Raw genomic sequence first — 57671 nt, forward strand, 5'->3', positions numbered from 1 at the left:
GTCGTATAACGATATTGCTGGCAACCTCTTTGAGAACGACATCATCAAGCTGGGGGAGAAGAGCATCACAACCGGTTACCCCGATGGCGGATTCCACCCCGCAGAAAGCATCGAACGTGGAGCAATGGCAGCGTACCTGTATCGCCTGGCAGGTTCTCCTGAATTTGAGGCACCCGCGGAATCTCCTTTCAGTGATGTTCCTACAACCCACCCCTTCTATAAGGAAATTGCGTGGCTGAAGGCAACCGGTATTACGACAGGTTGGGAAGACGGTACCTTCCGCCCTGAAGACTCAATAAACCGCGAGGCTATGGCGGTCTTCTTCTATCGTGCCGCAGGATCCCCGGAAGTTCAGCAGAAAGCGACCTTTACGGATGTTTCGGGAAGCCCCTTTGTCAAGGAGATTTCGTGGTTCCAGTTCTCGAAGCTCTCCACTGGTTGGCCCGATAGTACGTTCCGTCCGCATGACTCAGTCAAGCGCGATGCTATGGCAGCCTATATGATGCGTTACATGGGTAATTTTGATTCCGTGAAGGTTTCAGCGCCCGAACCCGCAAAATAGCGCATAGCAGGTGAGATGACTATCATTGCTTAGCCGGTAAGTTTATATTGCTGCTTGAATAACATGTATGAGTCGGGTGAAGGCATCTCTTGGGTGCCTTCACCCGACTGGCGTGCATTCGGAGGGTCTGGAAGCGGGGTATAACTTTTGTGACGACCATCTCAAGGTACGAAGTTGCATGATGCAACAAAGCACCGGTATAGTTATTACTCGTTGCGGCGAAAATCGTTGAGGTTTTACCGGAACAACATAATGAAATAGTGGGGTATGGTGTAATTGGCAACACAACGGTTTCTGGTACCGTCATTCTAGGTTCGAGTCCTGGTACCCCAGCGAGCATCACTTGATGCTATGGCCCCATCGTATAGCGGCCTAGTACTCCGCCCTCTCACGGCGGCAACACCGGTTCAAATCCGGTTGGGGTCACACTAGGAATAATCCTCAGATCATGGAGATCTGGGGATTTTTTGTTGCTTTTAACGGGACGCCAAATGCCCTTCTGCCGCCTCAAATAAGGGCAACAACCCATATTTGACGCGCTATCTCCCCACTCGGTATAGTGTTTACCTGTAGGCGTGATTGGCGCAGTGGTAGCGCGCTTCGTTCACACCGAAGAGGTCACTGGTTCGAACCCAGTATCACGCACGCGCCACCCCCGTTTGTACATCCACAACGGGGGTTTTTGTATACAGCCCCAATCGCTATCCGCAGATCAAGAAGGTACTCGGTGACAGCACCAGAACTAGCAAATCCAACCGATTACGGCCGCATGTACTCCCGTAAACGCGGCGGAGAGCTGCTAGTTCCTTCCATCACGACCGTTATCGGTCAGCACGCTACCGATATGAGCGGATGGCACGGTTATATGGCTGCAAAAGCTGCTCTCGAAGACCAGAGAGCTTATCGTGCTGCCGGATCCTCGGGGCTCAAGTACGCTATTATTCGTGATGCGGCGGCCGCATCCGAACGGTACCGAGATGCTGCAGCCGAGCGCGGTGACAGGGTACATAATTACGCCGAGAATATTGCGTTACGCGCCATGGGAGCGGAACACAACGTCGAAGAATGTCGAGAACAGCTTATCCGCAACGGCGAACAAGCCTATGCGGATAGGTTCGATGAATGGTGGGACGCTTTTCGCCCTCAACCACTCGCCGCAGAAATTACTATCTGGAATAAGTCCGTAGGTTACGCCGGAACGCTGGACCTTGTCGCTCAGATCGCCGGACGAACCTGCATTATTGACTATAAAACTAAAGGCACCGACCGGCGAGGGCGTGTTAAACCCCTTGACGATAAGGTGGTTATGCAACTGGTTGCCGGGCTCAAAGCCGAAGAATCGCTGGTAGACCCCGTCGCGGGAACCTGGGAACCCTGGAAATACGGTGATGCCCCCATCCTGATGGGCGTGGCACTGGGCGAAACGCAGGTGGTGCCGCATCAGGCAAATCCAAAGATTCTTGAACAGAACTGGTATAAATTCTGTGCATTGCGGAGGGTCTGGGAATATAACCGTACAGTTCACGAATTCCCGGACGACGCTCTCATGCCGGTAGTTCCGCCTCCCGTGGCAGGTCAACCGTCTTCGGGAGATCACACACAGGTAGCCTAGTAAACCCGGTAGAAGAACAACAAAATAATCACGAGTGTTCTATTTGGACGAATACCTCAGCCGGTACAATAGAATGCTGGTATTTGACAGCCCTTCACCCTATTTGGAGTATATCTGCGTACCATAACAAGCGCATCAGGGAGACATATGACAATTCTGAGTATCCGCACCGTAGGCGACCCCGTTCTTCGCAGCGAATGTGAACCTATCACCGTTTTTGATCGGGAGCTTGCCAAACTGATCGACGATATGCTTGACACCATGTATGACGTTGAAGGAGTCGGGCTGGCTGGGCCTCAGATTGGTATCTCCAAACAAATTTTTACCTTTGGTGGTATTGACGACCGCGAAGGATATATTATCAACCCCGTACTTGAGACCGGAACGGAGCCTCAAGAGGGAGGGGAAGGATGCCTGTCGGTACCCGGCATGAAATCGGATACTCCGCGCATGAACTGGGCACGAGTGAGAGGCGTAGACAAGACGGGAAAGCCCCTAGTGCTTGAAGGGGAAGGACTATTCGCGCGTATGCTCCAACACGAAACCGATCATCTTCACGGCAAGCTCTTTATTGACCGCCTTATCGGCGAAGATCGTAAACGGGTTATGCGCGCCATCCGAGCCGTAGACTACAACCAGGTGACCGCGCAGACCTCTGCCGAACGAGCAATGCGGGTTGGCGGCAGCTTCGGTGCTTCCCTAGGCAGCTTCAGAGCATAGACATACCGTATTCCACCAGGTTTAAGGAGGCACCCATGACCCTCAAAATTCTCTACGCGGGAACCCCCGAGATCGCTGTGCACCCTCTCGATGCGCTTGTCCAGTCCCCGCGGGTTCAGGTGGTTGGAGTGCTCACGCGCGAGGACGCGCCGGTAGGTCGAAAGCGCATCCTGACCCCCTCGCCCGTAGCGCAACGCGCTGAAGAGCTCGGGCTGCCTATCGTTAAAGCGAACCGGTGGTTGCCGGAGACCCAACAGCAGATAGCCCCGCTGGGAGCCGAAGCTGCTGCCGTGGTCGCATATGGCGCAATTCTGCCCCAGCAAGCACTAGATATGCTTCCCTACGGCTGGGTTAATCTGCACTTTTCGAAGCTGCCTGCGTGGCGAGGTGCCGCCCCCGTGCAGCGTGCCCTCATGGCGGGAGAAAACGAGATTTTCTCGAACACCTTCCTTCTAGAAGCCGGGTTGGATACTGGTGCGGTTTTCGAAGAAGAATCCACGCTGGTGACGGAAGACGATACTGCTGGGAGCATTCTTACACGTCTAGCGCAAAGCGGGGGAGAGCTGTTAGCGAATACCTTTGTACGGCTTGAGGCAGGTGAGCACGGAACCGCGCAGCGCGAGGACGATTCCGTCAGTTACGCGGCAAAGGTGACCAACGCCGATGCGCGCATAGATTTCACCCAAAGCGCCCACAAAATTCTTGCTCAAGTTCGCGCAGTAACCCCGGAACCCGGCGCCTGGTGTGAATTTTCGGGGAACCGACTTAAGATCGGCGGTGTGCGTCTGAGCGATCAGGCCGGTACCTTGGCTCCTGGACAGCTTGAACTTCGTGGTAAAAAACTCTATGTGGGTACGGCGGACGGTGCTTTAGAACTGGTGCGTGTACAACCTGCCGGTAAAAAAATGATGGACGCGCTCGCCTGGGCACGCGGTCTCGGTAGCGGCCTCGCCGAAGGAAAGGTAGTGCTCTCATGACGGAGCGACATTATAACGACAAAAATGGCTCACGGAATCCGCGAAATCGCGGGGCATCATCGAAACGATTTGATGGTAAGACCAGCGAACAACGCCGAAACGAACGCGCCCAGCGCTCCCACGATGGCATGAAACGCGGCGGAGGCGGTGTTTCCAAGCGCAATAAGAGCGGACATGAGCGCAACCGTAAGCAGCTCTCATCCCGTGAGTTCTCTGCAACCGCACCCTCGCAGCGTTCCCGCTCGGCGGATCCCGCGCGCCTCGTCGCATTTGAGGTTCTCAGCGCGGTAGCGCAAAACGACTCTTACGCAAATCTCGTGTTGCCCAGCACGATTCGTGCCCACCATCTTGACCATCGGGACGCGGCTTTTGCCACCGAGCTCACCTACGGAACTCTGCGCAGCCAGGGTACCTACGACGCCATTTTGGCGCATTGTGCGGATCGTCCGCTAGAGAAAATCGGTACAACTACGTTGATCGTACTTCGGATGGGCGTTCATCAGCTCTTAAGCATGCGCGTGCCTGCCCATGCAGCCCTTAACCAAAGCGTCGCATTAGCCCGTGCACAGATCGGCGGCGGTCCCGCGAACTTTGTGAATGCGGTGCTGCGTCGCGTCAGCGAACGCAGCCGTGATGACTGGTACGCTCGTCTGGAAGCTGATGCTAAGGACGACACCGAAAAACTTGCGCTCGCAAAATCGCATCCAACCTGGATTGTGCGTTCCATGCGTCAAGCGCTTGCGGCTCATGGCAGGTCTCCGGCCGAAATTCAGGAACTTCTTGACGCCGATAACCAGGCACCTGTGGTAAACCTTATAGCGCTTCCCGGAATAGGCGACCTGCAGGAAGCCTTCGAGAAAGGCGCGGTAGAGGGCGAACTGGTAGAGGACTCCGCTTTATATTCTGCTGGCGATTTGGGCAGGTTGGAAAGGGTTCGCGAGGGTACCGTGCGTGCACAGGATGTAGGTTCGCAGCTGGTTACTCGCGCGCTTGCTGCAGCTCCTCTTGAAGGGCAAGACTCTGCGTGGCTTGACCTGTGCGCCGGTCCGGGCGGTAAGGCTGCACTGTTGGCGGCTTTGGGCGCGCAGCGTGGTGCTCGGGTGGTGGCAAATGAGTCGGCAGCGCATCGTGCAAAACTGGTTTCACAATCTTTACGGCCGCTTTCTCACAACGAGTATGTTGTTCTCACCGGGGACGGGCGTGAGATCTCCCAAACGCTTGCACAAAATGCTGAGCGGTTACCCGAGGGTATCAAGCCGGAACAGAAATTTGACCGTGTGCTGGTTGATGTTCCCTGCTCGGGGCTAGGTGCCCTTCGCAGGCGTCCGGAGGCACGCTGGCGTAAATCCCCGCGTGATATTGCCGATTTGCTTCCTCTGCAGCGTCAGCTTCTGGAGGCTGCGTGTGAAGTTACGCGGCCTGGCGGTGTGATCGCGTACGTAACCTGCTCACCGCATGCTGCTGAGACTCAAAATATTGTTGCGGAGATACTGGAGACTGGAAAAGTGCGTCTGCTGGATACACAGTCGATACTTCAAAGCGTTGCCCTGCCGAGCGCTGAAGGACAAAGTACTCTTGCGGGCGATAAGGCTCCCGGCTATCGTCCACAGGTACGCCTTAAAAAATCCTCCTCGGTTCGTCAGGAAGATATTCTTGATGAAGCATCAACGACTGCACAGCTGTGGCCGCATACTCATGGTACTGATGCTATGTTCCTCGCGCTTTTCCGTAAGAATTAGAATCGCGCAATACAACCGTATTTTTAGTGCGGCGATTATTGTTATCCGAACATCCGTATGTCATGTTGAGGAGGTTTTCTCATGTCTGTTGCTATTAATCCGTCTATACTCTCTGCCGACTTTGCAAATTTACAGCACGAGTTGGAACGCATTTCGACTGCGGATGCGGCACATATTGACGTGATGGATAACCATTTTGTACCGAATCTGACGTGGGGACCTCCGGTTGTTAAGCGTCTGCGCGAAGTTTCGCCCGTCCCTTTTGACGTGCACTTGATGATTGATGATCCTGATCGTTGGGCTCCCCAGTATGCCGACGTGGGCAGCGAATCGGTAACTTTTCACGCGGAGGCGGCTACCGCACCTATTAAGCTGGCGCGTACTCTGCGAGAATCCGGGGCAAAAGCTGGGTTGGCATTACGCCCGGCAACTGCCGTAGAACCATACCTCGATCTACTCACAGAAATAGATATGCTCCTGATTATGACGGTGGAACCAGGCTTCGGCGGGCAGAAATTCCTTGATGTCACTTTGCCTAAAATCCGTCGTGCCGCATCAGCGCTTGAAGGGTCCGGTATCCCGGTGCGGCTTCAGGTTGATGGCGGGATTACGGAGGAAACGATTGTGCGAGCTGCGGAAGCCGGAGCGGACTGTTTCGTTGCAGGCAGCTCGGTGTATGGGGCAGAAGATCCGCAGGCCGCGATTGCTGCTTTGCGTTCTCTAGGGGAGAGTGCACGAAAGACGTGGAGGTCACATCCTCACACCGGGATAAATCTCTCTGACGGATGCAGTTGTTCTTAAAAATTTGAGTGCATTGTGCGCGTATTGTGACGCTGTAAACGGTTAAAGCGTGAAATATTTTTGATGACATAACGTCTTTATAGTTTTATGTAATGACTATAAAAAACCTGTATTTCCAATGAAAAAACCACATATCGGTAAAAAGATTGACGATTCTTAACGTTAACCATGAGAGTTTTTCCTTGAAGTAGGGCATATATGACGGTAAGGTTAGGTAGAGTTTATTTGTCTTAGGAGAAATATGTCTTTTGAACACCCAGCGTCACTAGCTCAATTCATGGTAAATCGCCGTAACTTTCTAAGTATGGCGCTTGCTTCAGGCACTGCATTCACACTTGCAGCATGCAGCCAGGAATCTACGACTTCTGACTCTTCGGAATCTCCCGAAAGTGAGACTCGCGTTGTTAAGAATGTAGATGAGGAAGAAATTACGGTACCTACTAAACCGCAGCGCGTTGTAGTTCTCTCAGAACCTACTTTGGATGCGGTACTCGCACTTGGCGTTAAGCCTGTAGGCGCTATTTCTGGTCGCGGTCAGCAGACTGTGCCTAACTACCTCAAAGATAAGGTAGGAGACGACGTTACACTTGTCGGTTCTGTGTCTGATGTTAACTTCGATAAGGTTGCCTCCCTCACGCCCGATCTTATTCTGGCGGATTCTACAGGTGTGGATAAACGTTCAGAACAGTATAAGACTCTGCAGGATATTGCTCCCGTGGTGTACACCGGATACGCTGGCGGCGACTGGACCATCAACTTTGAGCGGGTAGCGGATGCCCTTAACTTGGTAGATAAGGGCAAACAGGTCGAGGAAGACTATGAAAAGCTTACTGAGAATCTCAAGAAGGAGCTAGAACCTCAGTATGGTGATAAGACCTTCTCGATCGTACGTTGGACGGGTAACGGTCCCGCGCTGATCCTAAAGGAGCTTCCCGCTGGGCAGGTGCTTTCAGATTTGGGGCTGCAGCGTCCCCCGGCACAGGACCGTGAAGGGAAGGGACACTCAGAGCCGGTCTCGTTGGAGAACCTCTCGGATATTGACGCAGACTACATGTTTATTGGTACTTTGGGCGGTGCAAGCCAGAAGAACCCGAATGTTCAAGGTGATGCTAGCGCCAATGGTGCATCAGAAGTTTTGAAGAAGGCAGAGGCCACATCTGGCTTCACGAATTTGAAAGCCTACCAGAACGAACATATTATTACGGTTGAGGGTTCTAAATGGACCTCGACCGGTGGTCCCCTGTTGATGAACGGTATTGTTGCGGATGTTCGCAGCAAACTACTCGAAAATCAAAACAATAATCAGGGACAGTAGGATTAGATTTTAGACGCGGCACCTCGCTTGAGGAGGTGCCGCATCTAGGCTCTTGAATACTCAACGACGAATACGCTGAAGATACACAAAATGCTTTTGAAAGATAGCAACATGCCCCTGGGGCTGTCTTGAAAGAGTTTGAAAACCTTATACACGAAACGGAACATAACGATGACACAGCACGCACATCACGCCGCCCGCTACAGTGCCGTGGTAGCGCTTGCGGGGGCTTTGCTTGCACCCGGCGTAACAACCCCCGCAACCGCTCTTGAAGATCCGGGCCAAACTCCGGATGCTACCCCCGCCCAAGCCGGTAATAACGTGCAGGCACAGGATCCTGCTGTGAAGGTTCCGGGTGAAGGCAACGAGAGAATGCCTCAAGGTAAGGTAGAACAACCCGCCGCGAAAGCAAACGATACTGCGACCGTTGCAGGCTCCACAATTATTAAGAACGGTCAGGGCCTTAAGATTAGTGGCTCGGGATGGGGTGCCAACGCCGTTATCGCTGTGAAATATGATGGCGGTAAGGTTAAACCCACAAGTCCAGTGAAGCACGACGGTAAGGATCTTTCAGCAAAGGGTGTTGTAGCGGTTATTCACGCAGACGAGAACGGTAACTTCAACACAACCATCCCGTTCCCCACCGAAGCTAACTGGACCATCGGTTCAGAACACGAGATTAACTTCCTGAGCGGCAGCCTGCAGGATGGCGATCAAAAGCACTCAGCAACTCACACGGTAACCGTGGGCGAAGAAGCTCCGGCAGCCGAAGCCCCGAAAGCGGAAGAGACTCCAAAGGAGGAGACTCCTGAGCAGCCTCAGGTGAAAGAAACCCCCAAGAACGAGGCCCCTGCAGAAGCTCCAAAGGCTGAAGAAACACCCGCACAGCAGCCTCAGACTGATGAGGCAGCTAAGAATGAGACTCCTGCTCATACTCCGAAGGCAGAAGAAACTCCTAAAGCTGAGGAAACTCCGGTACAGCCCAAGACTGACGACGCTGCTAAGAACGAAGCAGAGAAGCAGCCTAAGGCAGAAGAGAAACCAGCTCCTCAACCGGCAGAAAATAATCCTGCTCCTGCCGCTTTTGAGAACTCGCAGACCGTTGAGTCCGACGGCGTTACCGTGACCGGTGTGAAATACGCGAAAAACGGTCAGGAAATCGAGGTTAGCGGTACCGGCTGGAAGAATGCCGACGGTACTGGTTCTGTGATCGCCGTGAAGTACGACGGCGGTGAAGTCAAGTCTACGAATCCCGTAACGTATGACGGTAAGGATTTAGCTGGACGCGGTGTTGTAACGGTCGTTACGGCTAATCCTGATGGTACGTTCACCGCAAAGCTGCCGTTCCCGAACGCTGAGAATTCAACCGGATTTGAGAAGTGGACGGACGGTTCACAGCACGAGATTAACTTCCTAAGCGGCAGTTTGCAAAAGGGCGACGCTGCGAAGCATTCGGTAACTCTCAACGTGACCATAGGTGATGCTCCTGCCACTGCCGAGGACCCAAAGGATGATGGTCAGCAGGATAACGGTCAGCAGCCAGGTAACCCTTCAGCTAATGACACCAAGAAACTAGAGCCTCAACCTACCGAACCTCCTGCACCGGATCATCAAAATGACAGTAACACCGGCGCTCAGCCTAGCCCAGCAGATAATCAGGGCGGTACTGCGAAACAGGGTGCACAAAATAATGCACCTGAACCTACTGCACCTGCCCCTGTCGTTGAGACTCAGACTGCGTCCGACGGTGATGCTACCGTAACCGGTCCTAAGACTGTGGCCCACGGTCAGGGAATCGTCGTTAACGGTTCTGGATGGAGCCCCTATAGCGTTATCGCCGTTAAATACGATGGCGGTGACATTAAACTTGACCACGCTGTGAACTATAACGGTAAAGACTATGCGTCTCGTGGTGTTGTGGCCATTATTCAGGCTGATGCTGATGGCAAGTTTACCTATACTTTGCCGTTCCCAAATAGCGATAAATGGGGCGTGGGCACCGTTCACGATATCACGTTCCTGACCGGTAGTTTACAGAAGGGCGACGAGCAGCATTCGGTGACGTTGTCCGTTACGATTGTTGGCGCTGACGGCTCCACGTTAGCCCCTGTAAGTAGTAATCACGCCTCTAACAATGGTTCAATCGCAGGCGGCTATGATGCCGGGTCGGGTAACAACGGATCAGGATATGGCTCTGTGGCACCTATTCCCACCCAGAGCTCCGGAATCAACTATGCAGCCCGTCAAGGCAGCATTACGAAGCAGGCTTCTCTTGGGGCTGCTGCTGAACTGGAAAACGATACGCTCATCAACCGTGTGCAGGCACGCGCTAAAGCTGCCGCAAAGAACGGTAGTAACAGCGGTGCCCACGCCAAGAGCGCACCCAAGAAAACTCACACTGCCAAGGCCGCGCCCGGTAAAAACGGTACCCAGGGCAATGCAACTACCGCGGCAACACAGTCCGACAGCGATAGCGCCCCCAATATCATTGGCGCTGAGCTTAGCGGCTTCTCGCGCTGGTTCGCGAACAATGCAAATAACGTGTTGCTCTCTATAGCGGGTCTGATAATCTTGGTGCTTGCACTAACCTTCCGTAAGAGGGCTTAATCACCTCTCACACCTGAGGAAATATACACAATAATCTCAAACATCAGGGTTCCCTCCCACACCGTCGGTGGGGGAGGGAACCGGTATAAATTACCACTAGTCGCACAGAAGAGGAAACTCATGCGAACCACAAAGACAGTATCAAAGGCGCTCACTGCCTGCGCGGCAATATCCCTTAGTCTTGGCCTGGGGATGGGAGCTGCGAATGCGATCCCGCCCGGAGGAGCATCAGAGAATACCCCAGGAACCAGCTCAACTGTAAGTCCTCATGTGACTCCCGGAGGCGTAGTTAACTTCACTTTGACAGGTTTCCCTGAAAACACGCAGGTTACCGTCAAACTAGATGATGACGGCGTCGTGCATAGGCAAACAACGGATAGCAAGGGGAACCTAAACGGTTCATTTGTGCTCTCTAACGCAGGCTCCGGCGACCATACGCTTCGCTTCCTTGCAACGGGAGGAGGCGGAGGTAAAGACGCCAACGGTCGTAATAAAGGTAATACGGGAGGGCGGTATACCAATAAGAGCCCTGTATTTACCGTTGGAGAACCCGATAACGGGGGCGGCAATAATGGCGGCTCGTCAAATAACGGAGGATCCTCTAAGGGCGGCTCCGATTCTTCGTCCAACAATAACGCCGGATCTGACGGTTCGGGTAATAATGGTTCCGAAGATAACGGCGGTAACTCGGCACAGAACGGTGGTTCATCTGAGCAAGAGACCGTCTATCTTGATGCTGATGGCAACCCTATCTCTAAAGAAGAGTATGATCGTTTGAACGCTGAGGCTGACGAGGGCGGGAATAAAGATTCCTCCGATCAGAAAAACGGCCAGAACGCTAACAAGAGCGAACAGAAGAAGACCGCCAGCGCCTCTGCATCCAGCAGTGCGAAGAGCAGCGCGTCGGCCTCTAGCTCCGCAAAGACACAGGCAGATAGCCATAAAACCAGCAACACAACGGTAACGTACGGGCAGGAATTCCCATGGCTGGGCGTATCTGTGCTTGGCGTTGCTATTATCGGTGCTATTGCTGTACTGATTATTCGGAAGCGTCCATAGACAATGGTGATAAGCGCGCGCCGCAGGGGAGATAACGCTCCTTTGCGACGCGCGTTTGGCACTCTTGCTCAGGAGAAGAACCAAAGGTACCCTAACGCAATAGGGATCAAGACACGGTATCGAGATAAGGCGGTCTTAGCTATCTTTACGGTAGCGTTGTTGATAGCACTGTATCTTAGACCACACATAATAAAGGAGTCTCGTTGAGCGTAACCTTGGAACGCACAGGAGCCTCACGAACCATGAAAAGTGGGCGCAACGAAAAAAACGGCCGACGAATAACCTGGCTTATTATTTTTGCGGTTCTGCTCGGCGTGAGTATTCTTGCCTCGCTAACTATTGGGCTAAAATCACTCTCTCCCGACAGCATCGTAGAAACCTTAGCGGGGCAATCAACCCCCGAAAGTCATGCCATTATCTTTGAGCAGCGCATTCCGCGAACACTCATCGGGATAGCCTGCGGGGCGGCCCTCGCAGTTGCCGGATCACTCATGCAGTCACTCACCCGTAACCCACTCGCCGAACCTGGTCTGATGGGTGTCAACGCCGGTGCCGCCGTTGCAGTCATCCTCACTGTTGTACTTTTTGGTGTTCTCGGCATCTGGCAGTATATGATTGCCGCCGCTATCGGGGGCGCTATAGCCGCCACTGTCGTCTATACCCTCGGGCGTGGTCGAGACGGCTCAATTGTTAAATTAGCTCTCGCCGGTGTGGCTATCTCTGCCGCCCTTGCTGCTGTAGCACAGGGACTTATGCTCTCGAACCAAGATGCTTTTGACGAATTTCGTGTGTGGGTTACCGGGTCTTTAGAAGGGCGTGATATATCAGTCGCACAGGCTATTGCCCCCGTGATCTTCGTGGGTCTCCTTTTAGCGTTTTTTGTAGCGCCCTCGATCAACGCGCTAAGTATGGGTGAAGAAGCCGCTATATCCCTAGGCGTACGGGTATATCGGACCCAAAACCTCACACTTCTTGCCGTAACGCTTCTTGCAGGTGCGGCAACCGCTGCCATCGGACCAATCTCCTTCGTCGGTTTGGCAGTTCCATTTGTAGTGCGTGCCATAATGGGCAATGATGTGCGCTGGGTTAACTACGGCTCCGCACTTCTAGGTCCTGTCTGGCTGCTCATGTCCGATGTCTTAGCCCGTGTTATTATGGCGACCCCTGAGCACCCGCAGGAAACTCAGGTCGGAATTATCGCTACCCTTGCAGGGGCACCCCTCTTCCTATTCCTGATGACTCGTCGTAAGGTGGAGGCTCTCTGATGACAGATACACAGACTAAGGCGACGAACCTCAAGACTCAGAAACAGGAATCTTCGCGCCCTCGAGGTGCACGGCGCGGTCACGATTTGGCTGGCAGGCTTGTTCTTAACTCACGCGGACTCATTCAGGCGCAGGTTCCCTGGCGGGTTTTGACGCTGTACATTGTGCTGATCGCTCTCATCGTGGCACTTAGCCTGTGGGGACTGCAACAGGGCGAATACAAAGTGACGACGATGGACGTCATTAATGCCCTCGTTGGGCGGGGTAAACGCATTACAGTGGTCTTAGTACAGAAGCGTGAAGCGCGCATCGTGGCAGCTCTGCTTGTTGGCGCAGCTCTAGGGCTTTCAGGGGCGCTGTTCCAGGTAATCTCGGGTAACCCGCTGGGCTCACCGGATATTATCGGCTTTACACACGGTGCTGCAACTGGTGCGCTCCTGCAGATTATCGTCTTCGACTCTGGTCCAGTAGAAGTTGCTATCGGTGCCCTCATTGGCGGTATCGCAACATCCATTACGGTGTGGTTACTGACTCGACATACAGGTTTACGCGGGTTCCGCCTAGTGCTTGTGGGTATTGGCGTAGGATCGACTCTTGCGGCGTTCAACTCGTTGTTGGTAGTTCGGGCATCACTGACTCAGGCGCAGACGGCGGCATCCTGGCTCGCTGGTTCTCTCGATGATATGTCGTGGCCGCGTACGATTACACTGATGATTTTTCTGATCGTCACAGTTCCCGCGCTTCTCGCCCTGGTACGCCCTCTCGGGGCCATTCGGTTTGGCGATAGCGTGGCGTCAGGACTAGGCGTGAATGTCAACGCTTATCGGATATGGGCGCTCTTTCTCGGTGTGCTTCTCGTATCCCTAGCCACCGCGACTACCGGTCCCATAGCATTCGTGGCACTTGCTGCCCCGCATATCGTGAAAACCCTAGGGCGAAGCGGCGGCGTTACCCTTTTCGGATCTGCCCTCATGGGTGCGTTGATGGTGCTGGCCTCAGACCTTATTGGAAGGTTTGCAATTCCCGGCCGTACCCTACAGGTCGGTGTGGTTACCGGAGCCCTAGGCGGTTTATATCTGATTTACCTGATTTATCTTGAAAGGAAGAAGAGCTAGTGAAGGCTCGTGCAGAGATTAGCGAAAGCCGACTCGCAGGTGAAGACATGGTCGTAGCCTATGGCGACCACACAGTGCTCAGCGGTATAGACTTCAAGGTGCTTGAAGGTGAGCTTACCGTTATTTTGGGTCCTAACGCCTGCGGTAAATCTACCTTACTCAAAGCTCTGGCGCGTGTGAATCCTCTCAAAGGCGGAAAGGTTTTTCTTGATGGTCTGCCGCTTTCAAAGATGAAATCCCGCTCCATCGCGCAGATTCTCGCCATGCTTCCTCAAACGCCGGAGGCACCCACCGGGTTGACCGTGGCGGATGTTGTGGCACGCGGCCGATACCCGCATCAATCCCTTCTGCGTTCCTGGTCTGAGAAAGATGAGGCTGCCTGCGTTGAGGCTATGGAAGCCGCGAATGTGTTGGAACTGGCCGACCGTCCTATTGAGGCGCTTTCCGGCGGTCAGCGTCAGCGCGTGTGGATTGCCATGACCCTTGCCCAGCAGACGCCTTTGATTCTGTTGGACGAGCCAACCACTTACCTGGATATTACCCATCAGATTGAGGTGCTAAACCTTACCAAGAAGCTCCACTCTGAGGGGCATACCGTTGCGGTTGTGCTGCACGATCTGAACCTGGCTTTCCGATACGCCACTCATGCAGTACTCATGAAGGAAGGTAGGATTATCGCTCAGGGTGATCCTCAGGAAATTGTCACTGCTGAGCTAATTCAGGAAGTTTTCGACCTAGAATCTGTTATATGCGATGACCCCTGTACCGGAACACCACTGGTAGTTCCGGCAGCTCACCAAGAGATTACTATTGCCGCGGACGCAATTGCCGCCGCCCGCGAAGGTCACTAAGGAGCCTTTTATGGGTGATTTTGAGACCCTTCCACATAAAACCACACAGAATCTCAAGTCAAAGATCATGGCGCGTCCTATGCCGCCTAAAACCCCGCGCCCAACGCCTGCCCCGCGCGTACCCAGCCCGCTTATGACGCGCATCGTAAACGAAGCCGTGGACGCGCAAGAACTTAACGCCCGCATCACAGAGATCGTAGCGGATGGGACTCCACTTATAGAGCAGGCTTACTATGACGACGGAACAGCGAATGAGAACGAACGCATTGTCACATTCCTGTATCGGCATGCCACGGCAGAGCAGGTTCTCATTTTTGTCAATAGACTGACAGATGAGAAAAACCTGCCGTTGTCTCTGATGGAACGTATTCCAGGCACCGATTGGTGGGAGCTGAGCTTCCAGATGCGCACCGACTGGCGGGCTTCCTATAACTTTATTCCCACACCGCCAGGGGAACGCCCGATCTGGCTGGGGGAGGACGATCAGGTGACATTGCGCACCGCTCTCGATTCTGGTGAAGGCGACCCGCTTAACCCGAAGACCGTCTGCAACCGTATTGGCCGTTGTATGGGCGTGGTTGAGCTTGCCGATGCGCCGGTTCATGAGTTTCTGCTTACCCAGCAGGAACTCGACAGCCTTCCTGAACCGCACTGGATGACTACTGCGGACGGGCATGAATATTTGTTGGGACGGGTAGGAAACCCAAGCCCCGATTCTCCGCTTTTTATCCTTTTCGACGGTGAAGTCTGGTACAGGCACGGTATGGAGCATATGCTCAACCGAGCCTTTGCCGCCGGGCGTATTCCAGATATGAATGTCTTCTTTCTGCACTCGGGCGGCCGAGAACGCCGCTGGCAAGAACTCAACGGAGACTGCCCTATAGCCGACTATATTGTGGAAGAAGCGCTTCCTCATTTGAAGCGTCATCACGGGTTGCGTCCGAAACCACAGGACATCATTATCAACGGACAATCCTTAGGCGGGCTGTCTTCTCTGCTGGCGGTTTTCTCGCGCCCAGAGTCTTTCGGAGCGGCAATCGCTCAATCGTCTTCGCTGTGGCAGCCTCAGGTTTTCGACAAACTCTCACAGCTGCGTAAAGCCAATGAACTGCACCGTTTGTCCCACCTTCGCCTTGAGGTTGAGGTAGGCGAGCAGGAATGGATTCTGTTGCCGCCGCATCAGCGTTTTGTTCAGGAACTCGAATCTGTGGACACACACCTGAACTACACTGTATTCAACGGTGGTCACGACTACGCCTGCTGGCGTGGAGCTATCATACCCGCGCTGAATCGCATTCTTATGCCCAACCCCTAAAATCTTATAGCCGAGAAAGACATAAACATGACCGAACAGATTGTGGAACGCTCCGAACTGCTCGAAACCCCACTGATTCCTGAGGATTTCGCACGGCGTTACCGTGAAGAAGGGTACTGGATCGATCAGACCATACCCGAGTTTCTGCTTGATGCCTGCCGTGCTAAGCCACATTTTCCGGCGTTAGTGGCACTTTCGCATGCACAGAGTGACGCAGAGGGCAAACCGCAGCAGATTCGACTGAGCTATGGAGAGCTGGAGGCGGCTGCTCGTGCCGCGGCACGTCGCCTAGAGAATGCCGGGGTGCAACCCGGCGATCGTGTGCTTTTACAGTTAGGAAATATCGCCGAATACCTGATATATCTCATGGGTATTTTTTGGGCAGGGGCCTTACCGGTCTTTTGTCTGCCACAGCACCGCACGAGTGAGCTTGTTCATTTTGCAACCCGCACTGATGCCGCTGCGCATATATTTTCCTCGAAAACTCCGGGGGCAGATTTTGCAGCGCTCGCCGACGATGTGGCACAGACGATGCGTGCTGATGGTCTAGAACCGCCTATTGCCCTTGATGCTGCGCTCCCGGTAACTCCGTTGAGCGAGGCGGAGCTGGCGGAGCCGTTCCATCCCGGTGTTGTGCAGAATACCCAAAACACTCTGGCAAGCGAGCAGATTGCATTTTTGCAGCTTTCCGGCGGTACAACCGGTATGTCAAAGCTAATTCCGCGCACCCACGCAGCCTACTTGTACTCGGTGCGTGGTTCCGCCGATATCTGCAAACTGAATAACAACACAACCATGTTGGTGGTGCTTCCTGCGGCACATAATTTCACGATGAGTTCGCCTGGAATCCTGGGCGTAATGTGTGTGCAAGGTAAGCTCGTATTTGCTGCTGATCCTAGCCCTCAGACGGCGCTTAATCTGATTCAGATGGAAGGCGTTACCTTCACCTCACTCGTACCGCCCTTGGCGCAGGCCTGGCTGGCATCTGTAAAGAAACGTGATGTGCAGCTGTCTTCGCTCCGCGTGCTTCAGGTGGGCGGATCGAAACTTGCTCCGACGGTGGCGGGGGAGCTCGAAACAACCCTAGGTGTGAGCATCCAACAGGTCTTCGGCATGGCGGAAGGCTTGGTGAATTACACTCGTCTGCGCGATGAACCCTATATACGCATGAATACTCAGGGATACCCTATCAGCCCGGCTGATGAAATCCGCGTGGTGGATGAACAGGATAACCCGGTCGAGCCAGGGCAGAGCGGTCACCTACTCACGCGCGGACCCTATACGATTCGCGGGTATTATCGCGAAGAAAACGCTAATCAGCTCAGCTTTACTGAAGACGGTTTCTACCGCACGGGCGATATCGTGCGTATAGTCGCGGGAAAGTATCTTGAAGTTACTGGACGCGCTAAAGATCAAATTAACCGTAACGGTGAGAAGATCTCGGTGGATGAAATTGAGGAGTTGGCGTTAGAGCATCCGGATATTTTGGATGCGGTAGCCCTCGGTCTGCCGGATGAAGCCGTGGGCGAGCGCGTCTGCTTGATAGTTGTACCTCAGGCTGGGAAATCGCTCGGTGAGAATCCGCGCCGTACCATGTATGAGTATTTCACCGAAAAGAAGCTGGCTGATTTTAAGATCCCCGAACGTGTACAGGTATTGAGCTCTCTACCAACCACAAACGTGGGTAAGATCTCACGCCGTGAACTTCGCATTAAACTAGTTGAGATGCTGGCTCAGGAGTAAGAGTAATTAAGGTAAGCATTAGCGCGGGCTAAATAAGCGTGCGGATACCATAATACCGGGGTAAGAATCTTGAGGTTCTTACCCCGGAAGTTTAACTCAAAAGCAGGTGCTCTATGAGGCATGCGCAGAGAATAATAGTCACGTATAGGTAGTCAACACCCGCTATATGACGGTGATGTAAAGGTTTACATAGTTTTCATATAGGGTAACCTCATCTACAATTTATGTGTATATAAATTTTGGCATACATAAGACATGACGCCAGAGAGGAACATAATGTCCGCAGAGACTACTCTTCGCCCCCTGCTTGCTCAGTATATCCACGAGGCAGATTCGCTGGATACCGCCTTTTCCGAGTCTACGACCGACCTTTTTTCTCTGGGGATGGACTCAATGGGCGCTTTTGCCCTGCTCGATGACCTCGCGGGCAAGGGGATTACTATCGAATTCACTGAACTGGTAGAAAACCCGACCGTCGAATTTTTGCTCACTCGCATCAGCTAACTTTGACGAGATCGGTACCTATATAAGGCCGATACTCACCCAACCAACACACGACACCGCCTGAAAGAATAGACCGGACTATGAGCATCACCGAGCATAGTGGGTCCAAGCATGACTGGATTCCCCTGACCAAAAGCGCTCAAGGTATTTATCTTGCCGCTATTATCGATCCCAAAAATCCCTGCTATAACACGGCAGAGATCATGGAATGCCCACCCGAGACGAATCTTGATTACCTGCGTGAGGCATTTATTCAGCTCTACCGTGAAAATGAAGGTTTCCGGGTGCAGACGCGCGTGCAGACTGGGCGTCCAGAGCAACGAGTCATGCCACTTGATGAGTTTCTGACTAATCTTGAGGTACTTCCGGTAATTTCCCTCCCGACTCAGGAAAAAACGGAAGAGCAGAATCCCGTTCCGGCAACGGTGCGTGATTGGGCATCCGAGCTGATCCGCGAACCGCTGATCACCGATGCGGGTGTTACGGTACGCTCCGCTGTCACATACTACGGGGGTAAACTCTGGGTTTACCACAGCTTTAGTCATGTGGTGGCAGACGGTTTTGCGGTGTTTAACGCTCTGTCTCGCGTAGCAGCTATCTATCGTGCTTTGAGCGCCGGAAAACCTCTGCCTACTGTTAAACGCGCCTCTCTAATGGAGCTTCTTCAGGCTGACCACGCAGCTGAACATGCCCGAGAAGAGGACCTGGCCCTGTGGACTTCCGAGCAAGCGGAAGTACTTAGCCAACCCGATACATCGCTGGCAGCACGAAGTGCATCACCGGCACCACAGGCCTTGCGTGAGGTACTGACCCTGCCTGATAAATTACAGCGAGATATGCTGGAAATTGGCAAAATGTACGGAACCTCCTGGCCCGTTACTGTAACCGGTGCCGTAGGGTCTTATCTGGCCCGTATTGGTGGGCATAGAAGCGCTGCTTTTGGTGTACCCCAGATGAACCGTATATTTGGGGCTCAGGTTCCCGCAGAAACCCGTGCTCTCGGCAAGACCAGCACTCAGACTGGAACCACCGCCGTGAACGTGCTTCCTGTACAGGTTTCAGGTATGGGAAGTATTGCACAGGCACTCGATAGCGTAAAGAACCAGTATGCACGAAACGCCTCACATCCGCTTGCTCGACAAGAAGACCTAGAACGTTTAGCGCAGTCCAATGACAGCCGCCTCTTTGGCGCCCAGATCAACGTTATACCGTTTGATGCCGCTTTACCGCTAGGTGCACCTACCGAAAACACGCCTGCTTCTGTGGGGTATATTCATAACATATCTGCGGGACCAGTTGCGGATATGACCATTACCCTGCGAGGCATACCCGGGCGCGGTCACACAATTTCTGTGGAGCTCGATGCCAACCCGAACCTCTACACCCATGAGCACGTAGAATTTCACGCCCGGCACCTACAAAATTGGTTGGAATCTTGGGCTCAGGCTGCCCTTGAGGAGCGGTCGATGGATACCCTGACGACTGCGTTACCGCATGAGGTAGAGCTGCTGGAATCGTTTAACGCTACCGCGCATCCGATAGAGTATAAAACTTTGCTTCAGCGTTTTCAGGATGCGCTCACACGCTACCCGAACGAACCCGCACTCTACGCATGCGCGCCAGATGAGGACGGTACGCTGTCCCCGCAATCTCCGCAGGCCTATGAATTTTCGCAGGTACTCATGTATCATGAGCTGGATGTGCGAGCCCGCGCCCTAGCAAAGGCGATGCTGGAAGCTGGCGTGTGCCCTGGAACTGCTGTAGGCCTACGTTTTCATCGAGGACTTGAACAATATATCGCCTTATATGCGGCGCTCTATGCAGGGTTTGTCTATGTGCCGATTTTGCCGGATCTGCCCGCCGAACGTGTGAGCTCCATGGTGGAAGATGCGCAGTGTTCGGCGCTTGTGTATGGTTCCGGGCTGAGTCCTATTGCAGAGGCCGAGTTAAAACCGGCGAATACGCAGAGTTTGTGCGGGCTGCAGCAACTTGAATTTACTTCCTTGACTGATCCTGTCGGAGAACCTCTAAACCTTGTAGATGTTCCCGAGGCAAAAACATTCCCAGGTATCGGCACAGCACTGGATGATACCGCGTATATCTTGTTTACCTCGGGTTCGACAGGGCGGCCCAAAGGTGTTGCGATTAGTCATCGTTCCATTGATAACCGGTTACGCTGGCAGCAGTCACATATTCCGGTCGGCGCATCCACACAAGACCGTGCGGGGGACCGCATCTTACATAAAACGCCTATCTCGTTTGATGTTCATGTGTGGGAGCTTTACTGGCCACTTCAGGAAGGGGCAGCCGTCGTTATTGCCGCTCCTGATGGGCACCGGGATCCGGCCTACCTGGCGCGTGTTATCGCCGAACAGAACGTTACCTGTCTGCATTTCGTACCCACGATGCTCACCGCTTTCCTAGAGTCTCCCTACGCTCAACGTACTTTAGCTGAAGCAGGTTTTGGATCGGGGGAGCAGCAACGCCATGTGCGCTATCTTATCTGCTCGGGCGAGGCACTTCAGAAGGATCAGATTCTCAGCGCGCATAATATTATGGGTGTTTACTCTTTAAATTTTTATGGGCCTACGGAAGCCGCCGTCGATGTTACCTTCTGGGATAGCTCCCAAAACCCAGAGTGCAGTACTGTTCCTATCGGCCAGCCCGTTTGGAACACCCAAACTCGTATTCTCGACCAGGCTTTACAGCCGATACCGCCCGGATTCGTAGGGGAACTCTACCTATCGGGTGTACAGCTTGCTGTGGGGTACCAGAACAATCCCGAGGCAACTGCACAAGCCTTTATCCTGGACAACGCTACGGGGGAGCGGCTTTACCGTACTGGCGATCTTGCCGAGTGGAACCTCACCGCCACAAACCAAAAACCCGGCACCTTGGCCAAAAACCTTCGCGGAGTCATCCTCTACCGTGGTCGTGCCGATCACCAAGTAAAACTACATGGGCAACGTCTAGAGCTTGGCGACATCGAAACTACGCTCTCCCACGTTGAGGGAGTCCATAGCGCCGTCGTTTTGCTCTACACGAAGATGCCCGAACCTGCTCTCGCAGCGTTCCTAGAGATAGGCGACGTTCCTGAAACAGAACGCAACCGTATTGTTGCTCAAGCTCGTCAGCATTGTGAGAACACCTTGCCAGACTATATGGTACCGCGCCTATGGCACACCATGGCTCAGTTCCCGGTTAGCCCTTCAGGCAAGGCAGATCGCAAAAACCTGGCACGGCTCGAGTTTACCTTTGATACCAACACCGCAGACGGCCCCCATGGACTTTTAGAACAGCAAATTAGCGAGATTATCGCGGGCGTGCTGGGACGCTCACAATTCGGTGTAACCGAAGACTTTTTCGCAGCGGGTGGTAACTCCCTTGCGGCACTTTCCGTCATTGCCAAGATTGAAGAAAACCTTGGAAAGACGCTCAGTATTGGTGCCCTCTTCGCTAATCCCACGGTCAAGGGGCTGGCTGCGGTCTTGAACGAGGATTCTACTGATGTCGAATTTGCCCCGGTTCTGCCTCTGCGTGAGGTGGACTCCGCAACATCGAAGAATACCGTACCGCTCTTTATCCTGCCGCCCGCAGGCGGTCTGGGATGGTGCTATGCCGCCTATCTGCCCTACATACCCGGGCATCCGTCGGTTTACGCACTGCAACATGAGGCATTCACGAACCCAAATGCTGGCTACGCCCAGAGCCTTCGTGAACTCGCCGAGGGGTATCTTGCGCGTATTCGTGAGACCCTTGAGGAACGTCAGCTTCCATCACAATTTTCCCTGATGGGCTGGTCCGTTGGCGGTACTGCCGCCGTCGAGGTAGCCGCGCTTGCCGAGACTGCCGGTTACGATGTACAACAGGTTACGCTTCTGGATGCATACCCCGTCGAACAGTGGCAGGGGATTCCTGAACCGGACGAGCAAGAGAGCTTTCGTGCCCTCTTACGTATGGGCGGTCTTCCCGAAGTATCGGCGCAGACCGTTCTTGACTTGCCACAGACGCTCGAACGACTGCGAGATGCCGGGTCGGCTATGGGATATCTACCCGAAGACAAGCTAGAAGTATGTTTGGAATCTATGCGTGCCTCTGCCGCCCTTATGCGCGGCTCGAACCACCTTAACTTTGGCGGAAAAGTCGTATTGATTGGAGTGAGCCATGACGATCAACCCTATCTGGATGCGCACGGCTGGGAGCCTCATGTGGGCTCGTTCCGTACCGTCACGTTGAAGAACGGTACCCATCCCGATCTGGTGAACCCGGAGCGCATTCCTGAAATTATTGCAGAAGCCTTCTAAAAGCGCCCTATGGGTATTGGGGGAAGAACAGAGACATCAACAGCACCACGCTAGGAGTTCGGCATAGGTCACGCCTGCGGGCCTTTTGCACTCTATGAAGGCTCAGCAGGAACCTTCCTAAGCACCTTCGCCAAATGCGAGGCATCAGCGGTAGTGCGTCCATCCTCGGGTTGAGGGAAACGCACCCCGCAGGTCGTCACATGATGTTCCGCAGACATAGGTGCCTGAGGATACGCCCCGGGTTCGCCTACCGTCAGGATCCTGCCTAGAGTTCCGTTACCGGCTACCGGATATGCTGTATAACCGTCCGCACCCGTGCGGTACGCGACCGCCAGCATTCGGTACCGTTCATGCTCGGATCGCTGCATTAAATCTTCACAATACGTGGTGTACCTGCCATCAAGGGTTGCGACCAGAATGCCTCGGGAATACAGCATCATATCTGGTTTCGCAAAGGCCACACCCTGCTGGCGACCCTCAGCATTGCGGTGATAAAGCATACCAACGGGGCTTTCCACACGCACTTCTAAACCGGTATCCGTGAGGGCCCGCACCAACATTTTTCGCCATAATGACGAAGTATCAAATTTAATATTTGCCAGCACACCCGCTTCATACGGACTATCGCTTAAACCAAAGCCATATTGTTGCGACAAAATAGATTGCGCATAGTGGTAAGCGCGCAAAGTTTGTGCCGACAATCGCATAGCAAAAGCAGGGGAGAGCGTTTCGGTCAGCAGACTACGAATATTCTGCGTGCTCACATCACGCAACACAGACTCGTACCCTAAAGCATCGTCGACGACCTCATTATCGGCGGCATGAGTTGCCACCTGCTGTAATCCGGCGCGGATCATTTGCCATAAATGCGTATCCGTCGTCAGAGAATCGAACTCGCAAACAACCCCAATACGTCGGTTAATCCGCCGGTTTACAAGCTCGCGTGGAAGCATACGACCACGCACAAAAAGTAATTCATCCACCTCAGGCTCAAAAACCGGACGACGATGCGCCAAAGCCTGCCCGCTTGAATCAACAAAAACGCGGTACATAGCCTCTTTGAGCGAAGGAATATGCGGAAAAAGTTCGGAACCCTGCGGGGTAATGTCACGATGTCCCTGAATAATTGCCTGTTCCTCATGATGCTCTGCCAGCATACGCCATAACAAAGAAACCTTCTGCCAGCCAGTACCTTGACCACCTGCCGAAAAGTCCATATTCTCACGGGCTGTAGCCGGTCCTAAAACCCGTCCACAAACCGTAGCAGCCACTGCATAGACAGGCTTTTCAGGGTACTCCAGCGCTGTCCACAGTGGATCTGAGGCACCGCCCTCATTATCATCATCATGCGGCGGCAGGGCAGAGCCCGAAACCGTCTCTAAATACCCAGCCCAAGGCTTCGGAAGCACCAGAATCTCAGTCTCATAGACATAGAGAGATAACGTACCGTCATCGCTATGCTCGTAAAGCGAAGACTCAGGATCCTGCACAGAGGAGAACTGTCCGCCTGCCTCAGGGGCGATTTTCACATTAAAAGGCGCAATAACTTCCGGCTGCTCAGCCGATACCCATTGTTTGCACCAGAGCTTGGGCAACACATGGATAACCAGAGTATGCACGGCACCCGGCTGAGGATGCGTGTGTTTTAGGATCGTAACGCCGACACCGTTACCGCGCGCGCTCGCTTGAAAGTAGCGAACTTCACTCACCACCCGTTACTTCCAACCAGGGAATTTGACCTGCGGGCTTAGGAGCAGAAGGCAGACCGGGACCGCTCCATGAACCAACCACGCGTGGGCGGCTGCCGAGTCGCTGGCCCACCATCTTGACGGATAGCCCATTGATAGAACCGATCTTTTCGAGAATGCCGGAACTGATATTGAAAGTCGCTGCAATTTCCGCAAGCTGGGTTAACAAAGCCCGTGCAATGTCTTCGGGGGTGGAATTTCGAGAGAAGAAATAGGAATGTCCTAGACGTGCATCCGGGCCAACCTCGGATTCAAGAATGGCGTTAATATCCGCATACCGTTCTATAACGATGTCTAATTCTTCAGAAATAGCACCTCGTTCAGCTTCAAGCTCTGTACGCAAATCTGTTTCATTGTGAGGATTCATTTCCATCCAGATAAAGCGACGGCGCAAAGCCAAATCAATGGTACCCACAGAGCGGTCGGTAGAATTCATAGTTCCCAGAATGTGCAGGTTATCTGGAACTACTAAACGGTTATATATTTTACCCTGATAATAAAGCGGAGTTTGCAAAGTCGCATAGGTGAAACCCTGGGGAATATCCGCATCAGCTGCAAATACTGAACCGTAAAGTTTTTCACGATGATCCTGAAGTTTTTTTACGGAAACACGCTTTGACGTTTCAATAACGAGCATAAGGTCGCCGAAAACACGGGAGGTATTGGCGCGGTTAATCTCGTCAATGAAAAGCAGATGTGGTGTCGTGGGGTTCTCAACAGCTTTTCGGCAGGCTTGAAGAAATACACCTTCGTGAGACACAAATTCAGGCTCATCTTCTTGGCGTGAAAAGTTTGGACGCAGACCGCTCACGAACTCTTCGTAACTCGTGGACGGGTGGAAGACTACCGTTGTAATGTTGGCCTTGCCGTACCCAGTATCCTCACGTGAGAGAGTATTGATCTGGTAAGACTTTCCACAGCCCGCGACTCCCTCAAGAACAACACATTTATTTTTAAAAAGAGATTTTGCAACAGGCCCGGTGGGATAAAACCTGCCGCTTTCTTCTTCAACTGCATTGAGGGTATTCTCAAAATCTTTAGGCGTGGGTTTTTTCCGTTGAGTAGGCGGTTTTTCGATTAAAGGTTTAATATGCTGCGAAATGAGATCCTGAAGTTGTACAGGAACTCGGGAATATGGCATTCCGGCAGAATTTCCAAAATAGATACAAATACGAATATCGCGGTATATGGAAAACTTTTTTACGGTATCTTGTGAACGTTTATGGGCTTCCTGTACTGCGGTATTAAAAAGAGGAATGCACTCCACAAGCTGGAGTGCAGAAATATTAGGGTTTTGATTCTCGGCAGCTTTAATTTGACGATCGATAATACGGTTCATGCCACCCGGAAGCAGGTTGTCATGGCCATCAAGGATCATACGCAGAGTTTCCCGAAAACCTTGCCAAATATTCTCGTAGAAAGCATGTTCTGTTTGAACGATAGTGTCGTTGTATTTAAAGGAGTAATATACCTGCACGCTACCATTAAAAGGTTTACTCGGTAGTATTTGAGTATTCTTTTGTTGTGCGGATTTAATTTTCTCGACAAAAGTATAAAAAGATACAAATTCGGAATCGTGGATACTTTCTCCAAAAGCCCACGACGATGTAATCTCCGCGTCTATACTTTTAAAGTTTGCCTGGAGGTTGTTAGACACTGAAGTCCCTTGGTGATTGTGGTGATTCTGACCTTCCAATTATATACCGAGACATGGAGTAAAAAATATCATCAAAACATATTTATTTGATAAAGCTCCACCTGTGATAGAAGCCCCTCGGAAGTTGTACTGGACGGTTTTCAAGGGTAAAAAGTTCCCTCGCTCTTGCACCGTACAAGAGCGAGGGAACCAGTTAATTTGGCTTTCCGCTGAAAGCCTGGCTAGAACACAATGGAACTAGTCATCGATATGTGTTGCCTGAATTGCGTTAACGTTATTCAGATCGTACTTGGCAAACGCCTTGGCAGCCGCATCGGCGGGCACCTTACCGTCCTTTGCCAACAGCTGCAGGGCACGAACTACCATTGACTGAGCATCAATGTGGAAGAAGCGACGTGCACCGGGGCGGGTATCCGCGAAACCGAAGCCATCGGCTCCCAGAGTTGCAAAATCGTTCGGGAGGAACTGGCGAATCTGGTCAGGCATAGCCGACATGTAATCGGAGGTCGCCACAATAGGACCTTCAGCACCGGCAAGCTTCTGAGTCACGTAGGGTACACGTGCAGGCTTATCGGGGTTGAGTAAGGTTTCTTCCTCAGCAGCAAGACCTTCGCGGCGCAACTCGTTCCACGAGGTTACCGACCATACATCAGCCGAAACGCCCCAGTCCTCAGCCAAGAGTTTCTGAGCTTCCAAAGCCCACGGTACAGCAACACCGGAGGCGAGCAGCTGAGTCTTGGGTCCGGAGGTAAGCTCAGAATCCTTGAGCTTGTAGATGCCCTTGAGCAGACCATCAATATCCAGGTTCTCGGGTTCTGCAGGCTGGTGGATCGGCTCGTTGTACACGGTCAGGTAGTACATGACATCGTGATCTTCATCGAGGTTACCGTACATCTGCTCAAGACCACGCTTGACGATGTGCCCGATCTCGTAGCCGTATGCAGGGTCGTAGTGCTTCACGGCAGGGTTGGTGCTTGCCAGGATGGGGGAGTGGCCATCCATATGCTGCAGACCCTCGCCGGAAAGCGTGGTACGACCCGCAGTAGCGCCGATAATAAAGCCTCGTGCCAACTGGTCGGCAGCAGCCCAGAAAGCGTCGCCGGTGCGCTGGAAACCGAACATCGAGTAGAAGATGTAAATCGGGATCATCGGCTCACCGTGCGTATCGAAAGAGGTACCGGTCGCGATAAATGCTGCGGTCGCGCCAGCCTCGTTAATACCCACGTGCAAAATCTGACCCAGCGGCGACTCCGTGTAGGAGAGCATAAGCTCGTGGTCAACAGGAACGTAGTTCTGTCCGTTCGGGTTGTACAGCTTAGCTGAGGGGAAGAATGCGTCCATACCGAAGGTACGTGCCTCATCGGGAGTAATAGGCACAATACGGTGGCCGAAGCCCTTGACACGCATTAGGTCCTTCATGAGACGCACGAATGCCATTGTGGATGCGGCAAGCTGCTTGCCTGACCCCTTCTTGGTACCCGCGTAGACCTTGTCGTCCGGCAGTTGAATCTCAGGCTGAGTATTGGGGCGACCGGGGAGGAAACCACCGAGTTCTTCGCGACGCTTGAGCATGTACTGAATTGCCGGGTTGTCCTGACCGGGACGGTAGTACGGAGGGTTGTAGAGGTCCTTCTCCAGCTCTTCATCAGAGATCGGGATGTTCAGATGGTCACGGAAGCCCTTGAGCGCTTCCATGGTGAACTTCTTGATCTGGTGGGTCGAGTTACGGGACTCGAAGTAGGGGCCAAGAGCGTAACCCTTAATGGACTGTGCCAGAATAACGGTCGGACGTCCCTTAGTCTCCAGCGCTTCTTTGTATGCAGCGTAGATCTTCTTGTAGTCGTGACCGCCGCGGCGAATAGCCCAGATTTCGTCATCGGTCAGGTCAGCAACAAGTTCCTTGGTTTCGGGGTACTTGCCGTAGAAGTGCTCACGGATGTAACCGCCGTCTTCGCCGCGGAAGTTCTGGTAGTCGCCGTCCAAGGTTTCGTTCAGCAGTTGGATGAGCTTACCGCTCTTGTCCTTAGCGAGAAGCTCGTCCATCTCGGAGCCCCAGACAACCTTGATGACATGCCATCCGGCACCGCGGAAGAACCCTTCGAGCTCCTGGATGATCTTGCCATTACCACGCACAGGACCGTCAAGACGCTGCAGGTTGCAGTTAACCACGAAGGTCAGGTTATCGAGTTTTTCGTTAGCCGCGAGCTGCAGTGCACCGCGTGATTCGGGCTCATCCATCTCGCCATCGCCGAGGAATGCCCAGACGTGCTGCTGCGAAGTGTCCTTGATACCGCGGTTCTGCAAGTAGCGGTTAAAGGAAGCCTGGTGAATAGCATTAAGGGGGCCTAGACCCATCGATACTGTGGGGAACTGCCAGAACTCAGGCATGCACCGGGGGTGCGGGTAAGAGGGAATGCCATGCTCGCCCTTGGTCTTCTCCTGACGGAAGCCATCCATGTCCTCTTCGCTGAGGCGGCCCTCAACGAAAGCGCGCGCATAGTTACCGGGAGAGGCGTGGCCCTGGAAGAATACCTGGTCACCGCCGCCGGGGTGATTGCGTCCGCGGAAGAAGTTGTTGAACCCAACTTCATAAAGATCAGCGATACCTGCATAGGTGGAGATGTGTCCACCAACACCGATGCCCTGTTTCTGTGCGCGCTGCACCATAATGGCAGCGTTCCAGCGAATCCAGTTACGGTATTGTTCTTCAAGGTCAGCATCGCCGGGGTATTCAGGCTGCTGGTCGACTGCAATGGTGTTAATGTAGTCGGTCTTGGTTAGAACCGGTACCTCAACGCCTTTCTTGCCTGCTTCCTGAATTAGGGATCGCAGGATGTACTCGGCACGTTCGGTGCCGTGAGTTTTGATGAGGTCCTCAAGGGACTCGGTCCACTCCTGAGTCTCCTCAACGTCGACGTCCTTGAGGCCGTCAAGTAGAGTACTCAGGGAGTGTTCGTTCGGTACGTTAGCCAAACTAATCCAACCTCTCTTCTTATCCAATTGTGAAGGCGCTTGTGGCGCTGGTGCGAGGCACCCTTTGGTAAGCATGCGCACAGTGTTCTAGGAGCATACTTCTTTCTCTACTATCTTAGACCTTATTTTGATCTCCGATGACTGTTTTTGAGGTTTTTTCGTTGGAGGCTTTGGGTTATGAATGAAAGTGGGCAGGTTGGTGCGATATTCCGCGGTAAGAATTTTTGCCTAAAATGTGCAAATTTCCCGATATAGGGGCTTTCCCCCTTAAAATTTGACACCTTGAGGCATGTTGTTATTTGTGTTTATGTGGTTTTATGAGGGGTATAGTCATGGGGTGAAGACTTTGAGGGCGTAGTAACCACTATCTAATTCTGATGTGACATATAACATGCACATCTCAGTTGCGAGTACATGAGAAACCCCGTATAGTATTACCTTGTTCGCAGGAAAACAAAGGTTTTTATGGCGAAAATTGGGTCTTTAGCTCAGCTGGTAGAGCGCCACGTTTACACCGTGGATGTCATCGGTTCGATCCCGGTAGGACCCACACATAAATCCCGTACCGTAACAGGCGGTACGGGATTTTCCTTTATATCCACTCTCTCCGCGCATTATGGGTATATCGTGGAATGCTCACAATAATCATTCAAAGACTGCCGAATGTTATTCCTGTCTAATCCAAACGCTTAATTCCTTGGATACACGCGGATAAAACGTAAAACAGCGTATTCTTGTATACATGACTGAAAACAAGAAGGCACAGATTGGTGTTACCGGGCTTGCCGTCATGGGCGCTAACCTAGCACGTAACCTAGCACGTAACGGGTACACCGTAGCACTGCATAACCGTTCTGTTGAGAAGACCGATGCCTTGCTCTCTGAGCACGGCGCAGACGGTGACTTCATCCGTACCGAGTCGCTTCAAGGTTTGGTGGACTCGCTCGAATCTCCTCGCCGCATCCTGATTATGGTAAAGGCGGGTGCCCCCGTAGACGCTGTTATTGAGCAGTTAACTCCTCTTCTTGATGAGGGGGACATTATTATTGACGGCGGTAACTCTCATTTCCCCGATACTATTCGCCGTGAACGATCTCTTGCAGAAAAAGGTATGCACTTTGTGGGCGTCGGCGTTTCTGGTGGCGAAGAAGGTGCCCTCTGGGGACCCTCGATTATGCCGGGCGGTTCGGCTGAATCCTACAAGCATGTAGGTCCTATGTTAGAGAAAATTTCAGCAAAAGCGCCGCAGGATGGTTCTCCCTGTTGCGCCTGGATCTCTACCGATGGCGCAGGACATTTCGTCAAAATGGTGCATAACGGAATTGAGTACGCCGATATGCAGGTTATTGGCGAAGCCTACGATATTCTACGTTCTGTTGCAGGTATTGAACCCGCCGAGCAGGCTGAAATCTTCAAGAAATGGAATGAGACCGACCTCAGCTCATATCTGATTGAGATTACCTCGGAAGTCTTGGCACAGGTTGATGCGAAGACCGGTAAACCGTTGGTAGACGTTATTCTTGACCAGGCCGGTCAGAAGGGTACCGGTCGTTGGACCGTTCAGGCTGCTCTTGACTTGGGAGCTCCAGTATCCGCTATCGCTGAATCTGTCTTCGCTCGTGCCCTGTCTTCTTCAGATGTTAAGGCGCGTGCACAGGCTCAGCAGGAACTTCCTGCTGGTCTCATCGCGACCACCGGAGTCGGTGCAGGCGATCCCGAATTTGTCGAAGACGTGCGCCGTGCGCTCTTTGCCTCAAAACTGGTGGCGTATGCACAGGGTATGGATATGATCGCTCGTGCCGGGCAGGAATACGGCTGGGAACTGCACCTTGACACTATCGCATCGCTTTGGCGTGCTGGATGCATTATTCGCGCGGAGCTTCTGGGCGATATTATGGCGGCTTACGCGGGTGAGGTACCGGCCAATATGCTTCTCGCACCCGCCTTCAAGAATCTGATGGAAGAGCTTGTTCCTTCTTGGCGCCGTGTGGTTGCAAAGGCTACCGCGTTGGGTGTGCCGGTTCCGGTCTTCTCCTCGGCGCTTTCTTACTATGACGGACTGCGCCGCGACCGTCTGCCTGCAGCCCTTATTCAGGGGCAGCGTGACTTCTTTGGAGCGCACACCTATGGACGTGTGGACGCAGAAGGCGCATTTCACACTATGTGGAGCGGTGACCGTTCAGAAGTAAACGCTGCAGATATCCACGTTCACTAGAACCTGGATCTTAAGAACAGCGTCAATAAAAGGGGTGTGGCCGCTTCGTGAGAAAGCAGCCACACCCCTTTTTTTGTCTGTGTTTTGTCCGTATGCGCGTGATCCAGTGACCGATAGACTGAGAACCTGGAGAACACGCTGCGAGCAATGATGCTCTGTCTGCCCAAAGAAGACCTGGAGTCGTGGGTGGTTCACACGGGTAACACCAGATTATCGGTGGATTTAATGACCTTATTCAGGGTACAGAAACCTTATATCGTAGTAGTTGCACTATTGAGGTTTGCGGCGAGATGCCGTTATAGATAAAACAACACCACAAACCTCATAGAGAGCACCACTCAAGATTAGATCCACATTGCCGGGTCGATATATTCCACAGCATCGACCAGAGGCTTCTTCTTCTCGGGTGTACGCAGACGATGTTTCGCAGGGATACCCGTAATTATGGAATCACGCGGATGATCGTTCACCACCACGGCATTTGCTCCGATAGCGCTATCTGCCCCAATGACTACTGGACCCAGCACCTTAGCACCAGCACCGATTGTTACTCTGTCTTCGATTGTGGGGTGGCGCTTAATCTTTTCAAGCGAGCGACCGCCGAGAGTAACGCCATGATAGAGCATCACATCATCACCTATTTCGGTGGTCTCACCAATAACGATACCCATGCCATGATCGATAAAAAAACGCCGCCCAATGACGGCCCCTGGATGGATCTCGACACCGGTCAAAAAACGGGTGAGCTGCGAGAGGGTACGAGCTAGAGATTTCGTGCCGTCCTTTTGCCAAAGTTTGTGTGTAAGCCGGTGAGCCCATATCGCATGCATGCCCGAATAGTTAAGCATGATTTCGCCAGCCCCACGCGCCGCTGGATCATGCTCTCGAACATTTTCAATGTCTTCGCGCAGACGGGCAAAAAATCCCATAATCTTCTTTCTGTTACCGTAGATACTTCCCCAAGGTACCAACATCGAAGCCAGTTTTCATATTAGGCGCGCCTGCGCCGCACAATATTGATGTTGACCCTTTATTGCGTACAACTAGAAAAGAATACTGAAATTCCCTATTCTTCTCTGAGCAGAGGAAACGCCCCACAGCACCGTAGCGAACGGAAGCGTGGGGCGTTGTTTCTTGAGGAAGGTTAGCCGCGGATATCTTCGTAGAGTACCGTAGAGATATAGCGTTCACCGAAGTCGGGAACAACTGCAACGATCAGCTTATCCTTATTTTCGGACTTCTTAGCTTCTTCCAATGCTGCATAGACGGCTGCGCCGGAAGAAATACCACCCAGGATACCCTCCTGGGTCGCCAGCGCGCGGGAAGTACGGATCGCTTCTTCACCAGATACTGCGATGACCGAATCGTAGATTTCGCGGTCGAGAGTATCCGGCACGAAGTTAGCGCCCAAGCCTTGAATCTTATGCGGACCAACGCGGCCTTCAGACAGGAGCGGTGAATCCTGAGGTTCAACGGCAACAATCTGCAGGTTGGGGTTCTTCTCCTTCAAGTACTTGCCAGCACCGGAGATAGTACCGCCGGTACCGATACCCGATACGAAAATATCAATCTTGCCGTCAGTCGCATCCCAAATTTCAGGGCCGGTGGTCTTGTAGTGAATAGCAGGGTTTGCCTCATTGGAGAACTGCGATGCGAGAATTGCGTTGTCCGTGGTGGCAACGATTTCCTGTGCCTTCTCAACAGCGCCGCGCATGCCGTCGGTGCCGGGAGTGAGAACAATTTTCGCACCGTAAGCGCGAAGCAGTACTCGACGTTCAGCCGACATTGTCTCGGGCATTGTCAAAATAACGTTGTATCCACGTGCTGCACCAACCATTGCAAGGGCAATACCGGTGTTTCCAGAAGTCCCTTCGACAATGGTACCGCCGGGCTTGAGAGCTCCGGCTTCTTCAGCGGCATCAATGATGGCGCGGCCGATGCGGTCTTTCACGGAGCCTGCGGGGTTGTAGAATTCGAGCTTGACGGCTACGTTGCCGGGCAAACCAGCATCGAGGCGGTTGAGTCGAACAAGGGGAGTCTGACCAATAGCATCAACAATGCTGTTTACGATCTCTGCCACAGTATTTAATCCTTTAGTGTGTGGTGAAAAATCCGATTGATTTTCCGGGGAACCTTGGGTACGTGAGAAACTTTACTACGCTGCGGGTAGCGGTGTAAGTTTACCCGTCACAGTTCGTAATATGCTACTGAGTTGGGAATAAAAACGCTGGCGGCGGTGTAGCAGGCAATAATTTTTCACCCTTAATAGTCCGCGTGCCGTATATATTTCCCATTGGAAAATTATACGGCACGGCGTTCCTTCTCGAGGTTCTAAGCGGTACTAATGGTCGAGTGAAAGAATAGTCCAAGCGTTATTCTGGTACTTTGCTTTGATATCGATATCTTGATCTAGATTTAATCTGTTGTTTTGAGTGTCGGTTGCCGTACCGTCTTTAACAGTCCATGCGCCAAAATCGACTTTGAAATGACCCGGCCAGGTATATGTATCACCATCTTTGGTGGGAGAACCAGCTTTGAGGGCGATGGTTACAACGGGGTTATCGGTCCACGTAGTACCCCCGAGGAAAGGGGAGTTAGACATAAAGAATACTTTGGTTCTCTCAGGAATATTGACCTCTTGAAGATAGCTCGTATCTCCAGTACGCAGTGCATATTGCATGGCAGCGGCGGCAAAAGCGAGGGTTGAGTATAGCCCGCCGGTTGAATCATCGTTGATGTCTTGAGGCTTCTTGGGTTTTGGAACATTCTGCGCTGGATGCTCCTTTGTTGCGGGCTCATAAGAACCTGCAGATTCGTCATAGGAATCAAGTTTGACTTCGCCTTGGTAATCTTTGCCGCATGCGGTGAGCATTGGAATAACCGCGAGACTCAGTATTCCTAAAGTGGTAAATCTGAGCGTGTTACGGCGGGAAAATACCCCGGAAGTAGGCATGATGAAGTAGTCCTCTCTCATGGGATGGGTTGGTGATGGTTTTAGCTTACCTAAACTTTATTATTTGGTACAAGCTTTTAATGTATTTCGCACAAAGTTAACACGCACTCTAAACGCTTTTGTTTGAGTCGCATTTATACAAGCGTGAAAAGACAGCATTTTGACGAGCAGGTGACTGACTGCCAGCTGCTCGTAGAACTAGAGTTAAGCACAAGAGTCGAGAGAGTCGTCGCACACATTCTGATACCCGCGTTGTGTCGTCTGCTGGACTCTTGTTAATTGGTGTCTTTTCGGTACGAAGACTGCTGCTTTGGTGGGTAGGGGGAGCCTCACATAAATATTTTTCTGCCGCACGTATCTTGGTATGCGGTACAGAAAAGAGATTTGAAAAATAATCGAGAAGATATAAAAACACCGTATACTCAACGTTTGTGAGCATACGGTGTTGTGCTGCGGAACGATACCTATTAGTCGATATCCATGTGTAGATCCCACACGTTATTGATGTAGCGGCCTACAGCCTCGCCCTGCATACGTACGTAGCGTTTATCAGAAGGGGTATCTTGCTCTTTACCCTTATTGAAGAGTTTTTCGCCCAAATCAATGGTGAAATCGACGGTCCAGTTATAGGCACCCTGCGCGATAGTAGGCTGCTTGCTGCTAATAACCATTGTGGCCGAAGGCTTTTCGTACCATGTCTTTTCTTCGATACCCTTCATCGTACGATCGGCGTATTTCTGGAGTGCATTCAGAGTATCAGCATCGGTGCTGACCTCCCGAACATACTTCATATCGCCGGTCTGCAGGAGGTAATCGACAGCAGCACCAAAATATGCAAGCGCAGAGGCAAAGCCCGCAACGGTGTTCTGGTGCATTGCTTCGGGAATAACGGGGGTGGGTACGTTCTGCGCGGGAGATTCCGCCGTAGCGGGCTGGTACTCTCCGGGGGTTTCGTACTGCTCTAACTTAGCGACTCCGGAGTAGTCTTTACCGTCGTTGACGAGTTCCGTAGGAGTCGGGGTGGGGGTAGGTGATTCGGAAGCTGAGGGGGTAGCGGAAGCTGAAGAGGAAGCGCTGGAGCTCTTCGTCTGAGAAGTGCTTGCGGAGGCTGAAGAATTAGATTCTTCTTTCTTATCGCTGCCGCACGCCGCTAAGAACGCGACACTTCCCATACTGAGAATCCCCAATGCTGCACGACGATTCAGAGCCGAAGACATCGTTATACCTTTCGTGTGAATGCATTAATCCCGTATAAGTCTAAACGTAAAACAAAACGAGATACTTGATTGTACCGAGGAATGTGACCTAACCCTAACCAAAGGTGAGTAACGTTACCGTATAAGGTAATACCTGGCATGGAGAGGGTATGGGTCTCATACGCACTTAAAACGCCCGGGCAAAGGCTTATTGCCATGCCCAGCGCAGACTTAGAAGTCCCGTATTTTTCTCTAGAGAATCCGGTGAAGACTAGTCAGCAATGTCCCGAATAGCCCATGCGCCATCGGTGTATTTTGCCTTGATTTTTCCTTCACTTGTAACTTTTTGCTCATTTTCTGGAACGTTGATTGCTCTGTGTTGAGCGACCGCCCAGTCGCCCTTGGTGAGTGTGAGCTTTGCAGGCCAAAAGTATTCGTTGTCCTTTTGCTCCGGTTGATCGGTAGTGAGCTCAATCGTAACCGTGGGATTGGAGAGCCAGGTAGAACCATTGGTGATCTCTTCGATGGAATCTACAGTATGTTCTAGCTTGACCTCTTTGAGGTACTGGGCATCGCCCGTAATAAGCCGGTATTGCAGTGCAGCCGCAAAGAACGCGATAGTCGAGTAAAGGCCCGCTACTGAGTTGTCATTCATATTATTAGGCTTGACAGGTTTGGGTACGTTCCGTGCCGGATGCTCGCGTGACGCTAATTCATAAGTTCCGGCAGATGTATCGTAGCTATCAAGCTTAGCCTCGCCCTTATAGCTCGATCTTTCGGCGCTGTTTTGCGACGTATTGCCACACGCAGAGAGTACGGTGATTCCGCCCAGTCCAACAGTACCGAGGGCGGTGATGCGCAGGAGGATTCGGCGCGAAAAAGTGAAAGACATAAAATGCCCCTTCAACGTTGAAATAGCACTAGCTTCTCAAGTGTAGCTCTACATAGAAGACGCCCTGGCAAGATAGATATAGGGGACCCGCGAAATAGTTATACGTTGCTGTGCAGGAACCCCAATAGTTCACAGGGAAAGTAACACTGCTGCGCAGATAATACCGTATATGCAGGGCTCTCCGACATGTGAGGGAAAATACATATCTAGAGGGTATATGTCGAGACATAAAACCCTTAGTTTGACTTTGAAGAACGCAAGGTGAAGAGCAGGAATTCAAAATACCCAGCCTCCGGGTTCCTGCATCAACAGAACCCCGAAGGCTGGGCAAGGGTAACGAACAGCTATTATTTCTTGGGATTAGCTGCTTGTTCTTCGGTTGCCGCAGGATCTGAGGCTCCACCCGTTGCCGATGCAGCAGGACTTGCTGCCGCATTTCCCGAGCTCTTCGTGCCATAGGATAGATTGAGTTCCCAGGATTTCGTGGTGGGATTGTAACGCCCACGGAAATCACAGTCTTGGGTATAGACTCGCTCTTCTTCCTTAACCGGTTTTATCTCGCCGTTCGTCACGCTTTCAGCACCGTAGTCGAATGTGTAGACGCTCTTGAAGAGTAGATTCCCATCGCTCATAATGGCGGGCTGTGACTCCTTGAGCTCGTACCAGGCAGATGGATCTACATACCAGGTTTTCTGCTCGATCCCTTGAGCGATAGTTTTAGCGAGCGCCTCATTTTCTTCGGCGTCGTTACCCGCAAGTTTGACCTTTTTCACGGCGTCGAGGCTGCCGGTTTTCACCAGGTAATCCCTAGCCGCAGCATAGTAAGCGACGGTCGCGTGGAAGCCTGTCACGCTATTTTCGTTGGCGTTATCCGGCAGCTTAGGCATAGGGGCGTTTTGTGGGGGATGCTCGGCATTACCTGGTTCGTAGGTATTTCCCGGCTCAAAATTATCAAATGTAATACGCCCGGAGTAGTTATTTCCGTCGTTGCTATATCCGTGTGGGTTTGAGGATTTTGGGCTTGGCGCAGAGCCGTTAGCGTTATTGCCATTTGATGTGTTGGTGGAGCTGTTCGAGGAACAAGCGGCGAGCATAGTGAGTCCGGCACCTGCTAAAACGGCTGTAACAGCTTGCCTGCGAGTTAAGTGCTGTGACATGGAAGCCTTTCGATGATTATGAGGGTTAAAGCGCATAGGCACCTTCACCCGGATGCGGTTGGAGAAGAAAATATTATGTCTCTATATTCTCATGCTGAGGTGCCGCTGAGCCTTCTTAGTTCTAGGACGGACTCGCGCCTGCCGTGGACTGCTGGTCACGAACTGTGAGTGTGAGGGACCAGGCTTCTTTCTCGAAGGTGCCTTGGATAGTACCCGCATAGTGGAATTTCTGCTGCTCGGCAGGTATTGCACTGGCCTGAGAGTTGACGACCTGCTGTTCTCCCAAACTGATATCGAGGGTGTATCGCCAATCTTTTCGATAATCGTTCACGGCTGTTGGCATGCGTGAGGTGAGGGAGAGCGTGGCTTGAGGAGAAACATACCAGCTTTTGGCAGCCTGACTCTCACCAGTCTCGTCAGTGAAAAGCAGGAGAGCTTTGGTGAACTCGGGGTTGATCGTGATGACTTCCAGAGGATTGGTGTCACCGGTAGCCAAGAGATAATTGAGCGCCGCATTGAGGTAACCGATGGTATCGTAAAAACCTGCAATGGAGTTTTTGCCCATATTCTCTGTTTTGATGGGGACCGGAACGTTTTGCGCCGGATGTTCTGCGTTTGCGGGTACATAAGACCCTGCCGAGGTGTTGAAGCTCTCGAAAGCCACCTCACCGCTAAAATCGCTGCGTACATACTGACTTACCGAAGGGTCACTCGTAGCATGAGTTTGCTGGTTTCGAGAGCATGCGACTATCAAAGTGGTGGCTGCAGTGCCGAATAACCCTGCCCCAACGGTACGTAATACACAGCGTCGGGAATAGGGAAGTGAAGTTATCACGCGGAACCTTTCACGTTAAGAAATAAAGGATTAGGGGTTTAGTAATCGGCGGGTATGGTACTCACCTTTGGGGTATAGGTAGAAGTCGGTTGTGGAGCGGGTGTATAGGCTCGTGTGGGCTTTGCCGCTGGGGCAAACTGCTGTGGGGAGATGATGAGCCACCTGTCCTTCATCCATTGCGCGTAGAGAGCCGTAAAATCGCGTATTTCATCCTGCGAAAGCGGTTTCGTCACGTTTGTCGTTTTATTGATGAGCGTTCCGTTTTCCTGGGTAGCGGTGCATTCCCACGAGAATTTGCCGTTATGCTCTGTCGGTTTCTCCGAGACGGAGATTTTCCAGGTACCTCCAACGATCCAACTATTATTAGGTTCGGCGTACAGAGTTTCCCAGGCCTTAAGCCGCTCAAGATCGACGGTGTTTTCGCTATGTACCACTTTGAGAGCAGGGGTGAGATCTCCAGTCATGCGTGCATAGTTAATACACGCCACATAATAGGCGAAGGTGTTTCGCAGCCCCTGAAAATCCTCTTTGAACATCAGGTCGTCTTCTTGGGGGATGGGAACGTTCTGAGCCTTGTGATCGGCAGTTGCCGGGTCTGCCTGGGGAATCGGCACGACCTTTTCCCCGGTTTCGGGGTTCATACTGGGAGTGACCGGGGTGGCGGAATCGTAACGCTGCCAGAGTAGCTCTCCCGAAAGATTTCCATAGTGTGCGCCTGTCTCTGAGGGGGATGCTCCCTCAGCGGTTGCTAAACCAGCGGCAGAATTAGAGGAATCGTTAGAGGAACATGAAACTAATAATGGTGCGGCAGCAACGGCGCTGCCAGTAAAGACGAAGAACTGGCGACGTGAAGGGCGCATAGCAACTCCCAAAATATCGTTATTTCCAGAAAATCTGAAACCCGGGTTTAGTGTGTAAAACCAGACTAGGGCGTGGTGGGTGAAAGCACAAACGTACAGCGACCTAAACCATGATATTAGGCTAGAGTTACGCAAAATACAGCGCTTCGACTCTGTTTACGGCACCTAAAATTCGTGAGGTAAGCAACTTAAACTCACAGGAAACACTCTAAGTTTCCTCAGCAAGCATGCAATAAAGTGTGAAACAATAGCGCACGTGCAACACACAAACGATGAGCGTGTATATTCTGCACGCAAACTCCTAGATGAGCTCACTCTACCCCTCGATACCGCTGATGTTACTCGGGCGAGGGAACAAGTGCGTTCTCTGAGTAAACAGTACGACGATTACATTCTGCCGCGGCTTACCGCTTTGGAGGCACCCCTTACCGTGGTAGTTGGTGGTTCTACGGGTGCCGGTAAATCGACTTTGGTGAATACCTTGATGGGAACCCCCGTATCCCGTTCCAGTGCGCTTCGCCCCACCACTCGGCAGCCAATCTTGCTTTATCGTGCTGAAGACTCCGAATACCTGACCCCCGAACGTTTTCTGCCTACCCTAGAACGGCAGGAGATGGCATCTATCTCTGAAACTTCACCACGCCGGAGTGACATTTGGGAGCTGCCAGGTGCCGAACATCATCTGCACGATACGCTTATCAGCGTGCAAACTAGCGCTCTGCCGCGCGGCATCGCCCTGATCGATGCCCCCGATATTGATTCGGTCTCCGACGAGAACCGCAGGCTTGCCAACGAGCTCTTATCTGCCGCCGACCTGTGGCTCTTCGTCACAACTGCTAACCGTTATGCGGATGCCGTACCCTGGGATCTGTTGCATCGCGCTGCCCAGCGCAATATTGCTGTAGCAGTCGTTCTCAACCGAGTTCCCGAAGGGGCTGCGGATGAGATCGAGTCCGACCTTATGCGGATGCTCACCGAAGCCGGTATGACACCGGTTATTCTGCATAGTATCCATGAACAGCTGCGGGACGAACAGGGGATGCTGCCCGCAGAAGCGGTAGCGCCTCTAACATCCTGGCTTGAGCAGCTTGGTGCGGATGCGCCAGCCCGTGCAGCTATCGCGCGTCGCACCCTGGCGGGCGCTATCACCGGTGCCGGTAACTCTCTGCAAGAACTTGCTGATGCACAAACCCGTCAGGTGGAAACCTACACCGGATTAGAAACTGCGGTGACCTTAGCCTATGAGGATGCGCTCGCCCGTGTGGAAGATTCTCTCACTGACGGCTCATTGCTTCGCGGCGAGGTTCTGGCCCGGTGGCACGATTTTGTGGGAACGGGCGACTTCTTCCGCTCTTTGGAGAACCGCATCGGACGGCTGCGGGACAGGTTTGCCGGAATGCTGACCGGGAAACCGGCAGCGACCACGCGGGTTGAGCAGGCTCTCGAAACGGGTCTGCACGCCGTTGTTCTTGATGCCGCTCAACGTGCGCATGAAACTATCCGTCGAAGCTGGGGAGCGGAACGGGCAGGGCGCGTACTCTTACAGAATATTGACGAGAGCCCGTACCCTCCGCACAGCACCCAGGCTCGTGCGGAGCTTGATGAGACTATCGCCGCAGAAATACGAGCCTGGCAAAGTTCTGTACTTGATATGATCCGTGCTGAAGGCAACGGCAAACGCCAGCGAGCGCGCGTGCTCTCCCTGGGTGTTAACGCGACGGCGGTGCTGCTCATGATGGTGGCTTTTTCGGCGACTGGCGGACTCACCGGCATCGAAATTGGTATTGCGGGAGGATCTGGGGTCGTTGGATCTAAGCTTCTTGAATCGGTCTTCGGCGAGGATGCTGTGCGCCGCATGGCGACTCGCGCTCGCAGTGATCTAGTGGCACGCCTAGAAACCCTGCTCAAACGGCAATCCGAAAACTACCGGCAGGTGCTTTCTTCCCGTGAACCGCGCATACAGCCGGACGAAATTCGTGTCGCTGCCGAACAGCTTCATGAATTAGGTCAAGAACTAGATCATGATCCCTTGGCTCGACGTGAAGACTCGCTTCAGAACTCGGGGCTTGTTCAGCACATGCATGACGATACAACACAGCCATTACCTGTTAAGAACTCTCGCCAGGAGCACACACGATGAACTCATCTTTAGCATCCGCTACGCCGCGCGGGTCTTTTGAAGAACGTGCGCTTCGCCTTCACGATGCGCTCGGCCTGGGTCTTGACGTTATTCCTGATACCGTGCAGGAGAACGCATCCGCAACGCTGAGCCGAGTCATGGAACGTCGGCAGCTTTCGGCAGAACACACTGTAATTGGTTTTTTCGGGGCCACCGGAAGTGGAAAATCCACCCTTTTCAATACCATTGCTGGGATGCCCCTGGCACGTACCGCCGTTACACGACCGACTACCTCAGAAATTCAGGCGGCGATTTGGGGACGGGACGGAAGCGAAGAGCTTCTGGACTGGCTTAAGATCGAACATAGGGTCTATCCCGAGGAGAACGAATCGATACGCCAGATTCGTACCCAAACACAAAATTCGGCGGCAGATTTTGCAGCACCCCACGAAATCGTAGAGCCCGTTCCTGGTATGTGGAATAAGCTCAAAACGGCGGTTGGGCGTGGGCAGACCCGCACACGATCTGGCGGGCTGATCCTGCTGGATCTGCCCGACCTTGACTCGGTAGCGCATCACCACCGGGAGCAGGTAGAGCGCATGCTCTCCTATGTGGATGTGTTGGTGTGGGTCCTCGACCCCCAAAAGTATGCGGATGCGGCGGTGCACCACGATTTTCTGGCTCCTCTCTCCACTCGTGGGCATCGCATGGTATGCGTTCTGAACCAAGCAGATACCCTAGATTCCCATGAGGTTCCACAAGTACTTGATGCGCTCACGGAGCTTTTAGAAGCGGACGGTATTACGCCTCTGCTCATTACAGCCCCATTTGCACTCTCGGCGCATACCGGCGAAGGCGTTTCTGCCCTGCGGTCGTTGTTAGGACGTGTGGCGGCTGAGAAAAATGCGGCGTATGAGCGTACTGAGGCGCAGCTATATGCGATTCGCCGTGATCTTGCAGCCTATAAGGGCGGTGAAGCACCTCTTCATGAGCCTGACTATGCCGTTGATGAGCTGACGGAAGGCTGCTTTCAAGCCTGCGGGGCCGTTGAAGTTCTTGATGCCGCAGAAGCCTCGTATCGTCGTCGTGCCGTTGCCAACACAGGATGGATAGCTACGCGGTGGGTTGCTAAGTTCCGTGCCGACCCGCTTAAGCGCCTGCATCTTGGAGACGATACTGCGGGTACCCAGAGCGCGAGTGAATCTGCACCACAGAAATCTCCGATGCATCTAACGGCTAGTTCGTTACCACCGCTTACTGCAGCTCAGCAGGCAGCATTAGCTCAGGCCGCGCGCGGTTATGGTGAGTCTGTAGCCCAAAATATTGAAGCTCCCTGGAAGCAACGTATCCAGAACGCCGCCTTGACCCGAGAACAGGATTTTCCGGAGGCCTTTGAGAGGGCGATCGCGCGTGTAGACTACAACACTACCCAGTCACGTTTCTGGTGGAAGCTACTTAACGCGGTGCAATGGATTGCATTTCTCAGTCTTTTGGGAGGCGTAGCCTGGCTGACTGCAATGGCATTTGCAAGCTACCTGCAGATACCTCTGCCGCCTGCGCCCGTACCCGAAGGATCCCCCGTACCTGTACCCACACTTTTACTTATCTTGGGGGTGCTTTTAGGGATCCTGGGTGCCGTATTGGGTAGGGCACTGGTGAATGTGAGTGCCCGTGCTTACCGGCGTTCCTTGCGAACGCGCATGATCCAACAGTGCGAAAACGCGGCACAGCAGGTTGTCGTGGCGCCCGTATTGACAGAATGCGAGAAGCTCAGGCGCTATAGGCAGGCTCTGACATAAGAATGAACACCTAAACAGCATGAGGGGTGTGGAACCAACTAGTCGGTTCCACACCCCTCTATGGTTTGACCTAAGCTACTATACGTTCCGAAGCGCTTGTGAAATCTTATGAGCCGCATCAACAACAACCTCGGCGTATTTGCGACCGGGCTGCATACCGAGTCTTTCGATAGGACCGGAAATAGAAACGGCTGCAATAACTTTGCCCGACGGTGAACGCACAGGGGCAGACACGGAAGCCGTGCCGCGCTCGCGTTCACCTGCCGACTGTGCCCACCCTAATCTGCGCACGGAAGCAAGCATGGCAGCGCTGAAATACGCATCTTGCAGACCCTCAACAAGGCGGTTCTGATCTTCCCATGCCAAGAGTACCTGGGCTGCGGAACCAGCCTTCATGGAGAGCTGGGTTCCTATAGGAATTGAATCATGCAGCCCAATGGGACGTTCTGCGGATGCTACGCATACGCGCCAGTTTCCCTGACGCCGGTAAACCTGTGCCGACTCGCCGGTTACATGGCGAAGCTGATTTAAAACCGCTCCCGAAGCCGCCAGGAGGTGATCGGCACCAGCCGCATTTGCCAGTTCCATCAGGCGAGGACCCAACATAAAGCGCCCCTGAACATCGCGTGCCACCATACGGTGGTGAGAGAGCGCCACCGCCAAACGATGCGCCGTTGGGCGAGCTAATCCGGTGGCCTTAACAAGCTGCCCCAGCGTGACCGGACCAGCCTCTAGGCATGAAAGAATAAGCGCGGCTTTATCAAGTACCCCCACGCCAGAGGAGATGTTTGGTTCGACCTCAACAACCTGTTGGTCATCCGTGAGAGTATGGGGAGTCTTCAAAGGAGTCGAAAGCCCCGACGTATCGCGAGGGTGACGTGCTCCAGGCAACGGTGTAGACGATGGTGCAGATGTCATAACTCTAGTTTAGCTCAGTGCATCTCAAAATGTGGAAGATAGGGCGCACTTCATAGACTCTTCCTCTGAACCTGCCCATGATGGAGGAACCCTGAATACCAAATTTTTGAAATATATTCCAGGGTCAAGAATATATGTGTTATAAGGCACTATATATCTATGATGGGCGGAAAGCCCGCCATATCAAAGCAGGAGGAAAAATGGCAGGGGACAATACTGCTGCGACAAGCGCTATACCCACATCTGTGAAGCGCCCGCGTACTCTCGCCGAAAAAGTCTGGGAGAACCACGTCGTGGTGCCCGGGCAAGATGGCAAACCCGACCTTCTCTATATTGACCTGCATCTTCTGCATGAGGTGACCTCGCCCCAGGCTTTTGAAGGACTACGCCTCGAAAACAGGCCCCTGCGCCGTCTCGACTTGACGATCGCAACTGAAGATCACAATACCCCCACCGAAAATATTTTCTCGACCATTGCGGATATTACTTCGCGAACCCAGATCGAAACCCTGCGTCGTAACACCGCGGAATTTGGCGTGCGCCTCCATCCGCTCGGCGATATCGAACAGGGTATCGTACACGTAGTCGGCCCGCAGCTGGGATTGACCATGCCCGGAATAACCGTCGTCTGTGGTGACTCGCACACCTCAACCCACGGGGCTTTCGGTGCACTTGCCTTCGGCATCGGCACCTCTGAGGTTGAGCACGTGATGGCAACCCAAACCCTGCCGCTGGCGCGCTTTAAAACAATGGCAATCAATGTCGAAGGAACCCTAAAACCTGGAGTAACCGCCAAAGATATTATTCTTGCCGTTATCGCTCAGATCGGTACCGGAGGCGGGCAGGGATACGTACTCGAATACCGCGGTTCCGCGATACGCTCCTTGTCTATGGAAGGGCGTATGACCATCTGCAATATGTCGATTGAGGCAGGTGCTCGTGCGGGTATGGTAGCTCCCGACGAGACCACTTTCGAGTATGTTAAGGGGCGTCCTCACGCACCCAAGGGCCAAGATTGGGAGGACGCGCTCGCCTACTGGAAGACCCTTCCCACCGACGAAGGGGCTGTTTTCGACAAAGAAATCTTTATTAATGCAGACGAGCTTGAGCCCTTCGTTACCTGGGGAACAAACCCGGGTCAGGGTGTGCCGCTGAGCCAAGCGGTTCCCGCACCTGAAGACTTTGAGGATGAAAACGACCAGGCAGCCGCATCCCGTGCCCTGGAGTACATGAACCTTAAAGCTGGAACTCCCATGAAAGATATTCCGGTGGACGTCGTATTCTTAGGTTCGTGCACTAACTCACGCATTGAGGATTTGCGTGCTGCCGCCGAAATCATTCGTGGGCGTACCCTTGCCTCAGGCGTGCGTATGATGGTCGTTCCCGGCTCACAGAAAGTTCGCGCACAGGCCGAAGAAGAAGGCCTAGATAAAATCTTCAAGGACTTTGGGGCAGATTGGCGCTTTGCCGGATGCTCTATGTGCTTGGGCATGAACCCCGACCAACTGGCACCGGGGGAGCGATGCGCATCCACCTCGAACCGAAACTTTGAGGGACGCCAGGGTAAAGGCGGACGAACCCATCTTGTCTCGCCGCTAGTCGCTGCCGCAACGGCGGTTCGCGGAACCCTCTCATCACCTTCTGACTTAGAACCACACGCAGACAATGCCCCTGCGGCGGCGTAAAGGAGAACATTGTGGAACCAATTATTAAACACACCGGAATTGGTGTTCCTCTGCGCGTCTCGAACGTGGATACCGACCAAATTATCCCGGCGGTTTACCTCAAACGCGTAACGAAAACAGGCTTTGACGATGCCCTCTTTGTGAATTGGCGTAAGAACCCCGAATTTGTTCTGAACCGAGAACCTTATAAAAATGGGTCAGTGCTGGTGGCGGGCCCCGATTTTGGCACAGGGTCATCGCGTGAGCACGCGGTCTGGGCGCTTAAGGATTACGGGTTTCGAGTCGTTATATCGTCACGATTCGCCGATATTTTTCGTGGTAACTCAGGTAAACAAGGACTCGTTGCCGCTCAGGTGGCTCAGGATGATGTCGAGTTGATTTGGAAAGCTCTTGAGCGGGAACCTGGTACCGAAATTACCGTTGATTTAGAGAATAAGACGGTAACTGTGGGCACTCTCGTCGTGCCCTTCCAGATTGATGATTATGTGCGCTGGCGTTTGATGGAAGGGCTTGACGATATCGGGCTTACCCTTCAGAACATTGAGGCCATTAAAGACTACGAGGCGCGCCGCCCCGCGTGGATGCCCCGAACTCAGGAAGTCTAGACTGGACGCTCGGTGAGGTGCGTACCCTGTGACATCAGGGTACGCACCTCACCGAGCGTTACGGGGTGTATCAGAAACACATTATTGGTATGTTGCTGGGGTTTGATGGTTATATGAGGTGGTTCTTCGAGGAAGTTTATGAGCGGCATCTTTGAACTATCTCGATAAACATCGCGAAGCACAGGTTCTACACAGCTCTTCCGTTTGTAGCAGCCCGTTCGAGAACGTAAAATGATAGCTTGAAAGTCTGTGCAGACCTATTAATAATTCGTTAATGGCGCCGGACCTCAGCACTAACAGCAGTTCTTGTCGGCCCCACCGAGCCGACCGTTCGAAGGATTAGTTATGTCCCTTAACATCAGCGAACTTCGCATTGAGGGTGGTACCCCTCTTAAAGGCGAAGTCCACGTTCGAGGCGCCAAAAACCTCGTACCTAAAGCGATGGTAGCAGCGTTGCACGGATCCACCCGTTCGACCTTGCGTAACGTACCAGACCTAAGCGATGTTGAGATTGTAACTACCCTTGTTGAACTTCACGGTGCGAAAGTTAACTATGATCCTGAAGCCGGTATTCTCACGTTAGATCCCGCCCAAGACGCGAAGACTGCGGCCGATAACGCTGAAGAGATTCAACTCTTCGGCGGTAATTCACGTATTCCGATCCTGATGGTAGGTCCGCTTCTGCATACGCTCGGTACCGCGCGTATCCCTAATCTAGGTGGATGCAAAATTGGTGATCGTCCTATCGATTACCATATGGATGCGCTCCGTAAGTTTGGTGCCGTCGTCGAGAAAGACGATGAAAGCGGCACTACTCTGAACGCTCCCGATGAAGGCCTGCACGGTGCTGAAATCGAACTCAATTACCCCTCCGTAGGCGCTACCGAACAGGTTCTTCTGACCGGTGTGCGCGCCCGCGGCACCACGGTTTTGAAAAACGCCGCTATTGAGCCCGAGATTATTGATCTTATTGCGGTTTTGCAGAAGATGGGCGCAATCATCTTCATTAACGAAAACCGCACCATTATTATTGAAGGGGTTGACGCCCTAACCGGGTACGACCACACTGCCTTGGCAGACCGCAATGAGTCCGCTTCCTGGGCATCCGCCGCGTTGGCAACCGGCGGAGATATTTTTGTGCGCGGCGCTTCGCAGAAGGATATGACTGCGTTCCTCAACCAGTTCCGGAAGATGGGCGGTGAATTCGAGGTTACCCCGGAAGGAATCCGCTTTACTCACCCCGGCGTGATTACCCCCGGAGCAGAGCTGAACCCTATCGTGTTTGAGACCAACGTGCACCCCGGTTTTATGACCGACTGGCAGCAGCCGCTTGTCGTTGCGCTGACGCAGGCAAAAGGAACTTCTATTGTGCACGAGACCGTGTACGAAGAGCGTTTTGGGTTTACTAATGCCCTCAAACAGATGGGCGCTGATATTGTGGTTATGCGCGATTGCATCGGCAGCGAGTTTTGTCGTTTCCACGGTAAGAGCTTCGGGCACTCCGCTATTATTAGCGGTTCTACCCCGCTTAAGGCCGCTGACATTGAGGTGCCCGATCTGCGCGGTGGATTCTCGCATATTATCGCCGCTCTGACAGCAGAAGGTACATCCCACGTTACGGGTGTTGAAATTATCGCGCGTGGTTACGAGAACTTTGAAAATAAACTCGAAGCTCTGGGCGCAAAGTTTGAGGTACTTGCCCGCAAACAGAGCAAGACTCCTAAGCCCGATGCAGAAATTGAGATTGTTGTGCCAGAAGAGGTTGAGGTACAGGGCTAGTATGAGCGGTCAACAGGGGAAAAAAGCATTACCCACACTTGAGCCTACCCCTCAAGGAGATAAGCTCTTTAAGATTCTTGGTAACGCCGCCCGTGCGGTGTATAAAGGCATAGCCCGCATCGAAATTATCGGGAGCGAGAACTTCCCGACCGACCGAGGCTATATCGTGGTTGCTAACCATTCCACCGAGATAGACCCTGTGACCGTTGCACTCCCTATTTTCAATAACGGAGTCTTCCCGCGGTTTTTAGCGAAGGACTCTTTGTTCCGAGCGCCCGTTCTGGGATATATTATGCGTAAAATGGCGCATATTCCCGTGATACGCGGCTCTGTAGACGCTCGCAAGGCGCTTATTACTGCCCGTAAAGTTGTAGAGGCTGGCGGCGCTGTAGTGATTTACCCTGAGGGGACAACTACTGGCGACCCCGAGGGCTGGCCCATGCAGGCCCGTACGGGTGCTGCCCGTCTTGCCCTCGCAACTGGTGCCCCCGTAGTACCGGTGGCGCACTGGGGTGATGAGCAGATTCTTGGGTATGACTACGAAACCGTGGATGGTGGCCGCGTCAAAGAGCATCGTAAGGTTTCCCTATTTCCCCGTAAAACGGTCAAAGTGAAGGTGGGTAAGCCTCTCGATATCGCCTCTTTAATCGATGATCCTTCGCCGGAGGCAAAGCATACGCGTACTGAGCTTGGGGTCGTGACCGACGCTATGCTTGATGCAGTGACCGAACTGCTGGAAGATATACGTGGTGAAAAGGCGCCAACCGGTCGTTGGAATCCCCGAACCAAGCGTCGTGAAGCTCCCGGTGAAATGACCGGGATAGCTGGTAACCTGGGCGAACCGGATCCTAAATAGGAGGCGAGGTTATGGCTCTTTTCACGAATTCCGCTGACAACAGCGAACCGGCTCCACGTAAGGTATTAAAAATTGCAATCTTGGGTGCGGGAAGCTGGGGGACAGCATTCGCCAAAATTGTGGCTGATTCGGCGCGAGAAAATAAAACGGGCGTGCAGGTAGTCCTTATTGGCCGCAGCGAACAAGCTATGGCAGAGTGCTCTCAGACTAGGGAAAATAGTAAATATTTTCCGGGGATGAAGCTACCCGAGAACCTGGAATTCACGGCGGATGCTCCTACCGGGCTCACTGGCGCCGATTTGGTGGTACTGGCTTTACCCTCACAGGTGCTACGTTCGCAGCTTCAACTTTATGCCCGCTATATTGAGCCGCATGCCCTGCTGGTTTCGCTTGCGAAGGGATTAGAAACCGGTACCGGTTTGCGCATGTCCCAGGTGATTACCGAGGAACTTGAGGAAGCCTTGGCGATGCGCGGTGCAGACATCCGCACTATCGGGCATATACCGCATCGGGTATGCGTGCTTTCAGGGCCGAATCTTGCTACTGAGATTATGGGGGAGGAGCCCACCGCCTCTGTAGTCGCAGCACGCACACTGCCCATCGCAGAAATTGTCGCGCAGGCTTGTGCCTGCAGCTATTTCCGCCCCTACACGAATACCGATGTGGTGGGTACGGAAATCGGCGGTTTGGTGAAGAACGTGATCGCCTTGTGCGTCGGCATCTGTGAAGGTCGCAATTACGGTGATAACTCCAAAGCCTCAATCATGACGCGCGGACTTGCCGAAATTACTCGTCTTGCGGTCGCACTGGGTGGTGAAGCAGCAACAATGAGCGGGCTTGCGGGGATGGGAGATTTGATTGCTACCTGTTCATCGCCGCTTTCACGAAATCATACTGCCGGGCGTCTACTTGCCGAAGGGATAAGCCCGGATAAACTCAGCGAACATATGAGCCAGACAGCGGAATCCATCAAATCAGCCCCCGTCGTAGCGCAATTGGCACGCCGTCACGGAGTCGAAATGCCTATCGTGGAAGCGGTCGTTGCTGTCCTGACTGGACGCATCGAGATCGGACAGCTGGCACCGTTGCTACTGGGACGGCGCCTGAAACACGAAGGCCATTAACATCAAGATCTTCCGCAAGAAAATTTTTGCGGCAGATAAAACAACTAATACAGCACGTGTGCGCAGACATGGGCGCTTGAGGGGCGCCCTCTTACGAAGGAGATACAATGACCGAAAACGCACAGAAGAAAACTGTTGCTCTACTGTGTGGCGGACGTTCTTCGGAACACCCTATTTCTCTGATTACTGCCGTAGGCGTGCTAGGCGCCATTGACAGCAGCGTCTACGACGTGGTGACTATTGGCATTACAAAAGACGGTCGTTGGTATTTGACGAATCTGGAAGAGCTGAGTGCACTTCTCGACGCTGCCCCTGCACATGCAGAGTTTACGGGTGGTTCGCACCAGGTTTTCCTGCCTCTTGGAGCCGGGGATTCGCGAGTGCACCTAGTAGATGCTGACGGAAATCTTGAGTATGGTCCTGCCCTTGACGTGGTATTCCCCCTCATACACGGTCCTTTCGGCGAAGACGGAACAATTCAGGGTCTTCTGGAACTTGCTGAGTTGCCCTATGTAGGATGCGGCGTGACGGCATCAGCCGTAGGTATGGATAAGCACTTTATGAAGGTTGCATTTGAGTCGGCTGGGCTGGAGGTCGGGCCTTATGAGGTGGTGACCGATCGCCAATGGACTCATGAGCGCGAGGAATCGCTTAAACGTATAACCGCCCTTGGTTACCCCATGTTCGTTAAACCCACGCGTGCAGGTTCTTCTTTTGGCATTACCAAAGTGGATAAATTTGAGGAACTTGTTCCGGCTATCGAAGAAGCGCGCCGCCATGACGCAAAGATTATTGTGGAAGCTGGCATTGTGGGGCGTGAAATCGAGTGTGGCGTCTTAGACGGTCACCACGGTAATATGCCGCGTGCATCATACCCTGGCGAAATCGAGGTTGTTGATGAGGACCACGGTTTCTATGATTTTGATGCTAAATATATCTCAAAGTCTTCGGCAGTTACCCGGTGCCCCGCCGATTTACCGAAGGATATGCAGGAGCGTTTGCGTGCTCTGGCGGTTAAGGCGTTTTTGGCCCTTGACGGCGAAGGATTATCCCGCGCAGATTTCTTCTACACCCCGGATGGTCGTTTGGTGATCAACGAGGTGAACACTATGCCAGGATTTACCCCGATTTCAATGTACAAAACCATGTGGGAAAACACCGGAATTTCCTATACCGAACTGATTGATGAACTGCTGACTCTTGCACTGGAGCGTCCTTTAGGGCTGCGCTAATAGAAGGAAATTCCAGCATTAGAGCCCCCCAAGACCTTAGGTCTTGAGGGCTCTAAAATTTGCGTTTGCGTGAAGTGAACTGACGGTAAGGATCCAGAGGTATTGAATCCTCTATTTTCCGGTTTTAACACCGTTGAGAGTATCGTTGATGTTCGTGCATTTCTTCTGAGACGGAATTTGTTTGACCGCCGAGTTGAGCTCAGCAAGAAGAGTTGATGATGAAACCTTATCTGCGTCGAAGGTTACTTCAATGGCGGGCGTTCGTCCGTACGTGGTTGCCGTCCACGTTCCCGTCGCACGGTTTTCAGGGCCTGCAGCAGCGGAGGAAGACGCAGAGACCGGCGGTGCTGAGTTCTCTGGCGCATCCTTGGGACGCAGCACCCAATCTATCCCATTGACCTCAGCGCATGGGTCCGATACGGGTTCCTGAACGGTAACTCCGCATTTGAGAATCACGGAGGCTGGTTCGCCCCAAGCAGTCGTTCCTTGCGCCGTAGTTTCACGCTGCTGTAGGCCAACGAGTTTTTCTGGCATAGCAACCATCGCATAAGCGCATACGGGGTTGGCGGCATCTGGAGCCGGATCAAGATTGACATTGCCTGCTCCACACGCGCTGAGTGACAGCACCCCGGTGAGCGCAAGACCCAAGCCTGCTCGCTTCGCTGGGGACATGACGAAAAAGTTAAAAGACGTAAAAGTCACTCTCTCATTCTAACGTACGGTATATTCACTGGCGTGTCGCAGAAACATAGCGCGGCAGATCAGAGGAAAGCAAAAATTTGAATACCAATTTAAAGCTCAAAGTCACGACAATTTGCCCATAGTCCAGGTACCATGAAAGTAACAGTTAATAGTTGATCGTGAAAAGATTCTTAAAATTCGATAAACTTTTGAGAGAAGCACATCCTTGTTATTTAGGGTGTAGGCTCACCCAAGCACGCATATTGTTCGGTAGCTATTCGGTATAAGGACACTTTTTGGGAAACAGACAATGCAAAGTAGCGTCGGCTAGCCTAGCGACTGCATTGATTGCATTCGGTAGTGTGCCGATCGCCGCAACGCTGACACAGGAGGCACGTGGCGCTTCCGGGAAGGTCGCAAACCATCCTGCGACCTCTGAGGCTGCCGCGCCCGGTCAAGCTATCACGCAGCCTGCCGTACCAGCTACCTTTGCAGCTTTAGGTCAGAAAAATGCCGTGACTCCTATGCCCATGCCGTCTGCAACCGCTACCTTGACCATGTACGGCATGGCCTCGGGCAACGTGACCTATGCTGCTCAACCCGCCGTTGCCCTGCAATCGGAATCTCCCATTGCAGGTGCCGAGTTTGCCGCTGCACCTCCGCTTGACTATGACCAGCAGGACGACGGGACTCCTGAGGCTACCGAGACCCCTGCGCAACGAGCTACCCCGGCTCAGAAAACTGATGAAGATGAAGCGGAAGTTCAGCCTGTCAGCCCCGAGTATGAGAGTCCACAGGCACAGCCTTATGATGTCGAAGTTCCTACTGAGGATTCTGAAACAGAGGCTGTAACTCCAACTCCTGCTGCTCCCGTTCAGAACCTTCCTGCTGAGGACGCTGAGGCAGCTTCCCCGGACCTTGGAGAAGAACCAACAGCTACTCCTGTGACGCCTACTCCGGCTCCTACAGATCAGACTCCGGTGAACCCCGCACCAGTAACCCCTACGCCCACACCGGTTAATCCGACCCCGGTGAACCCGGAGCCTGTGCCTGCCAACCCTACTCCTGTGACGCCTACTCCGGCTCCTACAGATCAGACTCCGGTGAATCCCACACCGGTAACCCCTGCTCCGGTGAATCCCACACCGGCCCCAGTGAAACCTACGCCTACACAGGCCAACCCAACACCAGTTACCCCTGCGCCTGATCCGGTACCGACCATTGTGCCTAGTCCGGATCTGACTCCGGTTAACCCTGCTCCGGTGAATCCCACACCGGTCCCGGCGAACCCTACGCCTACACAGGCCAACCCAACACCGGTGTATCCTACCCCCACTCCCATAACACCGGCTCCGGCTAAGCCAACACCCGTGACCCCCGCACCGGTCCCGGTCTCGCCGACCCCGTCGCCCGTAACACCTACTCCTGCAGACCCCGCACCCGCACCGTCTCAGGATCCTGGGTGGACCCCTGCGCCTTCGGAGCAGCCTACTAGCCAGCCTGTTCCGTTCCCGAGCCCAAGTGCTTCCGAATCGGCAGCTCCAACTCCTAGCCCGAGCCCTTCGGGGCATGGAAACCCGGGGTCTGACGATTCGCCAGCTCCAGATGCCAGCCCTTCGGCAACGCCGTCGAGCAATGTCTCTCCAGCACCCGCGCCGTCTACATCTGCTGAACCCTTCCCCAATAGCATCGCGACGTTGGGGCGTTTTGCAACAAATTCAGGGTTCCCCAATGCGTTCCCCGGCGCCGCGGACTGGGTACAGGGATATTTGTCTCGTGGAGAGAACGCCCGGAATGGCTCGCCAACTTTGAGAATGGCGAACCCACAGGAGTCTAGAAACGGTTCTTATTCTGTTCCATCTGCTGTGAACCCGGTTGCTCGTCCGCCCGCAACGTCCGCTGGTTCGCAAGCTCAACGGAACGGCGATAGCCCTAAGAGTGTTCAGGAACGTTCAACGGATTCTCGTGGCCCTGGACTCTCAGGTTTCGTGCCGTTGGCGTTCTTCTCCCTGCTAATTCTTGCGATTACCATTGTGGCGATTCGGTACTTTATCCGTGCCAGGTAACAGGGTATGGGCGATTATTGGGGAATGAACCCTCGGATCAAAAAGCATAAAGCACGGGAAAGTTCACTCCGGAAGAGCACATTGGCTCAGCTGGGGGAGTCTCGTGTTTTGCAATTGTTTATGCCCATGCTGGATGAGCATAACCGCTCCGTAATCCAGGTTGTCTCCGCACATGGGCAGGAACCGGTGCTTGAAGTAGGTCCCGGTGACGACTGCGCAGTGCTCACGGGCGATAATCGACGCACGGTTATCACCACAGATACTCTGGTACATGGGCAAGATTTTCTCGATATCTGGCCTGCCGGTCCGTGTAGCGGTGGTTACGAGGTAGGGTGGAAAGCCACCACCCAGAACCTTGCCGATATTGCGGCTATGGGTGCTGAACCCGTTAGCCTTTTTGTATCTCTAAGTCTGCCACCCGAAACCCCCTATGGTTGGGTTGAAGACTTTGCCTGCGGTATCCTCGACTCGCTGCATGCATGCGGCGCTACAGTCTGTACGGTAGGCGGCGGTGATCTAGGCAGCGCACGTGATGCCAGCGTTACCATAACGGCTGTTGGACGATGCGAAAACCCTGTGTTGAGGTCTGGGGCGCAACCGGGAGATACCGTAGCTTTGGCGGGCTGTACCGGGTGGGCTGATGCCGGGCTGCGGCTACTGACAACCACAGGCTCTCTCGACTCGATAGAGCAGCTGCCTTTTACGGAGAAAGAACGTATCGAACGCGCTGTTACCCATCAGCTAAGACCCGTATCGCCCATACCCGCAGGGCGACGCGCTGCAGCGTACGGCGCCAACGCTATGCTAGACCTTTCAGACGGACTCGTTAAAGACGCGCGTCGAATTGCCGAAGCATCCGGCGTCGATATCGTGTTCAATGATCCTGCGATTACCGAGCTGGCACGTGAGCTGGTACCAGTGGCAAGTCTTATTCTTGAGCATCAGCCCCATAACGATCATGGTGATTCTGCGGTCAGCCTGGCCCGTGAATGCGTTCTGGGCGGTGGCGAGGACCACGGGCTTTTAGCATGTTTTCCGGCGGGTGCCACGATTCCTGAGGGATTTGTCGCTTTAGGCTCTTGCAGTGCTCAAGAACGAAGTGCATCACGAATTCTGTGCGATGGATATGAGCTCCAAAACTATGGTTGGGAACATTACCGAGCATAACCGTCGTATGCTAGAAAGAGCACGGTTACCCAATCCTAGATGGGAAGGATACGTTATGACGAGCGAGCACTTTGCCGCACAAACCCCGCTTAACTTCGGGGTCACGTGGATTGGCGAGGCGCTCTCAACGGTGCGGGCATATTGCAACACACTTAACTCTCTAAACGCTTTCCCTGTTCCCGATCAGGACACGGGGTCGAATTTGGTGTATACCTTAGACGCCCTCAATAAGGCCTTTAGTGAAGGGCTTGATACCCTTCTGCACGATCTTCACGCTCTCACGACGGATATACAGAGCGTTAACCAACGTCTGGGGGAAATCTATGAGAACGCTCTCGTGCAAGCCAGCCGGATGGCTCGCGGCAATTCGGGAACTCTCTTGTGCGCCTGGGCGTTGGAAGCAGTGCGTACCTACTGGAATTTTCCCGGCCGTCTAGCAGAAGAGCTGGGCGAAGAGGCACATAATCTGCCACTTCTTCAGGATCTTGAGGCGATGTACCGCGAAACACCTGTTACGGAAACCGGTACACGCGAGAGCGCGTACCGTGAGAGCTATGCGTTAGCGCTTGCCGCCGAACGAGTACGCCGTATTATTGCGGATGAAAGCCTAGAGCAGGGCACTATGGTAGCGATTATGGTTGCGCTCGCAGATTACCGTTTTCACTATCGTGCAGGATCGGAGCTTACCGATGTGACGGCACGTGCAGAGTTTCGTCGCGCCACGATGCGCCGAGCGCTTGAGGGCACGGCGCAGAATCCGCCGCTGCCAGAACTCAAGGGATACGTAGATGCAGGTGCCCTGGGCTTTTATTTGGCAGCGGTACAATCAAATCCGCGCTGGATGAGCTCGCGTATGCCTGCGCAGGAGGTTTATGCCTTGGCGGAGCCTCCTACAGATGTTACAAAGCCGAACAGTACTTCTGCTCGGAAAGCGCGAAAGACCGAAGGAACGCAGGACCAGGCAGAGCATCATACTGATGCGACCGGTACTCGGGAAAACCCAGGGACAACCTGGGAAATCATGGGGACGCTAACTATAGACCCCCTTACTCTCGTGCAGCTTCGAGCAGAATTAGAAGAGCTTGGCGACTCGCTGTTGCTCACCCCGCTCGATTTCAAGAACAATATGTGGACCTTACACGTACACGTGCCGTCTTTGGAAGAAGCCCGCAAAGTTATCGCTCATTACGGTGTATTAGCGGACGAACGAGTGAGCTCGTTGACTGTTCACGAGGACGAGAGCGCCGCCCCATCGTGTTCTCAAGATTGATGTCTAGAGCCTGTGTTCACGGGGAGGGCGGGCGATCAGGACATGCGTTGCATGGTGACATGAGCTGACGGGGTTCGTAGCGTGCCCCAAATGTGCAACGGTAGTATTAAACTTACGCTACGTCTTATATGACCGTTCGAGCCGAAGGTATTCGGGTTGACGGAGTGCCGCGAGCAGAAAGGAGGGAAAACGTGTCACCTCAAAACTCGAAAGAAGCGCATGATGAGGGCTCGACTCCCAGCCTTTTTGCTGATGAATTTTTAGAAAGCGGTCTTGGACAGGCCAAAAAAGCTGCCAAACAGCAAACAACCGATACCGAGCATTCTGCCCCTAAACCATCTGCCATTCTCTCTGAGGACGAACTTGTAGCCCATGAATATGTAACGGTTCGCGACCTTGCCGAGTATGCACGCGGCACTAAAACGTTAGCGGAGCTCTCCACCCTTGCGCATCAGCGTGAAAGTCCGGAGTATCAGCGTATTGTGGATGCTCTGAGTGCTTCTTTGGGTGCGGCAGCTCAAAGCATGGATACAGCGGAATTGTACGACCTTGCCGATATTGCGTATACGGCGCGTACCGAAGCACCGTCCCAGCGTGGAACGTCTATCCGAGGAAAAACCAAGAAAAGCACACAAACCAAGCCGCAAAAACCGGCAGCAAAGAAAGCGAAACCCCCACGAACCAATCCAAAAAATTCTACGCATAAGCAATTAAGCACGGATATCTCTCCGGAGAAAAACAATAATCTTGCTTCTCTTGTAGAAGAGCCGCATCATGAAAAGGCCGAACCGAAGAACGCCGTAAAGACACCGGGAAAGAAACCTTCGCGCAAGAAAGCCGCTGACCCAAATACCCCTAAGAAAACAGATAAGTTAGCCGCGGGAGCACGGAATACAAAGTCTAGTTCGGACTCTTCTCAAGAGCAAGAAAAGCAACAGCAACGTGCCGCACGGTCGCGGGCTTTAGCACACTATAACGATGAGAAACGCCTGGAAAACGCACCCTTAACACGCTACCTGTCAGTGGCAACGGCACGCGCCCTCAAAACTCACCTGAGCATAAGCACGGTGGGGGAGCTGCTGGAATATTTTCCACGGAAGTATTTGCCTCGCGGAGAACTTAGCCGGTTTGCCGACCTTGTTGAGGGACAGGACGTGACAATTATCGCCAGGGTCACGAACGTTTCGACCCGAACTATGGCGGCACGCAGAGGAAAAATCACCGAAGTCACGATTACCGATACCCTTGCAGAATCCGACCAGAATTCGGTCGATAGTTCTTCATCAGGTACCTTCGCCGTACGCGAGGGCAGGGCCAATACACCGCAACGAATGCCTGCGGGTAAAACCAACCCGCGTGTGAGCGGATTAGCCGCGCCTTCCGCCGGTTACTCGG

42 protein-coding genes and 4 tRNA genes (2 of these 46 running past the window's edge) are annotated in these 57671 nt (G+C 53.1%); 33 read left to right on the forward strand and 13 right to left on the reverse strand.

Annotated elements, in window-relative coordinates; all coding sequences use genetic code 11:
• The 19 genes from HMPREF2609_RS07055 to HMPREF2609_RS07145 form a co-directional block, all read left to right on the forward strand.
• Nucleotides 1–562 carry the 3' portion of an S-layer homology domain-containing protein gene (locus HMPREF2609_RS07055; protein WP_070536029.1) on the forward strand. It extends 1352 nt beyond the left edge of the window, so only the last 562 of its 1914 coding nucleotides appear in the window; the start codon falls outside the window, past its left edge; its stop codon occupies nt 560–562.
• Nucleotides 563–823: 261 nt separating this feature from the next.
• Nucleotides 824–895, forward strand: a tRNA-Gln gene (locus HMPREF2609_RS07060).
• A 20-nt stretch (nt 896–915) separates the two neighbouring features.
• Nucleotides 916–988 (forward strand) — tRNA-Glu (locus tag HMPREF2609_RS07065).
• Between the two features lie 147 nt (nt 989–1135).
• A tRNA-Val gene (locus HMPREF2609_RS07070) sits at nt 1136–1207 on the forward strand.
• Between the two features lie 82 nt (nt 1208–1289).
• Nucleotides 1290–2174, forward strand: a complete 885-nt coding sequence (locus HMPREF2609_RS07075; protein ID WP_004004933.1) for a hypothetical protein — start codon at nt 1290–1292, stop codon at nt 2172–2174.
• A 147-nt stretch (nt 2175–2321) separates the two neighbouring features.
• A complete protein-coding gene (def, locus tag HMPREF2609_RS07080; RefSeq protein ID WP_070536032.1) occupies nt 2322–2894 on the forward strand; it encodes a peptide deformylase in 573 nt (190 codons plus the stop codon).
• 35 nt (nt 2895–2929) lie between these two features.
• The gene (gene fmt / locus HMPREF2609_RS07085; RefSeq protein WP_070536035.1) at nt 2930–3871 is read left to right on the forward strand and encodes a methionyl-tRNA formyltransferase; all 942 of its coding nucleotides are present in this window, start codon (nt 2930–2932) and stop codon (nt 3869–3871) included.
• A complete protein-coding gene (locus tag HMPREF2609_RS07090) occupies nt 3868–5610 on the forward strand; it encodes an RsmB/NOP family class I SAM-dependent RNA methyltransferase (RefSeq protein WP_070536038.1) in 1743 nt (580 codons plus the stop codon). The genes fmt and HMPREF2609_RS07090 overlap by 4 nt, the downstream gene beginning before the upstream one ends.
• Before the next feature lie 81 nt (nt 5611–5691).
• The gene (gene rpe, locus HMPREF2609_RS07095; RefSeq protein ID WP_070536041.1) at nt 5692–6411 is read left to right on the forward strand and encodes a ribulose-phosphate 3-epimerase; all 720 of its coding nucleotides are present in this window, start codon (nt 5692–5694) and stop codon (nt 6409–6411) included.
• 241 nt (nt 6412–6652) lie between these two features.
• A complete protein-coding gene (locus tag HMPREF2609_RS07100; protein ID WP_070536044.1) occupies nt 6653–7726 on the forward strand; it encodes an ABC transporter substrate-binding protein in 1074 nt (357 codons plus the stop codon).
• Nucleotides 7727–7897: 171 nt separating this feature from the next.
• Entirely contained in the window at nt 7898–10333 is a 2436-nt protein-coding gene (locus HMPREF2609_RS07105; protein WP_070536046.1) for a hypothetical protein, read from the forward strand.
• Between the two features lie 120 nt (nt 10334–10453).
• The gene (locus HMPREF2609_RS07110; RefSeq protein ID WP_048752374.1) at nt 10454–11392 is read left to right on the forward strand and encodes a hypothetical protein; all 939 of its coding nucleotides are present in this window, start codon (nt 10454–10456) and stop codon (nt 11390–11392) included.
• Between the two features lie 203 nt (nt 11393–11595).
• Entirely contained in the window at nt 11596–12657 is a 1062-nt protein-coding gene (locus tag HMPREF2609_RS07115; protein ID WP_238789005.1) for a FecCD family ABC transporter permease, read from the forward strand.
• Entirely contained in the window at nt 12657–13772 is a 1116-nt protein-coding gene (locus HMPREF2609_RS07120; protein WP_048752368.1) for a FecCD family ABC transporter permease, read from the forward strand. Before HMPREF2609_RS07115 ends, HMPREF2609_RS07120 begins: the two co-directional genes overlap by 1 nt.
• The gene (locus tag HMPREF2609_RS07125) at nt 13772–14623 is read left to right on the forward strand and encodes an ABC transporter ATP-binding protein (RefSeq protein ID WP_048752366.1); all 852 of its coding nucleotides are present in this window, start codon (nt 13772–13774) and stop codon (nt 14621–14623) included. Before HMPREF2609_RS07120 ends, HMPREF2609_RS07125 begins: the two co-directional genes overlap by 1 nt.
• A 10-nt stretch (nt 14624–14633) precedes the next feature.
• Nucleotides 14634–15938: an enterochelin esterase domain-containing protein gene (locus tag HMPREF2609_RS07130; protein ID WP_070536049.1), complete on the forward strand. Its 1305-nt coding sequence runs from the start codon at nt 14634–14636 to the stop codon at nt 15936–15938.
• A 27-nt stretch (nt 15939–15965) separates the two neighbouring features.
• A complete protein-coding gene (locus HMPREF2609_RS07135; RefSeq protein ID WP_070536052.1) occupies nt 15966–17681 on the forward strand; it encodes a (2,3-dihydroxybenzoyl)adenylate synthase in 1716 nt (571 codons plus the stop codon).
• 276 nt (nt 17682–17957) lie between these two features.
• Nucleotides 17958–18185 carry a phosphopantetheine-binding protein gene (locus HMPREF2609_RS07140; protein WP_239662009.1) on the forward strand — a complete coding sequence of 76 codons (228 nt, stop codon included), beginning with the start codon at nt 17958–17960 and terminating at the stop codon, nt 18183–18185.
• A gap of 80 nt (nt 18186–18265) precedes the next feature.
• Nucleotides 18266–22489, forward strand: a complete 4224-nt coding sequence (locus HMPREF2609_RS07145) for a non-ribosomal peptide synthetase (protein WP_070536057.1) — start codon at nt 18266–18268, stop codon at nt 22487–22489.
• 92 nt (nt 22490–22581) lie between these two features.
• Here the strand turns inward: HMPREF2609_RS07145 and HMPREF2609_RS07150 are convergent, their stop codons facing one another.
• From HMPREF2609_RS07150 to aceE, 3 genes are all read right to left on the reverse strand, one after another.
• Nucleotides 22582–24198 (reverse strand): McrC family protein, encoded by a 1617-nt coding sequence (locus tag HMPREF2609_RS07150; protein WP_246825610.1) that lies wholly within the window; start codon nt 24196–24198, stop codon nt 22582–22584.
• Nucleotides 24191–25894 carry an McrB family protein gene (locus HMPREF2609_RS07155; RefSeq protein WP_070536062.1) on the reverse strand — a complete coding sequence of 568 codons (1704 nt, stop codon included), beginning with the start codon at nt 25892–25894 and terminating at the stop codon, nt 24191–24193. Before HMPREF2609_RS07155 ends, HMPREF2609_RS07150 begins: the two co-directional genes overlap by 8 nt.
• Nucleotides 25895–26131: 237 nt before the next feature.
• The gene (gene aceE / locus HMPREF2609_RS07160; RefSeq protein ID WP_070536065.1) at nt 26132–28867 is read right to left on the reverse strand and encodes a pyruvate dehydrogenase (acetyl-transferring), homodimeric type; all 2736 of its coding nucleotides are present in this window, start codon (nt 28865–28867) and stop codon (nt 26132–26134) included.
• A 477-nt stretch (nt 28868–29344) separates the two neighbouring features.
• Between aceE and HMPREF2609_RS07165 the strand changes: the two genes are divergently transcribed.
• Nucleotides 29345–29417: transfer RNA gene (locus tag HMPREF2609_RS07165), tRNA-Val, on the forward strand.
• Nucleotides 29418–29609: 192 nt separating this feature from the next.
• Nucleotides 29610–31082 (forward strand): NADP-dependent phosphogluconate dehydrogenase, encoded by a 1473-nt coding sequence (gene gndA, locus HMPREF2609_RS07170; RefSeq protein WP_004004915.1) that lies wholly within the window; start codon nt 29610–29612, stop codon nt 31080–31082.
• Nucleotides 31083–31426: 344 nt separating this feature from the next.
• On the opposite strand, the gene epsC is transcribed toward gndA, so the two are convergent.
• The 8 genes from epsC to HMPREF2609_RS07210 all read right to left on the reverse strand — a co-directional run bounded on the left by epsC (nt 31427) and on the right by HMPREF2609_RS07210 (nt 38975).
• Entirely contained in the window at nt 31427–32011 is a 585-nt protein-coding gene (epsC, locus tag HMPREF2609_RS07175; protein ID WP_041321815.1) for a serine O-acetyltransferase EpsC, read from the reverse strand.
• A gap of 215 nt (nt 32012–32226) precedes the next feature.
• On the reverse strand, nt 32227–33162 hold the full coding sequence (gene cysK / locus HMPREF2609_RS07180) for a cysteine synthase A (protein ID WP_004004913.1): 936 nt from the start codon (nt 33160–33162) through the stop codon (nt 32227–32229).
• A gap of 261 nt (nt 33163–33423) precedes the next feature.
• Nucleotides 33424–34035: a DUF6318 family protein gene (locus HMPREF2609_RS07185; RefSeq protein ID WP_238789008.1), complete on the reverse strand. Its 612-nt coding sequence runs from the start codon at nt 34033–34035 to the stop codon at nt 33424–33426.
• Nucleotides 34036–34502: 467 nt separating this feature from the next.
• Nucleotides 34503–35252 carry a DUF6318 family protein gene (locus HMPREF2609_RS07190; protein WP_048751519.1) on the reverse strand — a complete coding sequence of 250 codons (750 nt, stop codon included), beginning with the start codon at nt 35250–35252 and terminating at the stop codon, nt 34503–34505.
• A 250-nt stretch (nt 35253–35502) separates the two neighbouring features.
• On the reverse strand, nt 35503–36123 hold the full coding sequence (locus HMPREF2609_RS07195) for a DUF6318 family protein (protein ID WP_048751518.1): 621 nt from the start codon (nt 36121–36123) through the stop codon (nt 35503–35505).
• A 347-nt stretch (nt 36124–36470) separates the two neighbouring features.
• Nucleotides 36471–37280, reverse strand: coding sequence for a DUF6318 family protein (locus HMPREF2609_RS07200; RefSeq protein WP_048751516.1), 810 nt, complete (start codon nt 37278–37280; stop codon nt 36471–36473).
• Nucleotides 37281–37401: 121 nt separating this feature from the next.
• Nucleotides 37402–38115 (reverse strand): DUF6318 family protein, encoded by a 714-nt coding sequence (locus tag HMPREF2609_RS07205; protein ID WP_004004908.1) that lies wholly within the window; start codon nt 38113–38115, stop codon nt 37402–37404.
• A 38-nt stretch (nt 38116–38153) separates the two neighbouring features.
• Complete coding sequence (locus HMPREF2609_RS07210; protein WP_246825611.1) at nt 38154–38975, reverse strand: DUF6318 family protein; 822 nt, start codon at nt 38973–38975, stop codon at nt 38154–38156.
• Between the two features lie 256 nt (nt 38976–39231).
• On the opposite strand from HMPREF2609_RS07210, the gene HMPREF2609_RS07215 reads away from it, so the two are divergent.
• Nucleotides 39232–41115: a dynamin family protein gene (locus tag HMPREF2609_RS07215; RefSeq protein ID WP_070536067.1), complete on the forward strand. Its 1884-nt coding sequence runs from the start codon at nt 39232–39234 to the stop codon at nt 41113–41115.
• Nucleotides 41112–42893: a dynamin family protein gene (locus HMPREF2609_RS07220; protein WP_048751513.1), complete on the forward strand. Its 1782-nt coding sequence runs from the start codon at nt 41112–41114 to the stop codon at nt 42891–42893. The genes HMPREF2609_RS07215 and HMPREF2609_RS07220 overlap by 4 nt, the downstream gene beginning before the upstream one ends.
• Before the next feature lie 78 nt (nt 42894–42971).
• Here the strand turns inward: HMPREF2609_RS07220 and HMPREF2609_RS07225 are convergent, their stop codons facing one another.
• Nucleotides 42972–43811, reverse strand: coding sequence for an IclR family transcriptional regulator (locus HMPREF2609_RS07225; protein WP_239662013.1), 840 nt, complete (start codon nt 43809–43811; stop codon nt 42972–42974).
• Between the two features lie 200 nt (nt 43812–44011).
• Between HMPREF2609_RS07225 and leuC the strand changes: the two genes are divergently transcribed.
• The 6 genes from leuC to HMPREF2609_RS07255 all read left to right on the forward strand — a co-directional run bounded on the left by leuC (nt 44012) and on the right by HMPREF2609_RS07255 (nt 51092).
• Nucleotides 44012–45496, forward strand: a complete 1485-nt coding sequence (gene leuC / locus HMPREF2609_RS07230) for a 3-isopropylmalate dehydratase large subunit (protein WP_048751508.1) — start codon at nt 44012–44014, stop codon at nt 45494–45496.
• 11 nt (nt 45497–45507) lie between these two features.
• Nucleotides 45508–46101 carry a 3-isopropylmalate dehydratase small subunit gene (gene leuD, locus HMPREF2609_RS07235; protein WP_048751507.1) on the forward strand — a complete coding sequence of 198 codons (594 nt, stop codon included), beginning with the start codon at nt 45508–45510 and terminating at the stop codon, nt 46099–46101.
• Between the two features lie 345 nt (nt 46102–46446).
• Nucleotides 46447–47880 (forward strand): UDP-N-acetylglucosamine 1-carboxyvinyltransferase, encoded by a 1434-nt coding sequence (gene murA, locus HMPREF2609_RS07240; protein ID WP_048751505.1) that lies wholly within the window; start codon nt 46447–46449, stop codon nt 47878–47880.
• Between the two features lies 1 nt (nt 47881).
• A complete protein-coding gene (locus HMPREF2609_RS07245) occupies nt 47882–48736 on the forward strand; it encodes a lysophospholipid acyltransferase family protein (protein ID WP_048751504.1) in 855 nt (284 codons plus the stop codon).
• A gap of 11 nt (nt 48737–48747) precedes the next feature.
• Nucleotides 48748–49860, forward strand: a complete 1113-nt coding sequence (locus HMPREF2609_RS07250; protein WP_048751503.1) for an NAD(P)H-dependent glycerol-3-phosphate dehydrogenase — start codon at nt 48748–48750, stop codon at nt 49858–49860.
• A gap of 107 nt (nt 49861–49967) precedes the next feature.
• On the forward strand, nt 49968–51092 hold the full coding sequence (locus HMPREF2609_RS07255) for a D-alanine--D-alanine ligase family protein (RefSeq protein ID WP_048751502.1): 1125 nt from the start codon (nt 49968–49970) through the stop codon (nt 51090–51092).
• Between the two features lie 111 nt (nt 51093–51203).
• Here HMPREF2609_RS07255 and HMPREF2609_RS07260 read toward each other — a convergent pair whose 3' ends face one another.
• A complete protein-coding gene (locus tag HMPREF2609_RS07260; protein ID WP_239662014.1) occupies nt 51204–51794 on the reverse strand; it encodes a DUF3515 domain-containing protein in 591 nt (196 codons plus the stop codon).
• A 275-nt stretch (nt 51795–52069) separates the two neighbouring features.
• Here HMPREF2609_RS07260 and HMPREF2609_RS07265 point away from each other — a divergent pair, with 275 nt between their 5' ends.
• The 4 genes from HMPREF2609_RS07265 to HMPREF2609_RS07280 form a co-directional block, all read left to right on the forward strand.
• Nucleotides 52070–53839: a transcriptional regulator gene (locus HMPREF2609_RS07265; RefSeq protein ID WP_246825616.1), complete on the forward strand. Its 1770-nt coding sequence runs from the start codon at nt 52070–52072 to the stop codon at nt 53837–53839.
• Nucleotides 53840–53920: 81 nt separating this feature from the next.
• On the forward strand, nt 53921–55006 hold the full coding sequence (locus HMPREF2609_RS07270; RefSeq protein ID WP_246825612.1) for a thiamine-phosphate kinase: 1086 nt from the start codon (nt 53921–53923) through the stop codon (nt 55004–55006).
• A 55-nt stretch (nt 55007–55061) separates the two neighbouring features.
• On the forward strand, nt 55062–56276 hold the full coding sequence (locus tag HMPREF2609_RS07275) for a DAK2 domain-containing protein (RefSeq protein WP_070536071.1): 1215 nt from the start codon (nt 55062–55064) through the stop codon (nt 56274–56276).
• A 191-nt stretch (nt 56277–56467) separates the two neighbouring features.
• Nucleotides 56468–57671, forward strand: partial view of an ATP-dependent DNA helicase RecG gene (locus HMPREF2609_RS07280; protein ID WP_246825613.1) — the 5' end (the start) only. 2093 nt of this gene lie beyond the right edge of the window; the window shows 1204 of its 3297 coding nt (coding positions 1–1204); it begins with the start codon at nt 56468–56470; the stop codon falls past the right edge of the window.

The sequence above is a fragment of the Rothia sp. HMSC058E10 genome (genome assembly GCF_001809415.1).
GTDB lineage: Bacteria > Actinomycetota > Actinomycetes > Actinomycetales > Micrococcaceae > Rothia > Rothia dentocariosa.

Bases quoted from the DNA above. Each gene is read 5' to 3' on its own strand.
- HMPREF2609_RS07120 (WP_048752368.1), top strand. From the start codon at position 12,657: ATGACAGATACACAGACTAAGGCGACGAACCTCAAGACTCAGAAACAG.
- HMPREF2609_RS07275 (WP_070536071.1), top strand. From the start codon at position 55,062: ATGACGAGCGAGCACTTTGCCGCACAAACCCCGCTTAACTTCGGGGTC.
- HMPREF2609_RS07245 (WP_048751504.1), top strand. From the start codon at position 47,882: ATGAGCGGTCAACAGGGGAAAAAAGCATTACCCACACTTGAGCCTACC.
- HMPREF2609_RS07110 (WP_048752374.1), top strand. From the start codon at position 10,454: ATGCGAACCACAAAGACAGTATCAAAGGCGCTCACTGCCTGCGCGGCA.
- epsC (WP_041321815.1), bottom strand. From the start codon at position 32,011: ATGGGATTTTTTGCCCGTCTGCGCGAAGACATTGAAAATGTTCGAGAG.
- def (WP_070536032.1), top strand. From the start codon at position 2,322: ATGACAATTCTGAGTATCCGCACCGTAGGCGACCCCGTTCTTCGCAGC.
- HMPREF2609_RS07190 (WP_048751519.1), bottom strand. From the start codon at position 35,252: ATGTCTTCGGCTCTGAATCGTCGTGCAGCATTGGGGATTCTCAGTATG.
- HMPREF2609_RS07250 (WP_048751503.1), top strand. From the start codon at position 48,748: ATGGCTCTTTTCACGAATTCCGCTGACAACAGCGAACCGGCTCCACGT.
- HMPREF2609_RS07225 (WP_239662013.1), bottom strand. From the start codon at position 43,811: ATGACATCTGCACCATCGTCTACACCGTTGCCTGGAGCACGTCACCCT.
- HMPREF2609_RS07255 (WP_048751502.1), top strand. From the start codon at position 49,968: ATGACCGAAAACGCACAGAAGAAAACTGTTGCTCTACTGTGTGGCGGA.
- HMPREF2609_RS07145 (WP_070536057.1), top strand. From the start codon at position 18,266: ATGAGCATCACCGAGCATAGTGGGTCCAAGCATGACTGGATTCCCCTG.
- HMPREF2609_RS07220 (WP_048751513.1), top strand. From the start codon at position 41,112: ATGAACTCATCTTTAGCATCCGCTACGCCGCGCGGGTCTTTTGAAGAA.
- rpe (WP_070536041.1), top strand. From the start codon at position 5,692: ATGTCTGTTGCTATTAATCCGTCTATACTCTCTGCCGACTTTGCAAAT.
- HMPREF2609_RS07140 (WP_239662009.1), top strand. From the start codon at position 17,958: ATGTCCGCAGAGACTACTCTTCGCCCCCTGCTTGCTCAGTATATCCAC.
- HMPREF2609_RS07200 (WP_048751516.1), bottom strand. From the start codon at position 37,280: ATGTCACAGCACTTAACTCGCAGGCAAGCTGTTACAGCCGTTTTAGCA.
- HMPREF2609_RS07210 (WP_246825611.1), bottom strand. From the start codon at position 38,975: ATGCGCCCTTCACGTCGCCAGTTCTTCGTCTTTACTGGCAGCGCCGTT.
- HMPREF2609_RS07105 (WP_070536046.1), top strand. From the start codon at position 7,898: ATGACACAGCACGCACATCACGCCGCCCGCTACAGTGCCGTGGTAGCG.
- HMPREF2609_RS07090 (WP_070536038.1), top strand. From the start codon at position 3,868: ATGACGGAGCGACATTATAACGACAAAAATGGCTCACGGAATCCGCGA.
- HMPREF2609_RS07100 (WP_070536044.1), top strand. From the start codon at position 6,653: ATGTCTTTTGAACACCCAGCGTCACTAGCTCAATTCATGGTAAATCGC.
- HMPREF2609_RS07135 (WP_070536052.1), top strand. From the start codon at position 15,966: ATGACCGAACAGATTGTGGAACGCTCCGAACTGCTCGAAACCCCACTG.
- HMPREF2609_RS07130 (WP_070536049.1), top strand. From the start codon at position 14,634: ATGGGTGATTTTGAGACCCTTCCACATAAAACCACACAGAATCTCAAG.
- HMPREF2609_RS07195 (WP_048751518.1), bottom strand. From the start codon at position 36,123: ATGTCTTTCACTTTTTCGCGCCGAATCCTCCTGCGCATCACCGCCCTC.
- murA (WP_048751505.1), top strand. From the start codon at position 46,447: ATGTCCCTTAACATCAGCGAACTTCGCATTGAGGGTGGTACCCCTCTT.
- gndA (WP_004004915.1), top strand. From the start codon at position 29,610: ATGACTGAAAACAAGAAGGCACAGATTGGTGTTACCGGGCTTGCCGTC.
- fmt (WP_070536035.1), top strand. From the start codon at position 2,930: ATGACCCTCAAAATTCTCTACGCGGGAACCCCCGAGATCGCTGTGCAC.
- leuC (WP_048751508.1), top strand. From the start codon at position 44,012: ATGGCAGGGGACAATACTGCTGCGACAAGCGCTATACCCACATCTGTG.
- HMPREF2609_RS07185 (WP_238789008.1), bottom strand. From the start codon at position 34,035: ATGCCTACTTCCGGGGTATTTTCCCGCCGTAACACGCTCAGATTTACC.